The 56,526-nt window shown below is 69.7% G+C and carries 56 protein-coding genes and 4 pseudogenes (1 of these 60 only partly in view); 42 read left to right on the top strand and 18 right to left on the bottom strand.

Annotated features, from left to right (window positions below):
• From QFZ74_RS30305 to QFZ74_RS30250, 12 genes are all read left to right on the top strand, one after another.
• Positions 1-162: the 3' end of a hypothetical protein gene (locus QFZ74_RS30305; protein ID WP_307624393.1), read on the top strand. Its footprint begins 195 nt before the window's first position; the window shows 162 of its 357 coding nt (coding positions 196-357); its start codon lies off the left edge, out of view; its stop codon occupies positions 160-162.
• A gap of 116 nt (positions 163-278) precedes the next feature.
• Positions 279-968 carry a hypothetical protein gene (locus QFZ74_RS30300; RefSeq protein WP_307624392.1) on the top strand — a complete coding sequence of 230 codons (690 nt, stop codon included), beginning with the start codon at positions 279-281 and terminating at the stop codon, positions 966-968.
• Positions 969-1,077: 109 nt separating this feature from the next.
• Positions 1,078-1,467: a hypothetical protein gene (locus QFZ74_RS30295; RefSeq protein WP_307624391.1), complete on the top strand. Its 390-nt coding sequence runs from the start codon at positions 1,078-1,080 to the stop codon at positions 1,465-1,467.
• A 161-nt stretch (positions 1,468-1,628) separates the two neighbouring features.
• Positions 1,629-3,140, top strand: coding sequence for a ParB N-terminal domain-containing protein (locus tag QFZ74_RS30290; protein WP_307624390.1), 1,512 nt, complete (start codon positions 1,629-1,631; stop codon positions 3,138-3,140).
• 71 nt (positions 3,141-3,211) lie between these two features.
• On the top strand, positions 3,212-3,583 hold the full coding sequence (locus QFZ74_RS30285) for a hypothetical protein (RefSeq protein WP_307624389.1): 372 nt from the start codon (positions 3,212-3,214) through the stop codon (positions 3,581-3,583).
• A 142-nt stretch (positions 3,584-3,725) separates the two neighbouring features.
• Entirely contained in the window at positions 3,726-3,977 is a 252-nt protein-coding gene (locus tag QFZ74_RS30280; RefSeq protein ID WP_307624388.1) for a hypothetical protein, read from the top strand.
• 138 nt (positions 3,978-4,115) lie between these two features.
• Positions 4,116-4,547, top strand: a complete 432-nt coding sequence (locus QFZ74_RS30275; protein WP_307624387.1) for a hypothetical protein — start codon at positions 4,116-4,118, stop codon at positions 4,545-4,547.
• Positions 4,548-4,633: 86 nt separating this feature from the next.
• Entirely contained in the window at positions 4,634-5,242 is a 609-nt protein-coding gene (locus QFZ74_RS30270) for a cell envelope biogenesis protein OmpA (RefSeq protein ID WP_307624386.1), read from the top strand.
• A gap of 38 nt (positions 5,243-5,280) precedes the next feature.
• Positions 5,281-6,171 carry a hypothetical protein gene (locus QFZ74_RS30265; RefSeq protein WP_307624385.1) on the top strand — a complete coding sequence of 297 codons (891 nt, stop codon included), beginning with the start codon at positions 5,281-5,283 and terminating at the stop codon, positions 6,169-6,171.
• A complete protein-coding gene (locus QFZ74_RS30260) occupies positions 6,128-6,652 on the top strand; it encodes a single-stranded DNA-binding protein (RefSeq protein ID WP_307624384.1) in 525 nt (174 codons plus the stop codon). The genes QFZ74_RS30265 and QFZ74_RS30260 overlap by 44 nt, the downstream gene beginning before the upstream one ends.
• A gap of 72 nt (positions 6,653-6,724) precedes the next feature.
• Positions 6,725-7,576 (top strand): DNA-processing protein DprA, encoded by an 852-nt coding sequence (locus QFZ74_RS30255; RefSeq protein ID WP_307624383.1) that lies wholly within the window; start codon positions 6,725-6,727, stop codon positions 7,574-7,576.
• A gap of 163 nt (positions 7,577-7,739) precedes the next feature.
• Positions 7,740-8,960: a hypothetical protein gene (locus tag QFZ74_RS30250; protein WP_307624382.1), complete on the top strand. Its 1,221-nt coding sequence runs from the start codon at positions 7,740-7,742 to the stop codon at positions 8,958-8,960.
• A 337-nt stretch (positions 8,961-9,297) separates the two neighbouring features.
• On the opposite strand, the gene QFZ74_RS30245 is transcribed toward QFZ74_RS30250, so the two are convergent.
• Complete coding sequence (locus QFZ74_RS30245) at positions 9,298-9,492, bottom strand: hypothetical protein (RefSeq protein ID WP_307624381.1); 195 nt, start codon at positions 9,490-9,492, stop codon at positions 9,298-9,300.
• A gap of 163 nt (positions 9,493-9,655) precedes the next feature.
• On the opposite strand from QFZ74_RS30245, the pseudogene QFZ74_RS30530 reads away from it, so the two are divergent.
• Positions 9,656-10,039: pseudogene (locus QFZ74_RS30530) on the top strand (DUF6248 family natural product biosynthesis protein); the annotation flags it as partial.
• Positions 10,040-10,299: 260 nt separating this feature from the next.
• Here the strand turns inward: QFZ74_RS30530 and QFZ74_RS30240 are convergent.
• Positions 10,300-10,422 (bottom strand): hypothetical protein, encoded by a 123-nt coding sequence (locus QFZ74_RS30240; protein WP_307624380.1) that lies wholly within the window; start codon positions 10,420-10,422, stop codon positions 10,300-10,302.
• A 278-nt stretch (positions 10,423-10,700) separates the two neighbouring features.
• Here QFZ74_RS30240 and QFZ74_RS30235 point away from each other — a divergent pair, with 278 nt between their 5' ends.
• The 4 genes from QFZ74_RS30235 to QFZ74_RS30220 all read left to right on the top strand — a co-directional run bounded on the left by QFZ74_RS30235 (position 10,701) and on the right by QFZ74_RS30220 (position 13,256).
• Positions 10,701-11,009 (top strand): hypothetical protein, encoded by a 309-nt coding sequence (locus QFZ74_RS30235; protein WP_307624379.1) that lies wholly within the window; start codon positions 10,701-10,703, stop codon positions 11,007-11,009.
• 61 nt (positions 11,010-11,070) lie between these two features.
• On the top strand, positions 11,071-12,063 hold the full coding sequence (locus tag QFZ74_RS30230; RefSeq protein ID WP_307624378.1) for a phosphoadenosine phosphosulfate reductase: 993 nt from the start codon (positions 11,071-11,073) through the stop codon (positions 12,061-12,063).
• A gap of 40 nt (positions 12,064-12,103) precedes the next feature.
• Positions 12,104-12,448, top strand: a complete 345-nt coding sequence (locus QFZ74_RS30225; RefSeq protein ID WP_307624377.1) for a hypothetical protein — start codon at positions 12,104-12,106, stop codon at positions 12,446-12,448.
• A gap of 118 nt (positions 12,449-12,566) precedes the next feature.
• A complete protein-coding gene (locus tag QFZ74_RS30220) occupies positions 12,567-13,256 on the top strand; it encodes an AlpA family transcriptional regulator (protein WP_307624376.1) in 690 nt (229 codons plus the stop codon).
• Between the two features lie 277 nt (positions 13,257-13,533).
• Here the strand turns inward: QFZ74_RS30220 and QFZ74_RS30215 are convergent, their stop codons facing one another.
• The 4 genes and pseudogenes from QFZ74_RS30215 to QFZ74_RS30200 all read right to left on the bottom strand — a co-directional run bounded on the left by QFZ74_RS30215 (position 13,534) and on the right by QFZ74_RS30200 (position 16,593).
• Positions 13,534-13,878, bottom strand: coding sequence for a hypothetical protein (locus QFZ74_RS30215; protein ID WP_307624375.1), 345 nt, complete (start codon positions 13,876-13,878; stop codon positions 13,534-13,536).
• 506 nt (positions 13,879-14,384) lie between these two features.
• A pseudogene (locus QFZ74_RS30210) lies at positions 14,385-15,194 on the bottom strand (IS5 family transposase); the annotation flags it as partial.
• A gap of 74 nt (positions 15,195-15,268) precedes the next feature.
• Entirely contained in the window at positions 15,269-15,679 is a 411-nt protein-coding gene (locus tag QFZ74_RS30205) for a RacP protein (protein ID WP_307624374.1), read from the bottom strand.
• A gap of 2 nt (positions 15,680-15,681) precedes the next feature.
• Positions 15,682-16,593: a DUF6192 family protein gene (locus QFZ74_RS30200; RefSeq protein ID WP_307624373.1), complete on the bottom strand. Its 912-nt coding sequence runs from the start codon at positions 16,591-16,593 to the stop codon at positions 15,682-15,684.
• Between the two features lie 626 nt (positions 16,594-17,219).
• Here QFZ74_RS30200 and QFZ74_RS30195 point away from each other — a divergent pair.
• Entirely contained in the window at positions 17,220-17,804 is a 585-nt protein-coding gene (locus tag QFZ74_RS30195) for a GNAT family N-acetyltransferase (RefSeq protein ID WP_307624372.1), read from the top strand.
• A 94-nt stretch (positions 17,805-17,898) separates the two neighbouring features.
• Here QFZ74_RS30195 and QFZ74_RS30190 read toward each other — a convergent pair whose 3' ends face one another.
• The 4 genes from QFZ74_RS30190 to QFZ74_RS30175 all read right to left on the bottom strand — a co-directional run bounded on the left by QFZ74_RS30190 (position 17,899) and on the right by QFZ74_RS30175 (position 21,194).
• Positions 17,899-18,306, bottom strand: a complete 408-nt coding sequence (locus tag QFZ74_RS30190) for a hypothetical protein (protein WP_307624371.1) — start codon at positions 18,304-18,306, stop codon at positions 17,899-17,901.
• Between the two features lie 242 nt (positions 18,307-18,548).
• A complete protein-coding gene (locus QFZ74_RS30185; protein ID WP_307624370.1) occupies positions 18,549-18,740 on the bottom strand; it encodes a hypothetical protein in 192 nt (63 codons plus the stop codon).
• Positions 18,741-19,598: 858 nt separating this feature from the next.
• Positions 19,599-20,348: a transposase family protein gene (locus QFZ74_RS30180; protein ID WP_307624369.1), complete on the bottom strand. Its 750-nt coding sequence runs from the start codon at positions 20,346-20,348 to the stop codon at positions 19,599-19,601.
• Between the two features lie 390 nt (positions 20,349-20,738).
• Complete coding sequence (locus QFZ74_RS30175) at positions 20,739-21,194, bottom strand: hypothetical protein (RefSeq protein ID WP_307624368.1); 456 nt, start codon at positions 21,192-21,194, stop codon at positions 20,739-20,741.
• A gap of 238 nt (positions 21,195-21,432) precedes the next feature.
• On the opposite strand from QFZ74_RS30175, the gene QFZ74_RS30170 reads away from it, so the two are divergent.
• Positions 21,433-22,059 carry a hypothetical protein gene (locus QFZ74_RS30170; protein WP_307624367.1) on the top strand — a complete coding sequence of 209 codons (627 nt, stop codon included), beginning with the start codon at positions 21,433-21,435 and terminating at the stop codon, positions 22,057-22,059.
• Positions 22,056-22,340 carry a hypothetical protein gene (locus tag QFZ74_RS30165; protein WP_307624365.1) on the top strand — a complete coding sequence of 95 codons (285 nt, stop codon included), beginning with the start codon at positions 22,056-22,058 and terminating at the stop codon, positions 22,338-22,340. Before QFZ74_RS30170 ends, QFZ74_RS30165 begins: the two co-directional genes overlap by 4 nt.
• A gap of 74 nt (positions 22,341-22,414) precedes the next feature.
• Here the strand turns inward: QFZ74_RS30165 and QFZ74_RS30525 are convergent.
• A pseudogene (locus QFZ74_RS30525) lies at positions 22,415-22,784 on the bottom strand (DUF6233 domain-containing protein); the annotation flags it as partial.
• 498 nt (positions 22,785-23,282) lie between these two features.
• On the opposite strand from QFZ74_RS30525, the gene QFZ74_RS30155 reads away from it, so the two are divergent.
• The 3 genes from QFZ74_RS30155 to lexA all read left to right on the top strand — a co-directional run bounded on the left by QFZ74_RS30155 (position 23,283) and on the right by lexA (position 26,456).
• Positions 23,283-24,620, top strand: a complete 1,338-nt coding sequence (locus QFZ74_RS30155; RefSeq protein ID WP_307624362.1) for a WD40 repeat domain-containing protein — start codon at positions 23,283-23,285, stop codon at positions 24,618-24,620.
• Positions 24,621-24,825: 205 nt separating this feature from the next.
• A complete protein-coding gene (locus QFZ74_RS30150; protein WP_307624403.1) occupies positions 24,826-25,707 on the top strand; it encodes a PIN domain-containing protein in 882 nt (293 codons plus the stop codon).
• A 77-nt stretch (positions 25,708-25,784) separates the two neighbouring features.
• Positions 25,785-26,456, top strand: a complete 672-nt coding sequence (gene lexA, locus QFZ74_RS30145) for a transcriptional repressor LexA (protein WP_307624361.1) — start codon at positions 25,785-25,787, stop codon at positions 26,454-26,456.
• A 97-nt stretch (positions 26,457-26,553) separates the two neighbouring features.
• Here the strand turns inward: lexA and QFZ74_RS30140 are convergent, their stop codons facing one another.
• Positions 26,554-27,468 (bottom strand): DUF2690 domain-containing protein, encoded by a 915-nt coding sequence (locus tag QFZ74_RS30140; RefSeq protein ID WP_307624360.1) that lies wholly within the window; start codon positions 27,466-27,468, stop codon positions 26,554-26,556.
• Between the two features lie 196 nt (positions 27,469-27,664).
• Here QFZ74_RS30140 and QFZ74_RS30135 point away from each other — a divergent pair, with 196 nt between their 5' ends.
• A complete protein-coding gene (locus tag QFZ74_RS30135; RefSeq protein WP_307624359.1) occupies positions 27,665-29,371 on the top strand; it encodes a peptidoglycan-binding protein in 1,707 nt (568 codons plus the stop codon).
• 97 nt (positions 29,372-29,468) lie between these two features.
• A complete protein-coding gene (locus tag QFZ74_RS30130) occupies positions 29,469-30,269 on the top strand; it encodes a peptidoglycan-binding protein (RefSeq protein ID WP_307624358.1) in 801 nt (266 codons plus the stop codon).
• Positions 30,270-30,732: 463 nt separating this feature from the next.
• On the opposite strand, the gene QFZ74_RS30125 is transcribed toward QFZ74_RS30130, so the two are convergent.
• Positions 30,733-31,056, bottom strand: coding sequence for a hypothetical protein (locus QFZ74_RS30125; protein ID WP_307624357.1), 324 nt, complete (start codon positions 31,054-31,056; stop codon positions 30,733-30,735).
• Positions 31,057-31,502: 446 nt separating this feature from the next.
• Here QFZ74_RS30125 and QFZ74_RS30120 point away from each other — a divergent pair, with 446 nt between their 5' ends.
• Together QFZ74_RS30120 and QFZ74_RS30115 are read left to right on the top strand one after the other, a co-directional pair.
• Positions 31,503-32,243: a class I SAM-dependent methyltransferase gene (locus QFZ74_RS30120; RefSeq protein WP_307624356.1), complete on the top strand. Its 741-nt coding sequence runs from the start codon at positions 31,503-31,505 to the stop codon at positions 32,241-32,243.
• A gap of 54 nt (positions 32,244-32,297) precedes the next feature.
• Positions 32,298-33,200 carry an aminoglycoside phosphotransferase family protein gene (locus tag QFZ74_RS30115; protein ID WP_307624355.1) on the top strand — a complete coding sequence of 301 codons (903 nt, stop codon included), beginning with the start codon at positions 32,298-32,300 and terminating at the stop codon, positions 33,198-33,200.
• Positions 33,201-33,418: 218 nt separating this feature from the next.
• On the opposite strand, the gene QFZ74_RS30110 is transcribed toward QFZ74_RS30115, so the two are convergent.
• Positions 33,419-34,249, bottom strand: a complete 831-nt coding sequence (locus tag QFZ74_RS30110; protein WP_307624354.1) for a M55 family metallopeptidase — start codon at positions 34,247-34,249, stop codon at positions 33,419-33,421.
• Positions 34,250-34,596: 347 nt separating this feature from the next.
• Here QFZ74_RS30110 and QFZ74_RS30105 point away from each other — a divergent pair, with 347 nt between their 5' ends.
• Both QFZ74_RS30105 and QFZ74_RS30100 read left to right on the top strand, forming a co-directional pair.
• Positions 34,597-34,734 carry a hypothetical protein gene (locus tag QFZ74_RS30105; RefSeq protein ID WP_307624353.1) on the top strand — a complete coding sequence of 46 codons (138 nt, stop codon included), beginning with the start codon at positions 34,597-34,599 and terminating at the stop codon, positions 34,732-34,734.
• Between the two features lie 83 nt (positions 34,735-34,817).
• A complete protein-coding gene (locus QFZ74_RS30100; protein WP_307624352.1) occupies positions 34,818-35,723 on the top strand; it encodes a replication-relaxation family protein in 906 nt (301 codons plus the stop codon).
• 201 nt (positions 35,724-35,924) lie between these two features.
• Here the strand turns inward: QFZ74_RS30100 and QFZ74_RS30095 are convergent, their stop codons facing one another.
• Entirely contained in the window at positions 35,925-36,902 is a 978-nt protein-coding gene (locus QFZ74_RS30095; RefSeq protein ID WP_307624351.1) for a hypothetical protein, read from the bottom strand.
• Between the two features lie 213 nt (positions 36,903-37,115).
• Between QFZ74_RS30095 and QFZ74_RS30090 the strand changes: the two genes are divergently transcribed.
• The 3 genes from QFZ74_RS30090 (at position 37,116) to QFZ74_RS30080 (ending at position 39,231) form a co-directional block, all read left to right on the top strand.
• Positions 37,116-37,388, top strand: a complete 273-nt coding sequence (locus QFZ74_RS30090) for a hypothetical protein (RefSeq protein ID WP_307624350.1) — start codon at positions 37,116-37,118, stop codon at positions 37,386-37,388.
• 129 nt (positions 37,389-37,517) lie between these two features.
• The gene (locus QFZ74_RS30085) at positions 37,518-37,703 is read left to right on the top strand and encodes a hypothetical protein (RefSeq protein ID WP_307624349.1); all 186 of its coding nucleotides are present in this window, start codon (positions 37,518-37,520) and stop codon (positions 37,701-37,703) included.
• A 1,072-nt stretch (positions 37,704-38,775) separates the two neighbouring features.
• A complete protein-coding gene (locus QFZ74_RS30080) occupies positions 38,776-39,231 on the top strand; it encodes a bacteriocin immunity protein (RefSeq protein WP_307624348.1) in 456 nt (151 codons plus the stop codon).
• Positions 39,232-39,244: 13 nt separating this feature from the next.
• On the opposite strand, the gene istB is transcribed toward QFZ74_RS30080, so the two are convergent.
• From istB to QFZ74_RS30065, 3 genes and pseudogenes are all read right to left on the bottom strand, one after another.
• Positions 39,245-40,042, bottom strand: coding sequence for an IS21-like element helper ATPase IstB (gene istB / locus QFZ74_RS30075; protein WP_307624347.1), 798 nt, complete (start codon positions 40,040-40,042; stop codon positions 39,245-39,247).
• A gap of 12 nt (positions 40,043-40,054) precedes the next feature.
• Positions 40,055-41,701: pseudogene (istA, locus tag QFZ74_RS30070) on the bottom strand (IS21 family transposase).
• A gap of 361 nt (positions 41,702-42,062) precedes the next feature.
• A complete protein-coding gene (locus QFZ74_RS30065) occupies positions 42,063-43,490 on the bottom strand; it encodes a hypothetical protein (RefSeq protein ID WP_307624346.1) in 1,428 nt (475 codons plus the stop codon).
• Between the two features lie 695 nt (positions 43,491-44,185).
• Between QFZ74_RS30065 and QFZ74_RS30060 the strand changes: the two genes are divergently transcribed.
• The 10 genes from QFZ74_RS30060 to QFZ74_RS30015 all read left to right on the top strand — a co-directional run.
• Positions 44,186-45,118 (top strand): conjugal transfer protein, encoded by a 933-nt coding sequence (locus QFZ74_RS30060; protein ID WP_307624345.1) that lies wholly within the window; start codon positions 44,186-44,188, stop codon positions 45,116-45,118.
• The gene (locus QFZ74_RS30055) at positions 45,115-45,456 is read left to right on the top strand and encodes a hypothetical protein (protein WP_307624344.1); all 342 of its coding nucleotides are present in this window, start codon (positions 45,115-45,117) and stop codon (positions 45,454-45,456) included. The genes QFZ74_RS30060 and QFZ74_RS30055 overlap by 4 nt, the downstream gene beginning before the upstream one ends.
• Positions 45,453-46,028: a hypothetical protein gene (locus QFZ74_RS30050; protein WP_307624343.1), complete on the top strand. Its 576-nt coding sequence runs from the start codon at positions 45,453-45,455 to the stop codon at positions 46,026-46,028. The genes QFZ74_RS30055 and QFZ74_RS30050 overlap by 4 nt, the downstream gene beginning before the upstream one ends.
• Positions 46,025-48,715 carry an ATP-binding protein gene (locus tag QFZ74_RS30045; RefSeq protein WP_307624342.1) on the top strand — a complete coding sequence of 897 codons (2,691 nt, stop codon included), beginning with the start codon at positions 46,025-46,027 and terminating at the stop codon, positions 48,713-48,715. Before QFZ74_RS30050 ends, QFZ74_RS30045 begins: the two co-directional genes overlap by 4 nt.
• Positions 48,716-48,771: 56 nt before the next feature.
• On the top strand, positions 48,772-49,068 hold the full coding sequence (locus QFZ74_RS30040) for a hypothetical protein (protein WP_307624341.1): 297 nt from the start codon (positions 48,772-48,774) through the stop codon (positions 49,066-49,068).
• A 1-nt stretch (position 49,069) separates the two neighbouring features.
• Entirely contained in the window at positions 49,070-51,790 is a 2,721-nt protein-coding gene (locus tag QFZ74_RS30035) for a hypothetical protein (protein WP_307624340.1), read from the top strand.
• Positions 51,791-51,828: 38 nt separating this feature from the next.
• Complete coding sequence (locus QFZ74_RS30030; protein WP_307624339.1) at positions 51,829-52,938, top strand: C40 family peptidase; 1,110 nt, start codon at positions 51,829-51,831, stop codon at positions 52,936-52,938.
• The gene (locus tag QFZ74_RS30025) at positions 52,935-53,597 is read left to right on the top strand and encodes a hypothetical protein (protein ID WP_307624338.1); all 663 of its coding nucleotides are present in this window, start codon (positions 52,935-52,937) and stop codon (positions 53,595-53,597) included. Before QFZ74_RS30030 ends, QFZ74_RS30025 begins: the two co-directional genes overlap by 4 nt.
• Positions 53,573-56,194, top strand: a complete 2,622-nt coding sequence (locus QFZ74_RS30020; protein WP_307624337.1) for an ATP/GTP-binding protein — start codon at positions 53,573-53,575, stop codon at positions 56,192-56,194. The genes QFZ74_RS30025 and QFZ74_RS30020 overlap by 25 nt, the downstream gene beginning before the upstream one ends.
• Positions 56,191-56,526 (top strand): replication-relaxation family protein (locus QFZ74_RS30015; protein ID WP_307624336.1); only part of this gene is annotated, 336 nt, incomplete at its 3' end. The genes QFZ74_RS30020 and QFZ74_RS30015, both read left to right, overlap by 4 nt.

The raw sequence follows: 56,526 nt of genomic DNA, 5'->3' as shown, positions 1-56,526 counted from the left end.
GACATCGAGCACCTTCCGGCGGACATCGTCCGCAACTGGGGACCCGACCAGGTCCGGCTGGACACGATGCCGGGCGGCTACGTGAAGGTGTCCGACCGCCGCGACACCCAGGCATCCCTCACCGCCGCCCCCGCTCGCACCAGGCAGCTCACCCGCCCATGACCCCTGGCACGGCGCGGCGGCCTCCCCGCCGCGCCGACCTTGCCGTCCTGCCCGCGCCGGCCGACCGGCGCCGGGCGCGCTCTGCCACCCCATCCCAAGCCCTGTGGAGTTCCGTCATGCCCCGACGACGTCCCCAGCAGCAGCCGCCCGTCCGGTACGCCGCCACCGAGCACAACGGCGCGCACCAGGTGGTGGACCAGCTCCACGGGTACGCGCTCACCCGCCACGAGACCGGTGCGGAGGCGGAGTCCGCCGCACGCCAAATGGCCAGCGATCCTGGCGCTGCCGTCGCCGCCGTCCAGGCGCTCGACGCCGCCCAGACCGGCCCGGCGGCCGACGAGCGCCGGATGCTGCGCCGGTACGGATACGCCTGGAGCCTGCGCCAGGACGAAATGCTGTCTTTGCTGCCGGAGTTCAGCTTCCACCGTCTGGAATCCCTGATCGCGGACGGCCATCTGGCCATGGTGTGGAGCCCGGCCGGGATGCCGTTCTACTGCACCCCGGAGCGTTTCGAACAGCTGCCGCTCCGCGTGATTCGGGACGACAGCGGGGAGTTTGCGGCAGCCGACCTCCGGCTGCTGGAACGGCACCGGCCCGCCCTGGAGTTGGTGCCCCACCGGCAGCGATACCGGCCCTGCGAGTTCCATGGGGTCGCGTTCGTCCGGTGCATGCTCTGCGGCCCGCGTGAGCGCTTCGAGTGCCAGTGGGGCGGGTGCACCGCGAACGCCGTGACGGCCTACTGCGAGCGGTGCGTCCGCATGGACCCCCGACGCACCTTCCTGCTGCCGCCACCCCTCCGCAACTGACCGCGACAACTCGTCCAGAAGCCCGCTTTCCCACGCGGGGGCCCGCGCCCTCTCGCTCCAGCCCGCCGAAGGATGACCGGTGTTCAGATACAGCCCGACCCTCCTGCTCATGTCCTACGCCCGACAGCCCCTGGCCTGCCCGATCTGCGAGGCAGACCGCCTGACATCCATGGCAGACGCCCGTACGGCCGTAGCCCTCGCTGCCGGTGTGGCGGTCGAGGACATCGACCGCGCCAGCGGATACGACCACTCCCGTGCCGCCTACGACGGGGTCCGGTCCTCTTGGATCGACTTGATCCGCCAGCACGGCGCCAGCGAGTTCCACGACGTCCGGGACATCGAACGGGCCCGAGCCCTCTGGCTGCAGAAGCGTCCGCAGTTCGTGGAGGACGACTGGCTCACCGAGGCGCTCGCTGCGCACGAGGAGCACGTCTCCTCACCGGGCCGGCCCTGCCGCCGCTCGTCGTGCATCGTCCACTCCCCCGCGCCGACTCCGTGATCTGCTGACCCCACCCCAGAACCCTCCGTTTCTGCGCCCATTTCCGCAGCTCAGAGGGTATCTAGCCACCACGCAGGAACGTACTAGTATTTGTTGTGCGGCGAGGGGATGCAACCCCCCTCGCCGCCTCAGTCCGCCGATCCGGCACAAGGAGAGCCCTCATGGCCACTGCCGTCTCGACCCCGCCCGCCACGACGACCGACCGGCGCGCGGCGACCGCCCCGCAGCTCGTCCAGCTCGACCCCACGCTGCTGGTCCGCGACGAGTGCAACGCCCGCGAGCACGACACCGAGCCGGACGCCAAGCTCATCACCTCCGTGAAGGAACTCGGCGTCGAGGAGCCCATCAGCGTCCGCCCCCTGCCGGACGGCACCTACGGCGTGTTCAAGGGCTGGCGGCGCGCACAGGCCGCGCAGGCCGCCAACGCCAGCGCCGAACAGGACGGCCGCCCCGTGCGCACGGTGAACGCGTACGTGCGGGAGGACCTGGTCGGCAACGACGCCTGGACCCGGTTCCTGTCCCTGGTCGAGAACGACCACCGCGAGAACATGAGCGAGCGGGACACGCTGAAGGCCCAGGAACTGTCCCTGATCGGCATGGACGACCTCCAGCGGCGCACGGCCGCCAAGGCCCTCGGGGTCGGCCGCAACGCCGCACGGCACGCCAAGGCGGCGCAGAAGCTCAACGACGCCTCCCTGCGCCGCTCGGCCGCCGCTGGCATGGACCTGGAGCAGACCGCCCAGCTCGCCGAGGTCGCGGACGCGCCCAGGGCCGAAGCCCGGCTCATGGGCGCGCTCCAGCGGGACCAGGAGGAGGGCAAGGGCGGGCGCGGCCACTGGGACCAGGAACTGGCCCTGCTGCGCGCCGACCTGGCCGACGCCGAGGCCCGCGCGAAGGCCGTGGCCGATCTCAAGGAAGCGGGCGCCACGCTGCTGGGGCGGGTGTCCTCCTACGCCAAGGACCCCTCCAAGCCGCTGACGCAGCTCACCACCGCGCTGGGCAACCCGCTCACCGAGGACAACCACAAGAACTGCCCCGGACACAGCGCCCGGCTGGACGAGGAGCACCGGCCCGTCTGGCACTGCGCCGACCCGGCCGAGTACGGGCACAAAGTCCGGCCGCAGCCGAAGAAGCCGAAGACCGAGCAGGACGAGCGGAAGGTCGAGGAGCGCCGCCGGACCGTGGCGTGCAACCGAGCGTGGAAGGCAGCCGCCGGGCCGAGGCAGGAGTTCATCAAGCGGCTCGTGCGCGGAAAGACGCTGCCCGACGAGGCCCGCGTGTTCGCGCAGGAGATCCTGCTGGACCTGCCCGGCTTCTACAGCTCCTGGGTCAGCAAGGGGCGTACGGAGACGCTGGCGCTGCTGCTCGGTGCGAAGGAGCCCGAGAAGGACTCCCCGTCCCAGACCGCCGCCCACTTCCCCAAGGCCCGTCTGGCGAACCTGGTGTTCGCCCAGGTCGCCGCCGCGTTCGAGGACACCATGCGCGAGCCCAAGCAGTGGGACTCGGCGCGGATGAGGACGGTCTGCGTGTGGGAGGCCCCCGACCGGCGGCAGACCGCCTACCTGCTGCTCCTGGAAGCCCTGGGCAAGGCCGCCGACGGCAGCTACCAGCTGTCGGAAGTCGAGCAGCAGGCCGTGAGCGGCCGCCGCACCGGCACCGCCGCCGAGGCCTGAGCCTCCCCCAAGCCCCGGCCGGGCGCACCCGCGCCCGGCCGGTCCCTCACCGCCACGGAAGGGCACTGCACATGAGCACCACGATCGAGGACGTCCGCGCCTTCATCAGCCAGCTCCCCACCCCGGCGGACCTCGCGCAGGTCCAGGAGGCCGCCGCCCGGCGGCTCGGCGAGCTCGACAAGGCCGCCTACAACGACGTCGTCCCCGGCCGCCGCGCCCGGATCAACGACCGGCTGAACCCGGCCGTCCTGCGCCGCCTCACCGGCACCGTTCAGGAGCGCAACCGCACCGGCAGCCGCGCGGGCTTCGTCCTGGACGAGGACTCCACACGCCTGCTGCGCACCGACCCGCGCAACCGCTACCGCATCCCCGAGGACACCCGCCGCTTCCGCATCCCGGGCAACGGCATCCCGGTCGCCTGCCTGGACCTGATCGAGGACTGACCGCCCTTCACCACCGCATCGGCCGGGCGGCCCTCACCGCCCGGCCGACGCGTGAAAGGACCGTCATGGCCGACGCCCCGCAGACGACACCCGCCCACGACAGGACCGACGCCCCCTGACCCTCGCCGAGCTGCGCCACCTGGTGCGCCGTGACTGGGCAGGCCTCCCCGGCACCACGCTGGTCGTGCTGTCCAGCGACGTCGAGGGCAACTCCTTCTCCCCCTTCTCCACCTACAGCCGCTCCCAGTACGCGCCGCTCGGCGCCAACGACCTGGTGGGCGAGGCCTACCCGCTGCCCGAGGAACTGGAGCAGGACGCGGAGTTGCGCGAGCTGTACCCGGGCGGGGTCCCCGACACCGCCGTCCCGGCCCTGGTCCTCTACCCGCTCGGGTAGCCCGGCCGCGCGAAGCGGCCGGCCGGACCATCCCGACGGCCCGCGGCCCCACCGGCGCGGCGAGGCCCCCCTGGTGTCCTCGCCGCGCCCTCCCCTTCCCGGCTCAGCCGGCCTGCCGCACGAAAGGTGCCCCCTCCCATGTCCGACTCCGCGTCAGCCGCTGCCCGCGGCGAACCGAGACCCGTGCTCGCGATCAGCGACAGCCCTGACGACGACCCGCTCGGTCTGCTGCCCTGCCCAGTACCCGTGCTCTACCTGCCGTCCGCGCTGTTCAGCACCGCCGAATACCAGGGGGCCCCGCTGGTGCTCCTGGACGACCGCAGCTCCGCGAACTTCGCGCTGCGCCACATGCCCCACCGGCCCGGCCTGATCGTGATCACCGTCGACGCCGACGACCACACCGTCTACCAGCGGTCCGTCGCCCACGGCACCGAAGCGGTCCTCCTGGCCGGAGACGACCCGAGCTGGCTGCACATGCGCATGCACGAGGCGACCGGATGCCAGTACGCCCGCTGGGAGGACCTCCTGAGCGGCGGCCCGGCCGACCCGCCTCCGCCGACCGCCCGATGAACAGCGGCTCTCCAGCGCACACCGCCCCGATCCGAGCGCCGCATGACGGCGCCGCAGCCCCACCCCGTGAACCGGAGGGGACCCCCATGGCCCCGATCCCTCAGCGCTGCGCCGACCGGCCCCAGTCAGGCGGCCTGGTCGTGCCGTATGTGTCCGTGGTCCACAACGGCCACGCGGCCTTCGGCAGCCTTGATGCCGAACGCACGCTCGCCGCCCTGCTCCGCAGGCTGTGCCAGATCTGCGGCCAGTCCCTGAACGAGCGATGCTTCCTGATCGCCCGCCCGGCCGACGTCGCGCAGGGCTACACCGCCGAACCAGCGCTGCACCCGGAGTGCCTGCCCTACACCGCGATCCACTGCCCCATGCTCAACGGCACGGCCACGCACTACCGCCGGGCCCCCGTTCTGGACCGCCACCCCGCCGGACGGCCCTGCACCGACCCGTCCTGCCGCTGCCCCTCGCGCGCCCCCGACCAGGGATACACGGCACGTTCCGGCAGCCCGGCCGAACGGTACGAGGCATGGATGATCCGCGCACAGGACTACCGGCTCATCGCCCCGGCCGGCCGACCCGAGGCCGTTGCCGGTCTCAGCGTCGACGTGCCCGTCCTGCACCGCCGCGTCCTGCGCGCGGCCGTTCTCACCCCGGCCCAGCAGCGCCTGATGGACCTGTGGCGCGCCCTGGAGGAAGCGTGAACCGCCCTGTCCCACAGCTCGAACAGAAGGAGGACTCCGTGCTCGTCGCACCCGATCGCGCCACGGCCGAGGGCGAAGCAATCCGCCTGGCCCGGCAACTGGACGCTCTCCAGGAGGACACCGGCGAGTGGCCGGGGGCCAACACCGTCGACATCCTCGCCACCTGGCTGGGCCGCTTCTCCTTCGCCGACGCCCGCCCGCTCCCCACGCAAGCAGTCGGACGCACCTGGGTCCTTCGCCGGTGGGACCGACACACCGAGGAGGTGACCCACTGGTCGGACCAGGCGTCGGCACTCGCCAGGCTGGCGCAGCACGCGCGCAGTTCCTGGGACAACCTGGCGGGCGACGATGATGTCCCGCTCGTTCCTCCCGGTAACGACCAGGCGGTCGCCGACGTCTACTTCGGGCACCGCGACGACGAGGGCTACTCGCTGTACGCCGCCGAGATCTCCCGGGTCGTGCGCGCACAGCCTGAGCTGGGCCGTTGGGACGCCGACGCCTGCGCGAAGGCCAACAGCGCGGCGGTCTTCCACCCTCAGGAGCGGCCCGACGACGAGGGTCTGCCCTGTATCGAGGTAGCCGGGGTGCTCGTGTTCGCCTACCTCGACGCTGACAGCCGGACACTGCGGGTGTCGGTTCATCTCGACAGTACGGACAAGGAGTTGCTCCGTCCCGACGGAAGCGTTCCGCTGCGGGTGGAGGTCGAGGACGACACGGTGTTCCCGCCACCCCAGGCGGGGCAAGGCGCACCCGCCCCGCGCACCAGAGGCAGGACGTTGCTCGGGTGGCTCGCCGGCCGCGCTGGCAGGCGGGGCGGCACGAGCCGTTCCAAGGGGGTTGACCCTCCCAATAACGTACTAGTATTTGCTTTCAGGAGGTGTTCGCATGGCCCCGTCCGTCACGCAAGTGTCCGGCACCGTCACCGGTGACGTGGAAGTCCGCTTCACCGAATCCGGCCTCACCGTCGCCCGGTTCCGCCTCACCGAGACCCCCACCCGGTGGGACGCCGCCACGCGGCAGTGGTGCGACGGGACCCCGATCCGCTACGTCTGCACCATCTGGCGCGACCTGGCCCGCACCGCCTCCGAGTCCCTCGCCGACGGCACCGCCGTGCTGGTGAAAGGCCGCATCACCGAAGTCAAGGACGGCTGCATCTACCTGAGCGTCGACGACATCGGCATCAGCCTGCGCCAGCGCATCGTCTACACCGAGGCCAGCCTGCCCAGCCCGATCGCCGCCGCGCCCGTCACACCGCCCCCGGCCCCACCGGCAACTGCACCCAGCGCGTCCCAGCCCCGGCGGCCGGGCAGCCCGCCCCGCTGGTGGGAACAGAGCCGGTCGGGCGGATGGAACCGCACCGACACACCGTCCACGGCAGACAACGGCGCTCCCCTTCGCGCCGTTCGCTGACCCCTCCCCCCGCTTTCCCTTCGCCCGCCCCTGGCGCGGCACCGGTTCGCCTGCCGGTGCCGCGCCCTGCCCTTGAAAGGTCGTCATGTTCGAGCGACCCCTGTCCGATCGCGACGCTCGCGCCGCGCTCGCCGCAAGCTTCACCCCCGAGCAGGTCGCCGCCGACCTCACCGACCACTCCCCGGCCGAGGTCTGGCAGCGCCGCGCTCGCGCCGACGCCAGCGGCCGCCTGACCCGGCAGTCCCCAAGGGACGAGCTCTTCCGAGCGCAGCTCACTGCCGGTTCGTCATCCCCTCCGCCCCGGAGTGGCCCACCGCCCTGTCCGACCTCGGCCCGTACTGCCCGCTCGGGCTGTGGGCTCGGGGAGCCGAACATCTGCCGCGGCTCACCGCCAGCGCCGTGGCCGTCACCGGTAGCCGGGCGGCGAGCCAACAGGCCGTCGCCCGGGCGCATGCCTTCGCCACCGCCATGGCCCGGGCCGGACACACCGTCACCGCACCCCTCGCCTACGGCGTCGACGCCGCCGCGCACCGGGCCGCCGCAGAATCCGGCCGAGCCACGCTGGCCGTCCTGCCGCGCGGCCTGGACCGCGCCCACCCGCGCCCCCACGCCCAGTTGCTCGCATCCATCCCGGCCAACGGGGGTGCCGTGGTCAGCCTGTACCGGCCCGGCACCGACGTCAGTGGCGCCACACTCAAGGCCAGTGCCCGCCTGGTGGCTGCGCTCGCCCGCGCGGTCATCCTCGTCGAGGCCCTCGACCACGCCGAGGCGACCCGCGTCGCCGAGGCCGCCCTCGACTTGGACCGGCCCGTCCTCGCCGCGCCCATCAGCGCCGGCGTCCGCTCCAGTGGCAGCGCGCGCCTGCTCGCCGCACGGCGCGCCGTTTTGTGCCCGACCCCCGCGCGAGCGCTGGACCTGCTCTGACAGCCCGAAGACCAAGCGGTGCCGAGGCCGTTCCCGCAAGGCCCCGGCACCGCCGTCCCGGCGGCTCCCGTCCGGAGCCGGCGCCCGCTCCGTCCGCATGTCCGGCTCAGCCCGCCGCCCTGCTCGCCGCAGGCCCGGGCACTCGATGACAAGGAACGACGCCATGACCACCACCTACGCGGCGCCACTGCCCGAACTAGCCGCCGATGACCGCTTGGACACCGTCATCAACTGGGGGCTCGGCGCCGACTCGACCGCCTACCTCGCCCGAATGCTCACCGCCCCCGCCGCGCACGGCATCGACCTGGACCGCACCGCCGTGCTCTACATGGCGACCGGCAGCGAGTGGCCCGAAACCCGGCTCCTGGTCGAGGAGTTCATGCTCCCGCTGCTGCGCGAGCACGGTGTGCGCTTCGTCCAGATCGCGCGCAACGGCCACTTGAAGGCCGAGGGCATCACCGTCCTGGACGACTCCCGCCGCCCCGAGCGGCTCTTCGCCCGGGGACCGTGGACGCTGTGGGACGAGCTGGAGTCCGTCGGCGCCGTTCCCCAGCAGGCCGGAACCCGCAAGTGCAGCCTGCGCGCGAAGGGCGAGGTCGGTGACCGCTGGATCCCCTCCGTCATCGACGGACGGCCGTTCCGGCAGGTCATGGGCTTCAACGCCGACGAACCCGGACGCTGCTTCGGCGACACGACCGCGTCGAAGATCCCCGGAAGGACCGGGATGTACCCGCTCATGGACTGGGGCTGGGGCAGGCAGCGGTGCGAGGACTACCTGCGGTCCCGGTTCGGCGTGCACTGGCCCAGGTCCTACTGCACGTTCTGCTGCTTCCCCGCGTCCATGGGGGCGCTGCCCGCCCACCTGGAGCGGATGCGGAGCCACCCGGACATCGCCGGTGAAGTGCTGCGCCTGGAGTACACGGCGATGAGCCTCAACCCCAACGCGAAGCTGTACGGCAAGCGCAGTCTGCTGGAGCTGTTCGACCCCGCGCGGCCGCGAGACCGGGCGTGCCTGGACGCCTTCCAGCGCGAGCTCGACATGCCGTGGGCGCTGTACCGCGTCCGTCGTCTGTTCCTGCTGTCCGACGACGGGCGGCGGCGGCCGGTCATGCGCTCCACCGAACGCGTCGACCTCGGCCGGCCGCAGCAACTGGCGCGACGGCTCATCTCCGTGTCCGAACGCCGCGGCGTCGACGTCGAACACGACCCCGTGTACGGGCGCGCCCGGGCCTGGGTCCGCCCCCGCGGCACTGACCTGCCCATGGCGGAGGAGCTGTTCGCCACCGCCCCGGCCCGAGTGATCGACAAGGCGGACCGGAACTTCGAAGGCCAGTGGCGCGCCCTGCTCCGCGGGCGCCGCGCGGACCAACTCGCGCTCGGCTGAGCTGCCCGCTCGCCCCGGCTCCCTGGAGGACCTGACATGCCCGCTCCCTCACCTCCCGCCCCACGTCGTGCTGTACCTCGCGACGCCGTCGGGCGCTGACGTACGGGTCGTCATGCAGGCCGGTCTGCTGGCCTGCATGACGACCCCGGCCCAGGGCAACGTCATCCCGGCCGGCGCCCTCTACGCCTGCGACAACGGCAAGTTCGGCAAGGGCTGGCCCGGGGCCGAGGCCTGGATGACGTGGCTGAACGACACGGTCAACCGCTACGGGCCGAGCCGGTGCCTGTGGGCCCTCGCCCCCGACGTCCCGCTGGACGCCGAGGCCACCCTCCGCGAGTCACTGCCGTGGCTGGAGCGGATCCGTGCCCGGGGCGTCCCGGCCGCGTACGCCGCGCAGGACGGCAGCGAACACGGACTGATCCCGTGGGGCGACTTCGACGTGCTGTTCCTCGCCGGATCCACCGAATGGAAGACCGGCCCGGCCGCCCACCGCCTCGCCGCCCAGGCCCGCGAGCGCGGGCTGTCCGTCCACATGGGACGCGTCAACTCGCGCCGCCGCCTGCACCTCGCGCAGGCCATGGGCTGCGCCAGCTGCGACGGCACCTACCTCGCCTACGGGCCCCACACCAACCTCCCGCGCCTCCTGGCGTGCTCGACGAACTCCCCACCGCCCCCACCTCGATCGGAGATGAAAGATGACGACCTGGCTGCGCTACATCGGCGCCTCGATCATGGGAATCCTCGACCCCGTCCCCTCCGCCGTGCCGTCCCCGATGCCCGAGGAAGAGGGAGCCTGGGTCCGCGCCCATGCCTGGACCAAGGGCCTGCAGCGCATCGAGAACGCCTACCCGCACGGCTTCCACCGCCTGTGTTTCTGCGAGCACGGCACCTGCCATCCCTGCGCCACCGGGCATCACGACAGGTGCATCAGCCGCGACGGAGCTCGCGTCGACACTCACGTCGGAACGGTCACCGACCGCGGCGGCTTCGTGGTCGCTGTGATCCACTACGCCGACAGGCAGCGGCCCTGCCGATGGGTCTGCCCCTGCACCCACCCAGCTGCCCCTGCCGGAGCCCTCGCCCGGGGACCAGCTCAGCCTGTTCGGCGCCGCGGGCCGGATGCGAGCCGACGGGAACCCGGCATGAAGGCCGCCGGTCAGGACGTCCTGCCGTTCGGCGAGCTGCTTCCCGAGATGCCGGTCACGTCGCCCTGGTGCCAGCGTTGGCGCGGCCGCCGGCACTCCTGGCGTCATGTTCGGGACGGCGGGTTCGACGCGCGCCGGTACACCGTGGAACCGCTCGGTGAGGAGACGGCCAAGGCGTTCGTGATCAGGCATCACTACTCCGGGTCGTATCCCTCCGCCACGATGCGGTTCGGGTTGTACGAGAAGGCCGCCCACGGCAGGCCGCGGCTGTGCGGTGCCGCCGTGTTCGGGGTGCCGGTCAACGTCGCGGTGCTCACGAAACCCCTGCCGGACCTTCGCCCCTACACCGAGTCGTTGGAGTGCTCTCGGTTCGTCCTTCTGGACGATCTGCCCGGAAATTCCGAGAGTTGGTGCCTCGCACGCTGCTTCGATCTCCTGCTCTCCGCAGGGGTGCGGGGCCTTGTCTCCTTCGCCGACGGTGTCCCGCGCCGGAATGCCGCCGGTGCTCTGGTCATGCCCGGTCACGTCGGGACGATCTACGCGGCCAGCAACGCGGTGTACGCCGGCCGGGCAACGGCCCCGGACGGTGAAGGTCTTGCCGGACGGCTCCGTTTTCCACGACCGCACGGCCCAGAAGATCCGGCGCCAGGAGCAGGGCAACGAGTACGCCACGGCTCAGCTTGTCGCGCTCGGAGCGCCACGGCCGCGGCCGGGTGACGACCCGGCCAGCTGGCTGCGCGACGCCCTGGGCGTGGTCGGCGTCCGCAGGCTCCGGCATCCCGGAGTGCACCGGTTCGTCTTCCGGCTCGGCCGGTCCCGCCGCGAGCGCGAGGAGATCAGGCTCGGCCTGCCCGAGCTCCGGCCCTACCCCAAGCACCCCGACCCCGACCCGGTTCCCGTCTGAGGCTGCCGGCCATCGAACGCCGCGCCCCCGTGGCCGGCCCGTCCCACCGATCGGAGAAGTGATGTCCGTCCGTCCCACCGTCTGTCCCTCCCCGGCTCCCGACCTGGCTGCCTACGACCTCCTCGCTCCGCAGCTGTCGGGCGGCAAGGACAGCAGCGTGATGCTGTGGTCCTTCATGCGGACCGCGTCCGCGGCCGGCGTCATGGACCGGGTGACGACCTACCACGCCTCGCTCGGCACTCTCGAGTGGCCTGCGGTCACGTGCGAAGGGACGACCTACCCGTCCGTGTCGCAGCTCGCTGCCGCCCAGAGCGCGGCGCAGGGCATTCCCGCTCACCGGCACGTCGAGGTCGCCCGGCCGTTCTCGCTGCTCGCCGAGATCGCCTCGTACGGCCGGTTCCCTCGTCTGGGCAGTCCGTACTGCCGCAAGTACGCCAAGGAGTCCATCATCTCCAGCGCGTGGACCCCGATGGTGAGGGAGCTACGCAGGCAGCTGGGGCGGCCCGTGCGCATCCTGAAGGTGATGGGCCTGCGCGCCGACGAAAGCAGGGATCGCGCCGACCGCCCCGCCTACCGGAACGTCCTCACCAACGGCGCCCGGATCGTCGACGAGTGGATGCCGGTGCAGGACTGGCCCACCGCCGCGGTGCTGGAGTGGCACCAGGACGCGCCGGTCCCCCACCACTGGACCTACGACTCCCACCCCGGGGCCGGCGATTGGAAGGGCACCAGCCGGTGCTCGTGCTCGCTGTGCGTCTTCGCCTCCAAAAGGGACCTGGTGCTCGCCGTCGCGCGCCGGCCGCGGCTGGCCGACCTCTACGCTGAGGTGGAGGCGGTGCGCGGCGACACGTTCCGGCCCGACTGGCGCATCGCCGAGCTGATCGAGGCCAGCCGGCGGCCCAGTGCCCCGGATCCTGGGATCATCTGTGCCGATGACGGAACCGATATGGACGTCCTGGAGCAGCAGGTCCGTCGCGCCCTGCAGCAGAGGCCCCGCAAGTCGGTGCACCTGGCGGCCGCGCAGCGGCGTTCTGCCTGCGACGGCTGCACCTGACCCACAACCTTTTCAGCACTTCCGGGGAGGGACACCGACCATGACGATGATGCCGACCGAGCGCATCCTCGACCTCGCCGCGGCCGCGGCGACCGCTTCCGATGAGGACTTGGTGCCGCTCCTGCGGGAGGCAAACGAGGTCTACCAGCAGGGCTTTGAGGAGATGCGTCCGGGTGTCGAGGCCCGCTTCGCCGCCTCCTCGGATGCGGAGCTCACGGCGGCGGCGCGCGCGGCCGGCGTGTTCTGCGACACCAATCTGGAGCGCGGCGAGCTGCTCCTGATGCTGGCGCTGTCCGAGTGGGAGATGACCCCGGCGGCCATCGCCTACGCGGAGATGGCCGGGGACGCCGCCCGCCGCGGAGTGTGTCTGCTCCCCCAGGAGTAGCCCGTCGGTCGGGACACCCTCCCGGCCGCTAGCTAGACCCCCTCACCAAACTCGTGCCATTATTTGGGTTGTGGGCCGGAGTGGCCGGCTCACAACCCGACGGACGGATACGTCTGCCATGACCTCGCACGGTGAGCCTCGCCTGGCCGACAGTGCCGAGATCGCGGCCGAGCAGGGGCTCACCCCCGCTCGTATCAACACGCTCTACAAGGAGCGCGCGGAGAACGGTTTCCCTGAAGCCGTCAGCCGCCGCGGTCGTGCCCGGCTCTGGGACCACGCCGAGGTCAGCAAGTGGTTCGCCGACCGCACATCCGCGATTCGGGAATACACACCGCCGACCCTCGATCCGGAAGAACTGCTGAACGCGGCGGAGGCCTCGAGGTTTCTGGGCTACAAGAATCCTGGCCAGGTCAAGAGCTACGTTCGCGACCACCCTGGCTACTTTCCAGAACCCGATGAGGTCGAAGAGCTGGGGACCCCCGAAAGCCCCTACCGTCGGCAGAAATGGCGCGTGCAGACCCTGCTGAACTGGCAGGCGAATCGTCCGGGCCCGGGCAGGCGCTCCGTCGAGCGGCCGACTCCTCCGCTCCCCGACGTCCCCGTCGACGGTGACCTCGACGAGCTCCTCGGCGCCACTCAGGCCGCGGCTCTGCTCGGGTTCAAGAGCGTCAACTCGTTCTCCAGCAGCTTGGGCCAGGGCAACCTTCCTCTGCTGAAGACCACGGACGGAGTGAACGAGCGCGGCCATCGGCGCTGGACGCGCCGCCGGGTACTCGAGCAGGCAGCAGCGCGTCGTTCCAGAACCTAATGGACCGGTGGCGAGCACTCATTGCTCGCCGCCCCTTGAACGCGGCGCCCCGGTTACGGGGTCGTTGGTCCCTTGCGGGCCGGAGCGCCGCACGATGGCCGGCATGGCGTGGCTCGCCACCACGCCCCGCAGCAGCACCACAGCTGCTGCGGACCGGCCATCGCCGGACACCTCACCAGGCAACCCTCCGCGCAGCACGGGAAGAACCCGTCTTTGAAACTCAAGTCAATGACAGCCGCTGTGAGCTGTCCCCCACCTGGGCCAATGTCCAATCTTGCTACGGCTGATCGACCGTTATGGGCAAGGTTGAAGGATCCAGATCCCGGCGCATACTGGCGCGCATGGCATCAAAGGCGTCGAACCACGGCCGACCATCACTCTGGAGCTCCGCCCAGGTGCCGAATCTCCGGCCAGCGATGAGTTGTCGAACGAGGTCGCGCATGCCCTTCATGGTCTGGTCGGAGAGAACAACGATCGCAGGTGGCGCCGTGATCGCCATCTGGTAGCGCAGCTCGTACACCCCACCGTTGCGGTAAGCGAGTTCCGCCTGACGTGCCCGTTCCGGCCAGGGCTCCGTGCTGTCGATAACGGCGGCGCGGATGTCGCTCCAGGTCTTGGCCACGGCTGCGAGGTAAGCGGCATACAGTTCGCGTTTGATCTCAGTACGACGCTCATTCTGCTCTCGACGCCACTTGGCTCGGTCGGCTATCGATGTGGCGCCCACTCCAATGACCGCGCCCGTAACTGTGCCTAGAAGAGTCCCCCAATCCATCCCCTCAAGGTAACCCCTCCTCCGCGTGAGCAGTCGCGCAGTCCTTTGAACCTGCCAGAGTGATGGGAGGTGCTCAGATCTTTCTTATGCTCGGCCGTCATCATCTGCGGCAGCGGATCACCACACTCCCGGCAGTACCGCCGAGCGTCGCGCCACGCCCCACACGCTAGATCATCCAGGCCTACTAAGAAGCTGTGTCACATCCTCTTTCCGCAGGTCATAGGACATAGGGGTGAAGGGTGATCGTTCTTGCCGTTCGGTTCGGTGTCCATCCGACGTCGAACCGAACGGCAAATGAGAGATCGTCAGGCGGCTGCCGTGAGAGAGGCCGGGACGATCTTGTTTCGACGGTTCCGGCGGGTGAGTCGGCGGGTCATGAGGGTGATGAACGCCCACTGGATGTGGGCTTCGGCGTGGGACATGAGGCGTTCGTAGTCCCGCGAGTTGCGGCGGGCCCGCATCGTCCACGAATTCGACCGTTCAACCACCCAGCGCTTGGGTAGCAAGACGAAGCCCTTGGCGTCCTTGGGCCGGGGGACGACCTTGATGGTGATGCCGAGGGTGTCCTGTGCCCAGGTGGCGAACTCCTCGCCGCCGTAACCGTTGTCGGCCCAGACCAGGACGATTTCGGGGTGCTCGGCATGAAGGCGGGTCAGCAGAACGCGGGCCGCGTCGCGGTCCTGGACGTCGGCGGGCGTGACGAGGAGGTCGACGAGAAGGCCGTCCTGGTCGACCAGAAGATGCCGCTTCCTCCCGTTGATGTGCTTATTGGCGTCGTAGCCGCGCGTCGCTTTCGATACGGTCTCCGCGCCCTTGACGGATTGCGAGTCCACGATCACCCGGACCGGCCAGGGACACCGCCCTCGCCGCAGCCGCAACCGCCGGCGGAGCTGGTCGAGGATGCGCCTCAGGACGCCGCCCTTCGCCCAGCGGGCGAAATACCCGAACACCGTGCGCCACGGAATGCCGAAGTCAGCGGGCAGCGCCCGCCACTTCGCCCCGTTGTCGGTGATGTAGCGGATTGCGTCGACCACGCGGCGGCGGGGCCACTTCTCAGGAGCCCCACCCTTGGGGGTCTGGCAGGCGGGGGTGGGCAGGAGCCGTTCCAGCAGGGCCCATTCGAGGTCGCTGGTATCGGAGGGGTAGCGGTAGCGGGGCAGCGGCATGACGGGGCGCCGGGCCGCGACCTGAGGAAGAAGCCAACTGCCGGGCGGTCGCGGCCCGCTGCCTTTCCGGGGGTTCACTCCAGGTTGGCGAGGAGGTGCAGGGTGGACTCGATCGCGCCCATCTGCGCCATGACCGTGCGGATGTACGGGTCGTCGGGCTTCTTCTTCTGGTGCGGCAGGAGGATCCCAGCGATGAAGTTCTCCACCCGGTGATGGACGGACTCGAAGAACGCCCGCTCGTAGCCGATCCAGACCTCTGGCGCGTCGTCCAGCATCCGGTAGCCCCATGTCTTGTCCCAGGTCACCGGCGGGAGCCCCTTCGCTGCGGCGACCTGGCGCAGGTGCGCGAGCCCGGTGTGGACCTGGGCGCGGGTGCGCTCGGTGGCCGCCATCAGCTGGCCGATCGTCAGGCCGGCGGGACGGGCCTCCAGCAGGGCGGACAGAACGGCTTCGGCGTGGACGTGAGCGGGAACGCCCCGCCCCATCGCTACTCGCCCGAGCCCTTCAGCAGCTTCTGAAGCTGCTCGTCCAGGTCGACCTCGCCGCGGGTGACCGCGTTCTCGATCCAGTCCGCCGATGCCCGCACCCGTGCAAGGCCCCGCAGGATCGTCTCGCGTTCGGCGTCGTCGTAGGGCTCGCCGCGCAGGTTCGGCACGATCCTTCCGGCGGTGACGGTGAACTGCGTGCAGACCGCGACCAGGTCCATGAACTGGGTGTTGTGCTCCATGCGCCGCAGCTGGTCCAGCTGCGGGGCGGCTTCCTCCTGCCCGTACTGGACTTGCTGGCGGAACTGGTCGAACTGCGCCTCGTTCACGGCGTGCCTGGCCGTGTCGTCGGCCATGGCCTTCGAGGCGACCGCCGGGCGGCGCAGGAAGTCGGTGGCCACCCGCGCGGCCACCTGGTCGTCGGCGGCCAAGTCGTGGATCGCGTCCACCTTCTCCTGGACACTCTCGGGGGTGTCCACCTTCCAGCCGACGATCCGTTTCGCGCTGTCGTGCGTCCAGCGCGCGGGCCCGCCACGCGGATGGGGCGGAGGGTTGTCCACCGCCTCGAACCGCTCCTGTTCATCCGCGATGGAGGCGAGGATCTTGTGGATGGTGTGGGAGACATCCGCCCGCCGGTGTTCCTTCGGCCAGCGCGAGGCCACCCACCGATAGTCCCGGATCGTCGTGTAGGCGAGGCCGACGTCCTCGGCGAACAGGCGCAGCGCCTCGCTGACCGTGAACAGTTCATCGTTGCCCGACGGGTTGGAGCCGCCGTAGGAACGCATCGGCTCGATCTCCGTGGCCGCGTCCCCGAGCTGCCACTGGACGCTGCTCATCGTGGCGACCCAGTCCCGCCCCAGCTTGACCAGCTCGTCGTAGCGCTGCCGGATCACACTGCCGACCATCCCGGTCATCCGGACACCACCCTCACGAGCCCCGGGGACAACACCCTCGCGTGCCGTCAACTTGCCCTGGAAACCCGTCGCTTCGCACAATCCGACCGCCTCGCCCCGGGGGCAAGGGCGTACCGGCCCGGCGCTCGAAGCGGCCCCACCATCACCGAACGCGCAGGCTCACGCCCCGCTCTGCCGCGCGCGCCGCGCGTGCCAGGCCCGTTTGCGGCAGGCGGGAGAGCAGTAGACGGCCGAGGCGGGACGGTCGACTCCCACCGTCCACGACACCCCGCACTCCGGGCAGACAGCCTTCACACCGGCCTTCACCGCCTCGGTCCTCGACCGGGCCCGACGCATCCGCCGCCAGTGCCTCGAACGGCAAGCCGCCTCACAAAACACCGCCGTCGACTTGGCCTTCGGCATCAACGGCTCTCCGCATCCACGGCACAGCCGCGGCCCAGCGTCGTTTGCCGCAGTGATGGCCAGCCGCAGCCGGACACCCCGTTCTTTGCCCATATGGGCACCGTACGATGGCTGACCGCTCCCGCCCAGACGCGTCGTTTGCCGTTGATCGACGACAAACAGCAAGTCTCGGACGTGCGCCGAACGCCTCCTCGAATGGAGCGGGGCGCCACTAAAGTGCTGCGATGAACAATCAGTCTCTTGAGGGAACTGTTGCCCGCCTCGTCCCGTTATCCGTCGACCACGCCGAAGCTCTCTTTCCGTCGGCATCCGACCCTGAGGTATGGCGGTGGATGCCCCGGCCGCGGCCCACGTCGGTAGCCGAACTGCGCGAGATGCTCGGCAAAATGATCGCCGACCCCGCAAGGCGCTGCTTCGCAGTGCGACGCCGCGACGATGGCGCCGTGGTCGGGTCAACCAGCATCTACGAGCTCGACCTGGCCGAGAGACGCGCGGAGATCGGCGCGACCTGGTTCGACCGTTCCTGCTGGGGCGGCCCCTACAACGCCGAATCCAAACTGCTCCTGTTCGGCTACGCCTTCGACGATCTACAACTCGCTCGGTTGGCGCTTCGCACCGACAACCTCAACGTACGGTCCCAGCAAGCCCTCGCCCGCCTCGGCCTCGCGTACGAGGGAACTCTGCGAAGCCACATGCGACGCCAGGACGGCACCCGCCGCGACTCGATGTACTACAGCTTGCTCGCAGACGAATGGCCCACTGTCCGCGATGCACTACTGGCTCGAGTCGCCTCCAAGGCCACTGCCTGAACACACCTCTCCCGGCGCCTGCAGGCCAGGGGCTTGCCCCTGGCCTGCATCGAAAGCCCACTCCGCTTGTCATGCCAGGACCAGACACAGCTTCTCAGGACGCGGTGATGTAGGTGCGGCTGGCGGCCGCTTCCCCGCGGTAGCGGGCCACTCGGTCCCACGCCTTCATCCACTCCCGTACGTCTGCCGTACGCGTCACTCCGCAGGCGTGGATGAAGTGACCGAGGAGGTCCTTGGTGCAGTGCCGCGTCCCGTTGAGCACGGCGCCCAGGGTGCTGTGGGGCAGGAAGCTGCCTCCCCCTCCAGGGACGGCCGCCCTCTCCTCCAGGACGCGGAGCGAGGGCTGGCCTGCGGACAGACGCAGCTCCCGCATCGCCTGGAGAAGTTCACCGGGTTCGTTGATGTAGGGGACGGCGGGTGCCGTCCGGGGAAGCGCCGGGACCGTGATGCTGTGAACCTGCATCTTGGCCCGCGCCGCCTTGTCCCACAGCTTCCTCGCCATGGGGACAGAGCCCTGACAGGACTCCACGTAGGCCCGGACGGTCGCCCACGCGGGAAGGGAACAGCCCTTGTCCGCGCGGAACAACGTGCACTGGGAAACGGGAAGCCCCATCTTTACGGATGCATGCGCCATGCGGCTGTAGCTGAGGCCAGAGAGCTGGCGGAGGTCGGTAAGCCACTCCGCCAGCTCTCGCACGGCCTGATCAGCCGGGGCGCTTTTCGTGCGCCCCATCGCCGGACTCCTTACAGAGAACGACGATGGGGGAGCGACTGGATGAGCCGACGGACCAGCTCGATACCGAGCATGCCGCCGGCGCCCAGGGTGAGCGCCGCGGTCTCCACCGGCATCCCGAAGATGATGAGGCCGGTGAAAAGCACCAGCACGATCACCACGAGGATCGTGGGAATAGCGGGCAGGGGATAGCTGGGGCTCATCGGCCCCTCAACGCAGGCAGACGCCTGAGACGACTTCTTCACGGATGTCCTTCCGACTCGTTGCCACTCGACTGGCGTCGAAGCGATCCCCCGGCTTTGCCGAGCCAGGAAATCCGACACCTTCGGCCGATCCTTCCGCGATCGCAATGGAGCAGTCCAGACGCCTCGAGGCAGCCATTTCACTTCGTCCCAGGGCAAGTTGAAACGGTGAGCGCGATGTCCTTGCAGCTCACGGCGGTCGGACACCGGCGAAGCGGGCCTCCAGCCCTCCCAGTGGCAGGCGCTGTCCCGGATCCGCCGCGAGATCACCGTTGAATCGGGCCGCCCTCAGGTCCACACTCGGCTGCACGCACCACGGTCTGGCCTCACGTCGGTCCGTGCCGCAGATAAAGGAGATGTCGATGTAGGACGATGAGGGACCACGCCGCCCGCTGAGAGCATGGCCCAAGCCTGCCATTTTGCTTTCAGAAACGGCCGAGAGGTCTGTCTTTTTACTCTCGGTATCGCGCGCGGACGCATGCCCGTTTCCGGGTCAACGTTGTGGTCTCACCATGGCCTACTGCAGATATCTCCACCACGGTCGCCCTGGCCGTTGCCACTCGACACAACAGGGATGGTCGGCCTGTTGCCGCAGGACCGGCCGAGCAAGGGGGCAGAGGCCCTGCGCTCGTCACAGTCACAGAGGCGTCCTCGGCGGCATGCTGAGGACGCCTCAGTGCGTCCAGAGCGCTTCGGCCGTTCCTCCGCCCCCGGACAGCCGCCTCCCTCGGTGATGCCGCGCCCACTCAGCACCCACCAACCACCCCTTCCCGCCCCAGTTACCCCTGTTAGAACTAACGGGCCTTACATGGAGCTTCTTCAGCGTTGCCGCTCCAGCGTGAGGATGGCCTTGGCGATTGACGTCATGCGGTTGGGGCTGCACCGGGACCTGCGGAAGATCCGCCAGGACTTCAGCCTCGCGACGCCGCGTTCGACGGACGCTCGCGCTGCGGCCAGTGCCTGGTTGCGGGACTTTTCGGTGGGGGTGAGTTCCTGCAGGGGCCTGCGTTTGATGCCGGTGGTCAGCCATGGGCCGGCGCCCTGGTAGGCGAGATCGGCCAGGATGGGAACGCCTTGGCGTTCGCAGATCCGGATGATCCGGTGGGTGCGGGCGGCAGTCAGGTCATGGGTGCGGCCCGGCAGGGCGGGCGAGAGCCACAGCAACTGGCCGCCGGGGTCGGTGACGACCTGCACGTTCACGCCGTGGCGCCGGTGTTTGTGGGAGTAGTCGGCCCGGCCGTCGCCGACCCGGTCGCACTCGGCGAGGGTGCCGTCAAGCAGGACGAACTCGGGTTCGTGCTCGCGCAGCGTCTTCAGGAGGCCTGGTGCACGTTCGGCGAGCAGGTCGATGACCGCGCTGGTGTAGGCGTGGGCGGTGGACTCGCTGATCCCGAACCCGGCGGCGATCTTCGCAAGAGTGGTGTGCTCGCGCAGGTACACCAGTGCCACCATCGCGCGCTGGGACGGACGAAGCTTGCAGCGCCGGTCGCCCTCACGGGTGATGATCAGCATGGTGACCCACTCCACGAGTACATGCGGCAGGTCGAGTGCGGCAGCATGGATGACCAACGAGGCCCCCGAGCAACGTGATTGAGACGTCAGACATCTCGATCAACAGCCCGGGGGCCTCGCTCGTTGCGCTACACGGCCCATCACCCGATCGGTGGCCAACTCGAAGAGGCTCATGGCATGACGTGCGCCAGGCGCTCACCCCGTAACCCCAGCGGAGTGAGCGCCGCGCACGTTCGGGTGTCCTGCTGACGGCTTCCGCTACACCCTGGACGACCGGACGCCGGCGTGCGTGCACCCGCACAAGGTGGGGCTGGAGCCGGACCGGATCGCCCCGCCGCTCAGGACGGAGCCGAACGCTACGTCGCGGCGTAGTCGGTGGCGCTGGCCATTCCGCGGCCGGTAAGCCGATGGAGGCGCGCGAGCTGCGCGTCACCCCGTATTCACCAGTCAGCTCCGCCGGGGCTGCGGACCTTCCCCGAGTTCCTTGCGCAGCGGCGCAAGGTACCGGGTGCGCACGGTGTCCCACTTGCGACCCGTCAGGGACTCCAACTCCGGCTGGTAGCTCGGATCCTCAACGATCTGGCGGTCCGACCAGGAGGTGCGTACCTCCTGGGGCAGCGCGAGGTACCAAGCGCGTACCTGGCCCTTGACGACCTCGGTCTCCGGCCGTTCGTCCGCCTCGGGTTCGATGGGCGGCAAGTCTTCAGCAGCGCCTGCCGCCGTGGGCGGCGGGAGCAGCAGCCGCACCTCCTGCAGGACCTGGTCGACGTCGCCGCCCTCGCGCACGGTCCTGGCAGCCTGCTCCAGCGCGGCGGCCACCGAGTCGCGGTACTCGGCGTTCAAGCGCTCGGCTCGAGCACGGGCGGCCTGGAGTTTGGATATGGGGTCTTCAGAAGATCGCACGGGTTCAGGCTTTCATGCCCATGCCGCACGAGCGCCAGGCTCCCGGTCACGCACCGGCCCACCTGGCCCCACTTCCGGCGCCCCATGTCCGCGATTCGCGGACGCTGTTGAGGCGGACGCTCCCGTGGCGTGGCGCGCGGAAGGCGGGAAAAGTCGCACCGGACCCCCGGCGGTCCGGCTCGTTGACCAGTGCAGACGCGGCCACCTGCGGCTGCCGCGATGGGACGAGGTGAAGAGCATGCCCGAGGCGGTCACGCCGGAGGTAAGGGCCGCGCAGCGACGCGTCATCAGCACGGTACGGGTCTCCGGGGTGTTCAACAGCGACGGGCTCGCGCTGTGGCGGGAGACCGGATGTGGCGAGTGGAAGGCCACCGCCGCCGACCTCGGCCGAGACCTGGACCTGCTGGAGGTGCCGCACACGATCGTCACGGCCTTCCGCTTCCCGCTCGCCAACTCCCGCAGCAAGGCGATGCGGCGCGGGGAGGAGATCCGCATCGTGCGCAACGACCTGACGCACCTGACCCGGTGGATGCCCTCGCTGAAGGAAACGATCGGCGACATTCCCGAGGACTGCCCGGGCTGGCCCTTCCCCCTCTTCCGGCCCCGAGCGGACAGCATGGCCATCGTTGGCCTGGCGCTGTCGGCGGACTGGCCGCTCTGGTCGAAGAAGCAGGCCCGCGCCGCCCGGCTAGTCTGCGCGGAGTGCGACTGCGACCTGCGGGACCGCAAGGACAAGGACCGGCTGCCCTACGACATCCGGCTTCCGGAACAACTCAACCGGCGGCGGCTGGTGTGCGGGCGGTGCTGTGAGCACGGCGTCGATGAGATGGAGCGCCTGGCCCAGTTGGACGGAGACCCCTCGTGACCGGCCGCCAGGCCCTGCCTCCAGGCACGGACACCATGCTGATCGCCGAAGTAGTCGGTCTACTCAACTCCGCCGAACACTACCTGACGGCTGGCGCCGACGCCCGCCTGCACTACCTGGACAAGCGGGCCGCGCTGCACCGGCTCGTCGACGCCACCGGCTACGAGTCCTCCCGCTACCTCGCGCAGGACGCCGAGGACCGGGCCGCCGATGCTCGCGCGGCGGATGAGGCCATGGCCCGCGAGTGCAGCGCCCCGCCGCCCAAGCCCGGCCGGGTCTGAGCGGCACCGAGACATCGAGTTGCCCCCGTTCCGGGCGTGCCCGCGGTCCCTGCCCATGCCGTCTGACGTGCGGGTTACCGCTCGCCGAAGGTGCGGTCGAAGCCCTGGAGCATCGGGTCGAGTTCGGCTACGGCGCCGCACAGGGAGCACAGGCGGGTGCTCGGATGCTGGGCGGCGTCCAGGGCGTGCTCCAGATCCAGCACCGGCGCTCCGGCGGGTGCTTCCTCGCAGTCGACGGCGTGGACGACTCTCTGCCCGGGCCCGCGTCGGCCGCCCTGCTTCTGCAAGGACCCAGCCGGACGGCCGGCGGGGCCCGAGGATGCGTTCCTCCGGCGCCGGTGGCGGCAGCCGCGTGGTGGGGACGTCGTCGTACGAGACGCCGTCGATCGCCCGCACGTGGTCGGGGGCCTGTACCCACACGACGTACCAGGCCGGCTCCACACTGCCCTGGAACTGGTGGAGAGACAGTATTCCGAGGGTGTGCAATTCGGTCGTCAACTGCGAAGCGCCCTCCTGTGGCAGCAGGGCGCTTCGCAAGATAGAAGCCATTATCGACCGATAAGGGAGCGTAGGACCGGCACGCTGGCGCCCGCCCCCGTGAGGCCGGCTAGTACAGATGCTGCTACAGAGGCGCCGCTGAGCACAGTCAGTGCACCCACAGCGATGCCAATGATCGCCGCCGCCAGCAGTACGACACTGGTGTGCAGGGTCAAGAACGGCGGTTCCGAGCCGGGACCGCCTGCAGTGGGAGGGTTCGTGTTCATGTCTTCACCGTCACTGCATCGACGCTTCTGACCTGCATGAATGGAACAACACCGTCAAAGTCCGAACACGTCCGTACACGCCGATCACTGTTCAGTGTTGTTCGGCCGGATTCGGCTGCGCTTCGCGATAGTGCCTCTAACCTGCTGGTCACCGAACAGCTGAGACGGGGATGACAGCATGGCAGAACATCGCGATGCGAACCGCGATGACAACACCTATGAGGCGGCGCTTCAAGGGTTGGGAGAGGCACTCACCAACCTGAAGCGGCAACGGGGCGCGCCATCCTACGACCGGATCCGGGCCCGCGGATCGAAGCTACTGGGGGAGGGAAGCGCCAGTTCAAAAGCCAGTATGAGTGGTGTGTTCGCCGGGCGGCAGTTTCCAACCATGGATCGGCTTCTCTGGCTGGTTCGAACGGTGTTGTCCTATCAAGATGGTGAGGAAGGACGCCCGCCCCAACGCGACAACCCGATACTGGAGCCGTGGCGTGAACGCTGGCGCCAGATCGACGCTCTTCGGAAGGCGGCCCGGAGGCGATCCAGCACACCAGAGAGCGCGTCCGACCCTCTTAGCACTCAGCCACACTCCCGGTCGGAGAAGCAGTACTACCCGCTGCACCGTCCTCTCTTCAGCGGTCACCCCGTCCGCCACTTGGCGTTCTCGCCGCCAGAGGGACGCTGGCTCGCAACCAGCAGCGCGGACGGACGTGTGCGGCTGTGGGACACCGAGGTGCTCGCTGAGACGCGAGACCCGCGAACCGTGACCACCGGGCCTGTCACGGCGCTGGCGTTCTCGCCGCCTGATGGGCGGCTGCTCGCCGTTAGCAGCACTGGCCAGGTACATCTACATGAGGCAGAGACCGGGAAGCTGCAAATTGCCTTGCCTGGTCAGCGTCAGGTCACCGCCCTGGCGTTCTCGCCAGACGCACGACGTCTTGCTACCGGCGGCGAAGGAGGTGTTCGGCTCTGGGATGTAAACGACGGCGTCGTCGTGAGGACCTGTCAGGTTGACGATTCTGTGTCCGCTCTGGCGTATACGCCAGACCAGCGCCTGTTCATCACGACTGACGGAGGCGATTGCTACTTGTGGGATCCAGAGACTGACGCCAAGATCGCTGCCTCGTACAGCGAGGGGCCCGTTACGGCTATGGCGCTTTCGCCCGATGGGCATGTGCTCGCAACCGGCGACGGCGGAGCGACCTGGTTGTGGCTTGTAGCGGATGTAAGAACGCCCAACGACGGCGGCATGATTCTGAACCTGTACCTGGGCGGCGACCGCGAGCAGATCAGAGCGTTGGCCTTCTCTCCCGATGGCTGGCTCGCGATTGGATCAAATAGGGGAGTGCGACTCTGTGACACGACAATCGGGCGTGTAGACGCGTTCGGCGAGCATGAGGTGTACACAGGTGATCTCCTTGTTGATGACGACGTCACAGGTCTCGCTCTCTCGCCGAACGGACGGTTGCTCGCCGTCACAGTCGCGCACAGCAACAGCGTACGGCTGTGGAAGTCTTAACGCGGGCGTCCTGGGCCGTATAACCAGCGCGAACCGATCATGCGTTCAAACCGGTGGTGAGGCGGCCGACGCCACGCACGCGGCCGCCCGACACCGAGCCCGGAAGGACCGTGCCGAACGGTCGCCGGCTGCGGGGCGCCGGTGACCGACCGGCACCCGCACTGGCCGGGGGTTCTGGTCCCCGGCGAACGGTGCGAACAGCCCCATCGCCTTCTCCGTCACCCCGTACGTCGCCGCACACGTGCCCGGTGAGGTCGACAAGCACCTCGCCAAAGTGGCCGATCACCATGGGGTGACGGAACGTCAGGCGCGCCGCGTGCTCGACCAGCAGGTCCTGCCCGACCTTCGGGTAGTCGACCTGGAGATCCGCGACCACCTCTCCCCGGAGACCCGGCACCTCCTGCGGGTCGACCGGGACGTCCCACGGAAATACCGCGGCGACCCCGACGACGCGCCCACGATGGCGCTCGCGCAGTTCCTCGGGCCGTGCGTCATCGTCACCAACGACAGCGTCTTCTCCCGTTTCGGATTCGCCGTCATTGAGTGGATCCCCATCGCCCAGCGCGTGCTGCGCGTGGCCGGGCTCGAAGCCACCGCCGCGAACGCGCTGGTCCTCATCGAGCTCGCCCTGCGCCTGTTCGGTGCGGGCGCGCACCGCGTGGTGGCCCTGGCCGCACGCAACCCGCTGCCCGCGGCGCTCGCCGGCGGCGGCCTGCTGTGGTGGTGCTACCGCCGCGGCTACCTGGCCCGCGGCGACTGGCGGCGGCGTCTTGCCCGAGCGGGGGAGGCGGCAACGCCGCTGATGGAACTGGTCAGTGCCGGGAGGACCGAGCGCCAGCTGCTCCGCGACTCGCTCCTGGTGGTGGATCCGCCTGCCTATCCCACCACCGAGCAGCTGGCCGCGCGGTACCTCGCGCGTTGCGGCCGGCCCCTGACGCCCGGGAACCTGCGTGACGCGCTCGACCGGCGCGGCCACACGGTCTCCGCCGCGCAGCTGAAGCGGGACATGAGCGCCCACCGCGCTTTCGTCCGCGCGCCCGGCGACCTGTGGACCATCGGCCGCCCTGCACGGGAATGCCCGAGCTAGCCGAAACGGTGTTCCATAGCAGGAGATGGCGGGTTAAGGTCGCGACCTGGGAGAGATCTTGCACGGAAGGGCCCGGGGTGGAGAACAGCGCCACAGCGCGGCGGGGACGTCCCCCGGGCCGCCGGACCGTTGAAGGGGAGCTGACGATCCGCCAGGCTGCCATCGTCCGCTACATCACGCAGGCCGTCGACCGGCAGGGCTACCCGCCGACCATGCGGGAGATCGGCCAGGCCGTGAAGCTGTCCAGCACGTCCTCCGTGGCCCATCAACTGACGGCCCTCGAACGCAAGGGTGTCCTGTACCGCGACCCGCACCGGCCCCGTGCCTATCGAGTGCGGCCCTCCTGGGCGCCCGACCTGGGCAGCGCGGGCGAGCCACCGGCTGAGGTACCGCTCGTCGGGCGGATCGCGGCGGGCGCACCCCTGCTCGCCCACGAGGTGGTCGAGGACGTCTACTCGCTGCCCCGCCAAGTCGTCGGCGAGGGCGACCTGTTCGCCCTGACGGTCTCCGGTGACTCCATGATCGACGCGGCGATCTGCGACGGCGACATCGTGACGGTACGACGGCAGGACAGTGCGGACCACGGCGACATCGTCGCCGCGCTCCTGGAGGACGAGGCCACCGTCAAGGTGCTCCGCCGACAGGACGGGCAGGTATGGCTCGCCCCGCGCAATCCCGCCTACCAGCCGATCCCCGGCGACCAGGCGCAGATCCTCGGAAAGGTCGTCGGCGTCCTACGCCTGCTCTGAACAGGACCCAAGCCCTCCAGCGCGCCCGGCCGTTGGACTGCTGAACCGCACCATGCCCGGCCAGACCATCTGCAGTGGCTCGACGACCGCGGTGTCCTTAGCTCGGCGTGGCGGTGTGCGGTGTGGCCGGTTTGGTGGCGCAGATGGTGCCGCGGTCCTGGATGATCGCGCAGGCGCGGGCGTCCCCGGGGGTGCCGGCCGCCACCATGCTGGTGTGCGCGTCGTGTCCGTACTGCTGGCGGTATTCCTCGGCGTCGCCATGGCGGGGGGTGATGGTCACGCGGTCTCCGGCCGAGGTGTGGCTCATCTTGGCCCAGGCGGCGGCGCACCGGCTGCTGTAGCGGAGCTCGATGACCGCGCCGTACTTCTTGCCGATGTACGCGGTCACGGCGTCCTTGGCGCAGATCGAGTGGGCCGGATCCAGGGTGGCGCAGGCGGTGCCGTGGCAGCTGACCGTGGGGGTGGGCTCTACGGCGGGCGAGGCGGAAGCGGCGGGCGGCGCGGCCTGTGCGCCGGAGGGGTCGTTGGCGTTGGCGTTGATGGCCCAGAAGAGGAAGACGCCGCCGGCGACGGCGGCGCCGACGAGCCCTGAGACGAGCGGGACGGTTTTCCGGGCCGTGCTGCGACGGCTGCCCTGCGCGGGCGCGCCCTGTGCGCCGGCGGGCGTCGGGTGCGGCTGTTCCTCGGCGAGCTCGGGGACCTGCTGTTGGGCTGCCCATGCGGCGTCCCACAGGCTCAGGAGTTCCGCGCGGTCAACCGTACGGGGTGCCGCGTCGGCGAAGCTGGTGAGCGCGTCCCGGCGGGGCAGTCTGCCTTGAGTGGCCCAGCGGTTCCAGGTGCTGGCCGAGGCGGTGGTCCTGCGGCCCATCACGTTATAGGACCAGCCGAGCTCCGCCATGTAGCGGCGGATCAGGCTCAGCAGGTCCACGAGCTCCGGTGCAGGCTCGGCCGGCTCCACCGAGCCGTCCCGTGCCGTCTCATCGCGTTCTCCGCCCGTCCCGAACTGTCCCACAACGCCCCCGGTGGCATTGAAACGTGCTGGTCAGCGACCAGTACGTCCTGATCTGACCCAGTGTCACCCAGACTCTAGCGCTGGTACGGCGGGACGGTCATCTTCTCCTCTCGAGCGACGAGCTCATCCACAAGTCCGCCGCCTCGCCTCGGCTTTTACGGGCCGGGGCGCGGACGTGATCGAGAGGAACCGAACGGTGAAGAAGACCACCAAGAAGTCCGTGGGCTGGGCCGGCGCGGTATTGGCGAGCGGGGGGATGCTGTTCGCGGGCATGACCGTCCTGCCAGCCGACGCGGCCACCCCCGCGAGTTACAGCGTCAAGGGCGTGGACACCAGCCATCACAACCACAGCGGGGGTCGGGCGATCGACTGGAACAAGGTCCGCTCCACAGGGCAGGCGTTCATGTACGCCAAGGCGACCGAGGGCGCGGACTGGCCCGACCCCTGGTTCGGCCACGACCTCCAGGGCGCCCGGCAGGTCGGCATGCCGCACGGGGCCTACCACTTCTACGGCCGCACCCCGGGAGCCGACCAGGCCCGAAACTTCGTCCGCACGGTGAAGGCCGCCGGCTACACGGGCAAGCGCGCCGGTGAACTGCCGCCCGCGCTCGACCTGGAGCTGACGGCGAGCGCGAACTGCCCGGCCAACTTCAGCGCCGCCGGCGTCAGGGCGTTCCTGGACGTGATCAACACGCAGATGGGCGTCAAGCCGCTCATCTACACCAACAAGCCGTTCGTCGACCGCTGCATGCACGGCGACGGGTCGCTGTTCGCCGGGCACGTCCTGTGGCAGCCGCGCTACGAGAGCGGCTCGACGGAGCCAGCCGCCGTGCCGCGTGCCGGGCAGAGCTGGAAGATCTGGCAGTACACCGAGCACGGCACCGTGCCCGGCATCCCTTCGACGAAGGGGGTGGACCTGAACGTCTTCAGGGGCTCGCTCGCCGAGCTGCGCCAACTCGCGCACCTGGGCAGCGGTGGCGGGAGCACCACGCCTCCGCCCCAGCAGCCCGGCACGCCGGCGGTCACCGGGGCGCCGCTGCTCAAGACGCAGAGCCGCGGCACCGACGTCGTCACCGCCCAGGAGCTCCTGAAGGCCTCCGGCGCGCGGATCGACGCGGACGGGATGTTCGGCCCGGCCACCACGGCCGCCGTCCGGACCTTCCAGAGCAGCAAGGGCCTCAAGGCCGACGGCGTCATCGGCCCGCACACCTGGGGCGCCCTGCTGGTCACGGTCAAGGAGGGCAGCCGCGGCCCGGCGGTCAAGGCCCTGCAGCACCAACTGAAGGCCTCCGGCGCGCGGATCGACGCCGACGGCGTGTTCGGGCCGGCCACCACGGCCGCCGTCCGCGCCTTCCAGAGCAGCAAGCGTCTCCAGCCCGACGGCGTCGCCGGCCCGCGCACCTGGAGTGCGCTGCTCGCCGACCAGGGAGGCAACGGAACGACCGTCCCGGCGGGTAACGCCGTCGAGTTGGCGAAGCAGGTCCTCAAGACCCCCGGACTCACCTTCGCCCGCGCGCACTCGGAGACCCGGCACAGCGGTTCCACCGCGTACGCCAACATCGTGGACATGGCCGCCGGCCGCGGCGCGCTCACCAGCCCGCAGAGCCACGTCGGAGCCAAGCGCGTCCAGCTGGACGCCCGGATGCTCCGAGCGCTGCTCACCCTGCACGACAAGTACGGCTACCGGCTGAACATCTCCGAGTTCGTCGGCGGCGTGCACAGCAAGAACTCCCGGCACTACCGCGGCCTCACCTTCGACGCGAACGAGATCAACGGCAAGCACGTCGGCAGCGGCGCCCCGCACCGGGCACTGATGAAGGCCTGCTCCCAGCTCGGCGCCACCGAGGTCATCGGCCCGCCGTCCCCCGGCCACAAGACGCACGTCCACTGCGCCTGGAAGTAACCCCCTACCGCTGAGCTGGGGCGGACCCCATTGGTCCGCCCCAGCTCAGCAACACCCAACCCCTCGCCTCACCCCCACCCTCTTCTCCGGAGAAGCCATGGACCCCACACGGAACCCCCACCGCGCCGCGCCGCGGCGCCGACCTGCCGGAGCCGTCCGGCACCTGCTCGGCTGGCTCCGCCGCCGTCCCCTGCTCCTCGGCGTCAGTGCGGTCGCCGCGATCACCCTGACCGCCTCCGCCTACCAGAACGCCGAAGGACGAGCGGACACCGCACCGCCGGCGGCCGCCGCGCCCACCGCCGACGACTGCGCGCCGACCGAGTGCCTCCCGCCCACATACGACGACACCAGCACCGGCAGCACAGCCGAGACCACGCAGGACGACACGGGCACCGACCGAGCCGAAGCAGCGCCACCACCGACCGAACCTCCCGCCCCGTCCCGGCCTGAGAGGCATCAGCCCGGAACCGGGCCCCGAACGTGGCCCCTGGTCCGGTCCGGCACCGAAGGCGAGACCGTCGCCGCGATCCAGCTCCTGCTCACCGCCCACGGGTACCGCACCGACGCCGACGGCGCCTTCGGCCCGGCGACGACCGCCACCGTGACCTCCTATCAGCGCGATCGGTCCCTCACCGACGACGACATCGTCGGCCCGGACACGTGGCACGCTCTCATCATCAACATCCGTGCCGGTGACCGCGCTCCTGCCGTCCTGGCTGCCCAGCGCCTGCTGAACGCCCGCGGCTACCGCCTGGACGTCGACGGAGTCTTCGGCCACAAGACCACCCAGGCCGTGAGGACCTTCCAGGCTGACCGCCACCTCATTACCGATGGCGTCGTGGGCCCGGAAACCTGGTCGGCCCTCGTCAATGGTGCCCCGCACAAAACGAGCCGGTGAGGGTCGGCAGCCACAGGATCTCGTCGTACCCGGGCGCTAAGCCGCTGCACGGGCCCGCCCTGCTGCTCTGCGGGGCGGTCATACATGGCCGATCACCGCCTCACGCTGAGCGGCCGCGAGCGGTCACAGTGAACGGATGACCGATCCATCCGCTGCTCACAGCACATGGGTGCCGCACCGACGGTGGAACCAATGAGGGCTTGGCTCGCGTTTTCAGTGACGCGGGGCACAACGGAGAGGAGCCGAGTTGGATGGGAAATTTGAGCTGTTATGGCGTAGCGCCGCGGTAGCTTCGTGCTTTATCGCCGCCGCCGCGTATCGACTTTCTAGGCGAGCGAACCGCAAGCAGCATCAGATCACCCGTTTCGCCGTTGTTCGCGACTTGCACGCGGTCCTGATTAGTGAATCCGCCAGAGAAGCGCGGAGTCAGCTTAGGTCTCTCCACTGGCAGAACAGGGGCATCTCAAATGAAGGGGTAGAGCGGAGCGAGGTGATGTCGGCCTACCTCTCCATGCTCTGGGCTTTCGAGCATGTGGAAATCGGCCGCGAACTCCTGTTGAAGGATAGTGACAACAAGCCAGACGACGCGGTAAAGCACCTGGATCGAATGATCACTGGCCACGTCTGTGAGTACATCTGCACATTCCATGCAATCAGGGGGAAGCTGAGGGAATCGAAACCGGATGCCCCTGTCTTCGACGGCGCATACACCAAGGCGTTCGAAAATCTGCGTCACGCCCTCTATGAAACAGCCGATGAAGCCACGAGGGTGAAGCTGGAAAGTCACGCAAATGACTCTAGCTGCCGGTGTGTGTGCCACAACGTGCCTGCCGCCCCTCCGGATCCTCCACTTTTTGGCACGGCTACGTGAGTCGAGATAACTGAGTCGGTGGGAGCGTGACTTGAGCGCTCGATCCGGCAAGCTGCGGGTTACCGCTCGCCGAAGCTGCTGTCGAAGCCCTGAAGCATCGGGTCGAGTTCGGCCGTTATCTCGCTTCCTTTGCCTGTTATTGACCCATCTGACGAAGGCATCGTCCTCGCAGGCCAGGTCCGCAGCCGAGGAGTCCCAGAAAGCAACAGGGGCGTGGGCAGCGATGGGCGGTGACCGGCAACGACTGCGAGCGTGAGTAGCTGGGGTGCAGGAAATCGCAGTGAGTTGGATGGAGGGCGGTCAGACGGCGGACGGTGTGTGGGGACCTGTCCGGCGGATCATGTGACTACTAGGCTGCGACGATGCAGTCCGCGGATCGGAACCCAGCGAACGACTACGACAGCTTCGCCGAGATGTTCTCCGCGGAGAACGAGAACAGCCTCGTGAACGCGTACTACGAGCGGCCGGCGATGCTGGCCCTCGCCGGGGACGTTACCGGCCGTCGGATCCTTGACGCCGGCTGCGGCTCGGGCCCGCTGGCCGCCGTGCTGCGCGACCGCGGCGCCGCCGTCACCGGCATCGACGCCAGCGCCGGGATGCTGGCACTGGCGAGGCGGCGGCTCGGCGACGACGTGGCCCTGCACGTGGTCGACCTATGCGATCCTCTGCCGTTCGATGACGGTGTGTTCGACGACGTGGTCGCGTCACTGGTCCTGCACTACCTGGAGGACTGGGGGCCGACGCTGGCCGAGTTCCGGCGGGTACTCCGGCCCGGCGGCCGCCTGATCGCGTCGGTGAGCCATCCCTTCGCGGCCTACGCGCACCGGGATCCCCGGCCCGACTACCACGCGACCACCAGCTACACCTTTGACTGGACACTCAACGGACAGTCCGTCCCGATGGAGTTCTGGCGCAGGCCATTGCACGCGATGACCGACGCCTTCACCACCGCTGGCTTCCGACTTTCCGTCATCAGCGAGCCGCAACCCGACCCGGGCGCCCGTGAGCTGTTCCCGGACAGCTTCCAGGGCCTCTCGACCCGTCCCAACTTCCTGTTCTTCGTCGTCGAGGTACCGCTGTCGGCCACCGGCTCAGGCAGCTAGCCAGTCGCGGATCACGAGTGAAGCCAGCATCCTGCCCCAGTAGTGTGGCTTCGCATGACCGACTCCGAGATCCAGATCACCGCAGACCTGGTCCGCGACCTGCTGCAGGAGCAACATCCAGACCTTGCAGGGCTGGCCATCCGCGAGGTGGCGGGCGGCTGGGGCAACCAAATGTGGCGCCTCGGGGACGAGTTGGCCGTGCGCATGCAGCGCATGGACCCCACCCCGGAGCGCCAGCTCAAGGAGCGGCGGTGGCTACCCGTGCTAGCCCCGCGCCTGCCGCTCCCGGTGCCGACCCCGGTGCGGTTCGGCGAACCGTCCGAGCGCTTCCCCAAGCACTGGACCATCATGACGTGGGTTCCCGGCGAGCCGCTGGACCACGGCTCGATCAGCCGCGGCGCCCACGCGGCCGACACACTGGCGGGCTTCCTCAGGGCGCTCCACGTGGAGGCGCCCGCCGAGGCGCCGATCAGCTCGGACTTCGGCGCTCACCCCAAGAAGTGCACGGACGGCTTCGACCACTTCTTCCACGCTGTCGTCCCCGACGACCTCGCCGACGATGTCCGGGCCGTCTGGGACGACGCCGTCGCGGCGCCCGAGTGGGAGGGCCCGCCGCTGTGGGTGCACGGCGATCTTCATCCCGCGAACGTCGTCGTCTCGGACGGGACGCTCTCGGGCATCGTCGACTTCGGTGCCATGTTCGCCGGCGATCCAGCGTGGGACCTCGCCGCCGCATGGGTACTCCTTCCCGCAGGCTGCGCCTCGCGGTTCTTCAACGTGTACGCGCAGGCGGACGAGGGGACGATCCGGCGCGCCCGCGGGCTGGCCGCTCTGAAGAGCTTGTTCCTCATGCTGATGGGCCAGAACGGAGACCGGGGCCTTCCTGGCGGCAAGCCGACATGGGGACCCGCAGGCAGGGCAGCGCTCGATCGTGTTCTGAGAGACGGTTTGATGTAGCGGCCAGCGCGAGGACACCCACCGGTAACTGCGGACCGTCGTATAGGCCAGTCCCACATCTTCGGCGAACATCCGGAGGGCCTCGCTGACCGTGAACAGGTCATCTTTCCCGGACGGATTCGCGCCCCTGTACGAGCGCATCGGCTCGATCTCCACGGCCGCGTCCCCAAGCCGCCACTGGACGCTGCTCATGCGCTCAGCTGTCGTTTTGAGGCGGCTCAGCAGTACGGTGGCTGATTGGTCAGGGAAGCCGCTACTCGCATCCACACCCCGAACAACCGATAGAGGCTAGGCAGATGTCCCTGCGCCTTGACGGTCCGCGTGTCCTCTGAAGTGACCCCGGGAATTCCCAGGAGGGTTGAGGCGACTGACGCCGACTGCCAGCGGACCGTGAGGGTGGACGGATCGGAAGGTACCGCTGAAGTCGTCCTCTGCGTGGAAAGGCTGGTGGCGACCGCCTCCTCAATGGCCGCGTGTGCCTCCTCAGCTGGGCGCAGATCTGCCGCGAATCGATCCCGCGCACGCTTCACGGCCACGGTAGTAACAGAGGCATCCCATTCCGTCATCTCCCCGCAGGCACAATCGTCACCGGTAAGGACCGCTACTGGAACACCGATGGCCGCCGCGGTGGCGTGGGCCAAGCCGATCTCGCCCACCGGCCGGTCGTCCAGCCACATGTCTTCGATCTCGTGACCCATAAAGCTATGGCTCAGCACTCCGAGCGCGCCGGCCCGGGAGTGATACCCGACGCAGACCATGGCCTCATGCTCGGGCAAGAGGCCTTCGAGCATGCCCATGTGCTTGGGCTTGCCGCGGATGAGGCGGGCTGCCGGGTGCAGGGCCTCCGGAAGGATGTTGCGCATCGGACCATGAGCGTCGTTGACGGTGATGTCAGTGGCGCCGGCAGCGACGGCGCCCCGGACGGCTGCGTTAACGTCCTCCGCCATCATCGACCGTCCACGCTCGTAGTCCCGGCCGCCGGGCTGGACATCGTCGGCGTCGACGAGCCCAGTGACGCCTTCCATGTCCACGCTGATGTAGATCCGCATTGTGCAGACTCCTTAATCTTGATCACTTAGGGGACGTCTGCCACTCCTCCTGAGGTTCCTTCACCAGCCCGTCATCATCTGATTTCCGCCTGGACCGACTCGGCGGGTTCAAGACCGCAACCTGGACGGAAGCGCCAGTCACCTTGTCATGCAAGGTTCAGGCACAGGCACTAAGGCGCAGCGCAGGCACTGTGGTCGAGGCGATGGACGCCGACCACGGGTCAGACGACGAGGCTGTTTCACATTCGTGACCTTGGTCGAGACCTCGTGGTCGGTGGTCTGGTCGGGGCTCCCGGGTTTCCTCAGCAGCAACCGAAGGTTCTGACAGAGACCGCGGAAGGACCCCCATGAGCAGCACCTGGACGTGCGGCGCTTGCAGCGTCCCCAACGTCGACCGTGCGTCGTGCGAGGCGGGCGGCACGAGCAGCCCGATCGATGCCCACCTAGGCAACGCCCTCGGACTGCCGCGCCTGGGCATCGCGTGAACGGCGCGTCGACAGCCCAGTGTTCTCGTACGCAGAAGGTTCTCAGCATCCAGGCCGCAGGCCTGCGTCCGTATGGAATTCGCATGACCATCCCCGCTGCGGCCGCTGATCTGGCCCCCAGCCCGGCCGAACCCCTGCGCCACCAAGTGCTTGCCGCACTCGCCCAGCACCGCATCGCCACCACCAGCCAGCTGCGCCAGATGCTGCGCCCGGAGGGGACACGGCAACTGCTGTCCCGCTTGCTGAACAAGCTGCGTGCCGACGGCTTCGCCGACTTCGCCGTGCTGCCCGATGCACGCCGGTCACGGACGAACGTCTGGTACCTCACGAAGGAGGGAGCGCGCCTGACACGGGACCTTCCGGTCCTACGGGGTCGGCCGCCCTACCCCATCACCTCGACGACGGCGGCCTCGATGAAGACGCCACACACGCTCACCGCCGTACGTACCCATCTGGCCTTCGCCGCGGACGCCCGTCGCCTCGGTCACGAGCACGGCCCGTGGGACTGGACTCCGGAGGTGTCCCACTTCATCGGCGACGGCGAGCGCCTGGTGGCCGACGCCGTCATGCACTACACGGTCGTGGAGGGTGCAACCCGCCGCAAGCTGCGTGCGTTCGTCGAAGTCGATCGCAGCACCATGAGCAGCGAACGCCTGGCCGTGAAGCTGATCGAATACGCCCGCTTCTTCCAGCACGAGGCGCAGCCTGTAGGCCGGCGAAGGCAAGCCGTCGCCGGGCCTACGTGGCTGCGCTGGTATCCGATCTTTCCCCGCGTGCTCTTCGTTCTCACCGGTGCCACCCGCGCCAGGCTGGAACATCGGATCAGCGATCTGCAGGCGATGGTCGCTCAACACCACCTCGTTACGGCCTTCGCCAACGAAGTCCCCCTCGGAGCTGCAGTACTGGAGGACATCGAACATGACGGCCCGGCACAGGCCGTGTGGGCGCCTTTGACCGGCGGCAAGCCTCGCCCCTGGACCGCGCTTTGATGCATGCCGAAGGCGACTCTGGTCATCCCTCGCTTCTGGTGTCGCCGGATTGGGAAGAGCACAGGACACGTCGGCGGAACGGTCACTGTGACTGACCGTTCCCCGGGCGAGTGGGGCACCTGAGCAAGCGGTGCAGCCTATCGCCCACCTGCTACCAGGCCACCGAGCTCGCCCGTCCAAAGGTCCAGAACCAGGCACTCGTCATGCCTCGTCTGCCCAGATGGCCTTCACGCCATCCGGTTGGATGTGCACGGTCTGGGACATCTCGCGATATCCCCAGGAGCGGTCGGTGGGGGTGATCACCCAGGCTTTGGCCTGGAAGGCCGTGGCCGGCAGCTTGGTCACGGTGCATGCCGCAAGGGGACTGATCACCGTCTCGCCAGGCGGGACCTTAATGTCCACTCCGGCTCCCCAGGAGCCCGGGCAGCCGTACGCCACACCGGCCCGGACATAGGAGAGCTTGGCCTTGACGGCCACTGGCGTCTTCCCGCGGTTGGAGATCTGCACGGCGAAGACGAGCTTGGTGCCCTCGACGCGCGTACACGGACTCCACGTCAGCCCGTTGACGTACCGAAGACGACCACACCGACTGTTCCCGCCTAGGCCGGCGGCAGAGAGCGACGCGCCAGGGGGCGCAGCGACTGGGGGTACCGAGTCGGCCGCAGCCGATCCGGGCGGAGCGATATAGCGCGCGCCGAGCCCGAGTCCTGCCATGGCCGCTATCCCGGCGAGGAACATCAGCACCGGTTTGCGGCGATCAGCGAACCAGCGGGCTGTGACCACTACCGGACGCTCGGTTTGCTCGTCCGTCTGCTCGGACTCGGAGCCTTCGCTGGTCGAAGGGGAGGGGCGGTCCGGCTCGGGTGCCGCGGCGCTGTCCGCAGCCGGCTGCGAGGGCCGCGCGGGGGCGAGCTCGACCTCCAGGGGTTTCCAGCGCGTGTCCCATTCATCGACTGCGCTGGCGATCTTCTCCTCATCTGCCTTCGTGTAAGCCAGGCAGGCCCGTACGTAGGCCATGACCACAGCGCGAGAAGGGGCAGTGTGTCCTCTCGCCGCAGTCGAAAAGGTGGTGTCCGAGTAAGGGCTGCCGACCTTCGCCGACAGGGTTGCCAACTGACGGTAGGTCGGGCGCCCGCACTCCTCGCGCAGCCTCCGCAGTTCGATGGCGAACGCCGCCAAGGGGCCGTCCGCGGGGTTGATCTTCCCCTCCTGTCGGCCCTGATCTGACCAATCAATCCCTCCTGGCTCTGGCTCTTGATGACCGGTCAATGACCGGACGTCAGAAGTGTGGCGGGTCATCAAGCGTGGGCAAAAGTGCGGTCACCGAGCCGCTCGGCCGCCTGACTGGGCGTCACGGGGACAAGCTCAGTTCACGACGAAAGGGACACCATCGTGAAGAAGTACGGACAGCGGATGGCCCGGGTGACCGCCCCGGTGATCGGCGCACTCGCTCTTCTCGCCACCGGCGCAGTTACCGCCCCGCTGGAGGCACAGGCCGCTCCTCTGGGACGGGTATGCATGTTCGAGGCGCCCGGCGGAGCCTACGGACTGGGGCATGCCGCCTTCGCCATCAAGGTCCGCGGGGAGGCCAACCACTGGATCTACGGCTCCTTCGGCAGCACCAACGACGCGCCGAAGGCCGGCTGGATCAAGGGCGGCACGTGAGAGAAGGCCCGCAGCCACTTCATCTCGGTACGCGACAAGGACCACTACAACGCGCGCTACTACACCCGCTACCGGTGTGTTTACACCCGGGACGGCGACGTCAAGCGAGCCCAATCCTGGTACACCACGGTGAAGAACAGGGGCTACAGCGCCAGCACCAACAACTGCCTCCACATGTCCATGGCCGTCTTCAAGGGCTACAGCGAGATCCTCCGCAAAGACACCCGCCTGAAGAGCGCCACACGCTGGACCCCGAACGACTACTACAAGGAGGTCCTTCCGGCTGCTCACTGGGAGGTGTCCCACTCGATGTAATCACCGCCCCGGTCACGCTGGGCTCGGTGGTGGCCACCACCGAGCCCAGCGCGCGTCCCCAGTTCTGTCCCTGACAGGCGCACTCCTAGCCCGGCCCGGCGCGAGCACCGGCCGCTCCTCTGCCCTCGAGGATGCCTTCGCAGCCGAGTTGAGCGCCCGCGCCGAGACAGAAGTTGTGCCAGAACCCAACCTCGTGGACAGAGCCAGGCTGCCGACCAGCGCGCGGACATCGTCCTGGCCTCCTTGCGCGAGCGGGGCGATGTCCGCGGGCTCGCCGCTTCCCTCGCCCACGAGCACGGCGGCAGTTCCGACGTATGGTCCCGGGCGGTGAAAGCGGCACGGCCCCGGCTCACCGAAGCCACCTCCTGAGCACGCCGCCATCCGAGGGGCGCCCCGCGCCCCCGGCGGCGGTGCACTCGATGATCCGTGCGACCTGGTCGGCGAGTTGGAGCATCAGCCGTTCACGGGCGATGAGACCGGCGGAGACCGAGCGGGTGTCTTGGGTCTGGAGCAGGTCCGACGCGTCCCACAGCAGCGTGTGGCCGACCTCGGCCGAACGGCGCAGTTCGTAGCGGTCGCTGCCGGCGGCGGCCCGGACGAGCGAGGTGTGCAGGGCGGCGAGGCGTTGCAGGTAGCGGCAGGAAGCATCAACTTCGACGCTGCGGACGGCTCGCGAGCCCGGGCGTCCAGCCGGTCGGGCAGGTGCTCAGCGAGTAGAGGGGGAAGCAGCATCGCCGGCAACGCGACGCCGACGGCGACACCGCGGCCCATAGCGAACAGTCCGGCGACCAGGCTGACGAGCGCGACGGCAGCAGTGGCGCATCGCAGGGATCCGAGGAAGGTGTCCAGAGCGATGCGCTGGGCAGGTCGCCGGGTCAGCCAGCGCAGCGCCAAGCGCTGTATGCGGGTCGCGGCCGGGGTGAGTATGGCTTCGTAGGTGAGAACGGAGAGCGAATGTTGATGGGGCCTGGCATCGCTTCTTGATCGAGATGTCCAGAAATGTTGATGAGAAGTGGCAGCACCGCAGAGGGCTCGGCTCTGGCGTGTCGGCACCGATGGCCATAATTCGGCTGTGAACCTGAGACCGGAGTTGACGCCCCCGCCTGTGAGTCGGCAGCGGCTGGATGAGTTGTGCGCCGAGGTGGAGCGGATCGCTGACCTGCTGGATGCCCGCCCGGAGGCGGCGGGCGAGGCGATCACGGCCTTCAACGCGACGACCGGTCACGACTACGACGCTCTCGCCTTCGCGGAGTACGACGGCGGCAGGAGTCTGGAGGAGTTCGCGAGGGAGGCGGCCCGGCCGGCTCGCCCCGTGGTCGCGGACATCACCCGGGACGAGCTCGTCGAGATCGTTCGCAGGCTCCTGATGGCCGACCCGGAGAGCGACTACTATCTGCGGCTCCTGGAGGCGAACGTGTCGCATCCCCGGGTGAGCGACCTGGTCTTCCACCCTTCGGACGACCTCAAGGATGCGTCTGCGGAGCAGATCGTCGACGAGGCTCTGAAGTACCGGCCGATCGCGCTGTGAGCTGTGTGGGAGGTCAGCCAGCCGCGGCCTGCTGTTCGGCGCGGGCACGGGTGGTGGCGAGGCGGTAGGAGTCGGTTCCGGTCTCGATGATGTTGCCGCCGAAGGTGAGTCGGTCGACGATGGCAGCACAGAGACGCGGGTCGGTGAAGGTCTTCGTCCAGCCGGAGAACGACTCGTTTGAGGCGATGGCCACGCTGTTCTTTTCCTCCCGCTCGGTCAGAACCTGGAAGAGGAGTTCGGCGCCTCGGCGGTCGAGTTCCATGTAGCCAAGCTCATCAATGCAGAGCAGGTCAACGCGGCCGTAGCGGGCGATGGTCTTGGTCAGCTGCTTCTCGTCGGCGGCCTCGACGAGCTCGTTGACCAGCTTGGTCGCGAGAACGTACTTGACTCGGTAGCCAGCCATTGCGGCCTCGGTGCCGAGGGCGATCAGAAGGTGGGACTTGCCGGTGCCGGAGTCGCCGATGAGGCAGAGCGGCAGGCTCTTCTTGATCCATTCGCACTTGGCGAGGGTATGGATCATGGCCGCGTCGATGTTCGAGTTGGCGTCGAAGTCGAACTTGCGGAGGGACTTGTCGAGGGGGAAACCGGCGGCCTTGATGCGGCGTTCGGAGCGGCGGCGGCCCCGGTCGTCGCACTCGGCGAGGAGGAGTTCGGAGAGGAAGCCGAGGTAGGACATCTGTTCGCGTTCGGCAGTCGCGGCGAGTTCAGGAAACTGGGACCGGATGGTGGGCAGTCGCAGCATCCTGCATGCCTGGTCGACCGCCGCGGTGGCGGCTTGCTCGGTCAGTCCTCGCTGGCGGGGGAAGGTCACAGTTGTTCTCCTTCAGAGGGTGGGGCGGTCCGGCCGGCTCAGTCGCAGCAGTTGGTCGTAGTGGGCGACCGAGGGAAGCGGCCGCTTGTCGGGTGGCAGGTGAGCCAGGCGGCGTGAGGCCAGGGACGTGACATTCGAGGGGCCAGCCGAGGGCCGCGCGGATTCCTCTTGGGTCTGGCTGTCCTCCTCCGCGGCCTTGCGGGCTTCAAGCGCGACGGCGTCCGCTGTCAGCGCGCCCGTCTTCAGGGCCGCTGCGAGGCCGGTGACCAGGTGTTCGTGGGGCAGGTGACGGCCGAGAAGAAGGACCTCGATCAGCGCGCGGGTGCCGTCGCGTTCGCCGTGGGCCTTGACGGCCGCCGCCCACCAGGCGTCATGGACCGGGGTGAACCTGCCCGCGAGCCTGATCGAGTGCGGTCGCTCCCGGCAGGGCGCCGGGCTTGCGCACGAGTGCCTCCAGGTAGTGGTCCAGGTTGAGGCGGCAGCCACCTTTGGCGATCAGACGTTCATGCCGTGCGACTTCCTCGCGGCCGTCATGGACAACCAGCTCGGAGGCGTGCAGCATCGCGCGTTCCGGCCGATCAGCCTGACCGGCACCGAGTAGCGGTTGGTGCGGACGCTGATCTGGCTGTAGCGGTCGACCCGCAGCGTGAAGAGCCGGCCTGTCTCGAACGGCTCGTCCGGCAGCGGTGCCAGCAGCGGCCGCTCGGCTGCGAAGTACTCGCCGACCGTGCGGGGCCGGGACCGGATCCGCCGGGCATCATCCGCTTCGTCCCACCGCTCGATCATCGCGTTGAGCTCGGCGAGGGTGTCGACTTCGGGGACGGGGACGAGGTGGTTTCGGCGGAACCAGCCGATCTGCCCCTCGACCCCGCCCTTCTCGTGGGCGCCGCGGATTCCTGGCTGGCAATACAGAGCTTGCAGGCCGTAGTGCGAGCGGAACGCGGTCCACCGCTCGGCCTCCACCCGCTGCCGGGAGAAGCCCAGCACCTGAGCGACGGCGGCCCTAAGGTTGTCGTAGCGGACCTTCGAGGTCGGCACTCCGCCCAGCACATTGAGAGCGTGGACGTGGCCCTCGAAGAACGCTTCCTGCCCGGCCGACGCGAAGATCCGGTGCACTGCCTTGCCCGAGCAGGACAGGCGGAACGCGAACAGGTAGCAGGTCACCAGCTCGCCGGCCAACCGCACCGTCACATCCCCGAAGTCGACCTCCGCCTCGGCACCGGGCCTGTGGGTCTGCGGGACGAACGCCTCCACCACCCCTCGCCCGGCCTCGATCCGGACCTCTTCACGGCGCGTAGCCACATAGCCGCGGACCATCTGGTACGAGATTTCGTCCGCGTCGTGCTCGTCCAGCAGCCGCTCGAAGATCCGCTTCACCGTGTGCCGCTGCTTGCGCGGCGCATCCAGGTCCGCCCTCAGCATCTCGTCGATCAACGGCTTGAATGGATCCAGTCGCGTCGCCCTCGGCGGCAGCGGCTTCCGCGGTTCCGGCCACGCCGACGACAAAGCCTTCTGCACCGTCAGGAACCCGACGCCGTACTTCCGCTGGAGAGCACGGTTCGAGAGACCCTGACGAGAGTCACGGCGGATCGCCGCGTACAGATCGACCTTGGACTTCGGCAGCACCCCGGGCCCCCTCGTCGTGCAAAGCACAACCATGGTCCCGAAGCAAGCATCCAGGTGCTCTCAAAACTCGGCGACATCACTCTCACGGGGAAACGGGTGCTCTCGCCCCCGACCAACAGGCGCTCTCGCTACTGACGTACAAAGCCAGTGAGTACCCCGATCTGATGAGGAACCTGGGGCAGCGTGCCGACACCGGGCACTGTCCAGGGCGAGCCAGCCCCACGGGGTGCGTTCGTGCACGAGCACGGGCTCGCACGCGGCGGAGCAGGTGTCGTCGCGGACGTGGCCGGTCCGCAGGGCGCGGGAGCGTTCCGCCTCCCATCGCCCGGGTCATGGGTGAAGGGGCGCCGGGGGTACGCGGCCGCGGTCGGCTGTGGTGTGTGGGCTGTGTCCGTCATGGGCTTCCTTCGAGTTGGTAGGTGAAGGCGGAGATGCAGGTTGCGCAGCGGCCGTCGCCGTCGGGGTGGGCGCGGCGGGGAGTCGGGCCCGAGCAGGTGCGGCACGGTGGCCATCCCAGGCAGGTCGGGCAGAGGTCTTCGCCGGGCGCGGTTCCGGGTCGGCCGCAGCCGGCGCATTCGACGAGGGCCCGGTAGGTCAGGGCCTCGCTCACCGTGCGGGCGGCGGCGTACGGGCTGGAGGACGGTTCGGTCGTCGACGTTGCGAAGGGTTCGTCCGGTGCGGGCGCGTGGTGGTCTGCCACGGTGGCGGGCGGCGGGTAGACTTGGGCGGCTCGGAGGCGGGCGGCGATGATCGCGCCGACGGTGGTGCGTACCGGGTTGGGCAGGGGCCGGTCGGTGATGACGTGGCGCAGTTGTTCGGGGCTCCAGCCGGCGTCCATCATCACGGTCGCGACGCGGCCTTGATCGGTCAGCGCCGGTCCGGTCAGCAGAAGTTCGGGACGGGTTGCGCCGATGTCGAGGAGCAGCCGGATGCCGGGATGCATCTCACCCGCTGAGGGTGCGGCTGGTGGGGCCGTCCGTCGGTGCGTCCGCGCGGCCGTGCGGCGGTCGCACGGAGGGAGGGGTCTGGTGTTCTGCTTGTTGGTCTTCTTTCTGTTGGTGTTCTTAGTGGCGGGGTCAGCCAACGTTGGGTCAGCCAATCCTGGAAAACCCGACTTTGGTTGTGACCTGGGGCTTTGCAGCGCGGGGAGGTCGGTGATGACGTACAGGGCCTGGCCGAGGGTGCCGTCGGGGTTGCGGTCGCGGTCGCGGTGCAGGAATCCGTGGTTGTCCAGCTCCTCCAGCCCGGTGGTCACCGCGTCGGCGTTCTCGCGGCCGTGGCGGGCCAAGCTGGCGACGGTGACCTTCCAGCCGTCGCGGTGGGTGCTGATGTAGCCGAAGATCCCCTTGGCCTTGAAAGAGATCCGGCCGTCGCGGAAGAGTCCGTTGGCGATCTGCGTGAACTGGTCTCCCGCCATCACCCCTCGGCGGATCCCGCTTCCGTAGGCGGCCTCGCCGCGGGGCTGTGAGACGGCTGCCGGTGCCGCGGCGTTGGGCACGACATCCGTGGCGGCAGGGTGGTCGGTGATGGAGTAGACGACCTCGCCGAGGGTGCCGTTCGGGCGGCGCAGGCGGTCGCGGACCAGATAGCCGTACTTCTCCAGTTCCTTCAGTCCAGCACGCACGGCATCGCGTCCGTCGGGCCCGAGGGCGACCAGGGCGGCGATGGTTACCCGCCAGCCGTCGCGGTGGGTGCTGATGTAGCCGAAGATCCCCTTGGCCTTGAAAGAGATCCGGCGGTCGCGGAAGAATCCATTGACGATCTGTATGAACTGATCTCCCACCATCGCCCCTCGGCGGATCCCGCTCCCGTAGCCGCTCATCGCGTCCGGTCCATGGAAGACGGCGCGTGACAGCTGTGGAGGCTCACCGGCCACTCCGAGGTGGAGTGGGCGGGTGACCCGGCTGCGGGAGCGTGCGTGTGGTTCATGCCGTCGGCTCACCCGCCGGCCCCGACCAGGCTGACGGCCACCGGCCCCGACCAACGATCACGATCCGGCAACGTGCCCGTCTAGCTGCCGTGGTCGGGGGCCGACCACGGGTGCGCATCGGCCCCTGCTCGGGCTGTGCAGCCGGTTGCGCAGCTGTCCCAGCCCTGGAGTGTGCACGGTCTGCGCGACGGGGGTGAGGGGCGTGCGTAGTCGGCTCGGGGTCGGCGTGTGCGCAACCGGTGGTGCGGCGTGGCCGTGTCCGGTTGCGCAGTGCGGGTGCCGTGTTGCGACGCCGTCTGGCTCCGGCAGCCGGTGCCGCTGACTGCGTAACGGTTCCTGGAGCACGTCGGCTGTGATCCGTTGCCCCCCCTTCCTTCGGCGCCGCTCATCGCCCTGGGGCCGGTCGGGAGGAGCCGTGGTCGGGCCTGCCGGTCCGTGGTCGGGCCTGTGGTCGGGCCGACCATGACCCCGACCACGCTCTTGTGTCCCCATCGTGACCGTGGTCGGGGTCTCGTGGTCGGTGGTCGGGTCGGGGCCGGGGGGTTTTCTCAGGGTCTCAACAGCCGTTATGACCTGGGAGTTTGAACATGCCTCCTGGCAAGCAGTCCTCGCAGAGCGAGGCCTCCGCTCCGATGGCGGCGGGCGTCGCGCTGGAAGCGATGCGACGCCGCGTACGCGTTTCGCAGCTGGCGGTCCTGACCGCTATCGCGGCCGGCCCAATCGCCCTGGGCATCGCCATCACATCCACCCCCGCGGCCGTCGAGGCGGCCACCCCGGCGAAGCCCGCCGCCGTGCGCACCGTGGCGTCGGTCGCCGACCCGTCCGGCTATGCGCAGCTGTTCGTCAGCGCGTGGCTGCGCAGCAGTGCCGACGACGCCACGAGTGCGCAGTCCCGTCTTGCGCAGTCGATGGCGCCGGACGTCGAACTGCCTGACCCGGTCTCTGATGCGCAGTCGAGGCCGGAGTCGGTGGCGGCGGTGCGCCGTGCGCAGCGCGGCGAGGGGGCGTGGTCGGTGACGGTGGCTGCGCAGTACGCCGACGGCCGGGTGCGGTACTTCGCCGTGCCGGTGGCCTCCGACCGCGAGGGCGCCTCGTTCGCGGTGACGGGTGCGCCCGGCGTGGTGGCCGGCCCGGCACGGGCCGAGGTGCCGGCGTCGTCGTACGGGGTGACGGTCCCGGACGGTGACCTGTCGTCCGCCGTCGGGGAGTTCCTCGGCGCGTACTTGACCGGTGCCGGGGAGGTGGACCGCTACCTCGCGCCCGGCGTGAGACTGGCGGCTGTCTCGCCCGCCCCGTACGCGACGGTCACGGTGCGGCAGGTCTCCGCCGTCGAAGAGGCGGCGGCTGCCGGGCACGTGCCGGCCGACGGTACCGAGGTGCATCTCCTCGCTCAGGTGGAAGCGCAGAACTCGAGCGGGCGGTGGCCGCTGGCGTACGAACTCGTCTTCAAGGCCCGCTCGGGCCGGTGGGAAGTCGCCGCGCTGGAGTCCGGCACTGCCCAGGTCGGGGGTGACCGGTGAATACGGTGCACAGCCTGATGCTCGCCGGGCAGCTGAACGACCTTGGCAACGCGTGGATCGACATGTTCAAGGAGTGGGCGACCAAGGGCCTGCAGGCCGGTCTGGTCGTGCTCGTGGTCGTCATCATGATCCAGAAGTTCAGCCTCAAGGCCGGGATCGGCGCGCTGCTCTTGATGGTGATCGCGTTGGGCCTGTACAACTCGCGGAACGACCTGGCGAGCATGTTCGAGGACGAGGTGAAGCACCCGTCCAAGGGTGCGCCCGCCGTCCCCGGCATCGTGGACAGCTCCGATCCTCGCGTGCGTGAGAACTCCGCCAGCGTCGGGGGCTGGTTGTGAGCGCGGCCGGCGCAGTGCGGGTGGGGCGCTTCTACACCTCCGCCCGCCGCCATCCGTGGGTGCTGGGCAAGGTCGCGGACTGGAAGATCCCTCTCGGGCCGTACACGCCGGCGCAGATCGCGGTCGCCGTCGGCGGCGGCTTCCTTCTGGTCAAGACGATCCCGTGGTGGTCGTGGATGGGCCCGGTCCCGATCGCATCCTGGCTCTTGGCGATCTGGGCAGTGCGCCGGCCGAAGATCCGGGGGCGTGCCCCGATGCAGGCGGCTCTGGGCTGGCTGCTGCTCGGCTGGCAGCCGCGCGGGGGGCGGATCGGTGGCCGCGCCGCCCGGGACTGCGCTTCCCGACCGCTGCTCGGCGGCTTCACTGTCGAGGACGCGTTCGCCGCCGCTCACGTGGCTCCGCCACGGGGTGCGCCGCGCCGGCCGACCGACCGGACACCCCGTCGGATCCCGCGCCGCCTACGGTCGTCCGCGCGCCGTCGCACGGCGCCGGCGGGTCCCGCGGTGCCGGTGCGACCGGTGTCGGGTGTGCAGCAGCTGCTCGCGCTCGCCGAGCAGGGGGGTGCGCGGTGAGGGTTCCGATCCGTCACATCGCCGGGAACCTGGTCTGGTCGACGCACGGAAGCGTGTGGGGCGTCTACCGACTGCACCCGGGCCCGGACGCGCAGGGGCGTGCTGAGGAGACTGTCCAGGGCACGTACGTGCCGGCGGCGGTCCGTGACGAGCAGCTCGCCAAGATCACTCACCTGATCCGTTCCCTGTCGGGGGCACCGCGCCTGTTCGGGCTGTGTGCCCAGGTCGATCCGGGCGAGATCGCCCTGCGCATGATCGAGGGCATCGAGCCGACCGAGACGGGCCCGGGCGGGGGCCCGCATCCGTGGGTGGAGAACGTCGAAGCCACCCTGGATCTGCTGGACGGCCAGGAGATGCACCGGCGCACCCTGTGGCTGGCCGTGCCGCTGCAGACCGAGACCGCCGGCCTGAAGGTGTCGGCATCGCTGGGCGCAGCGTGGGCGGAGCTGTCGCCGATGCTGGGCATGCGGCCGACCCCCGTGGCGCGGCGCAAGGTGACGGCCTACCGCGAGCAGGCCTCCCGGGTGGAGGCCGCGCTCGCCGGCGGCCTCGCCTTCCGGCCGGCCCGTCCGGCGGAGATCGTGTGGATGATCCAGCACGCCCTGCACCGTGGGCTGCCGGAGCCGCTGCTGGCGGAAGCCGAGGCCAGTGACCTGTTCGGCGGGCAGATCCGTGAGGGCGTGCTGCGCTCCCCCAGCTACGCCGATCTGGGGCAAGTGCGCCTCCAGGAGGGCGGCATCGACCCCGAGCTCGACGACGTCGACGAGCTCAAGGGCGCCGGGCAGATCACGCGTTCGGGACGCAGGACCTGGTGGAGGTTGAACACCGCCTCCCCCTTGCGGCGTCGCTGGCTGCAGGTCGAGTCCGACACCGGCGTGGGCTACCAGGCGCAGCTGGCGCTGGCCGAGTGTCCGCCTGCGGTCAGCCAGGACGCTGCCGACCTGTTCGCCCAGCTGGAGACGCTCGACTTCCCCGTCGACTACACCGTCGACCTCACGCTGGTGCCGGCGGAGAAGGCGCGGGACCAGGTGCGGCGCAAGAAGAACGAGCTGATCGACCAGGCCGACCAGTACGACGCACGGCCCACCGGCATGCCGGCCTCGCTGACCGACGCCGCCCGCGATCTGGGCGAACTGGATGCCCGGCTGTCCCGCACCAGCGTGGAAGTCGAGGTGCAGTCCGTCACCGTGCTGACCGTGTGGGGGCCGACCGCCGCCGTCTGCGACGCGCGGGCTCGCGCCCTGGCCGCGCTGCTCGGCGGCGCCGACTACCGGGCCGTGCGCCCGGCCGGCCTGCAGGAAGCCCTGTTCTCCCTCGGGCTGCCGGGCACGGTGCGGCCCGGAGTGGTGCGGGAGTTCACCCAGCATCAGATCTCCGAGGACTGGGCCCTGTCCGGCGCCTTCACCGTGGGTGAGGTCGGCGACCCGAACGGGATGTTCCTCGGCATCGACCTGGACTGCGGCACCAGCCGCCCCGTGATGATCAACGTGGCGGATGCGCCCAAGGTCGACGCTTCCGCGTCCATGGGCATCGTCGGGGATCTGGGCGCGGGCAAGAGCGTCCTGCAGAAGCTGATCGCCGAGGCGGTGTGGGCGCGCGGCGGCTGCGCGATCTGTATCGACCGCACCCCCGTGCGCGAGTGGGCCACCTTCGCCCGCGCGGCGGCGAAGGGCCGCGTCCAGATCATCGATGCCGCCCGGGCCGAGGTGTCCATCGACCCGCTCCGGATGTTCGACGGCCCCGAGGGCCGCCACTACGCCCTGTCCTACCTCACTCTGCAGCTCGGCATCGGCCCGATGAGCACCAGCGGCGAGGTCCTGCATCACGCCGTCGAGCGGGCCGCCGCCAGCCAGACGCCGTCGATGCACCGGGTGCTGGAGGTCCTCGAGGAGATGGCGACGAGGGAGGTGGGCAAGCGGCAGGACGCGGCCGCCACCCTCGCCGGCCTCGTCCGCGTCGTCGCCACCAACTCCCTGGCCCGGATGGTTTTCGACCCCACGCTGCCGCCGGTGCAGCTGGATGCCTCCAGCGCCTCCGACATGATCGTGATCACGACAGCCGGTCTGAAGCTGCCGCCGAAGGCCGCGTTCGACAAGCCCGAGGTCCTGCACCAGCAGCCGCTGGAGGCGCTGATCGGGCGCGCCGTGCTCTACCTGATCGCCGCGATCGCCCGGCAGACCGCGTTCGAGGATCCCGAGCGGTTCACCGCCGTCGTCGCGGACGAGCTGTACTGGCTCACCTCGTCCGCCGAGGGCACCGCGCTGATCCACGAGATCCTTCACGACGGCCGCAAGCACGGCGCCGGTCTGCTCGCCGCCTCCCACGACGCCGAGGAGCTCGGACCTGACCGGGGCCTGATGGCCTACCGCGCGCTCGCCCGTACCGCCGATCGTGAACGCGCCCGCCGCGGTCTGGAGTTCGTCGGTCTCGACGCGAACGACCCGGAGCTCCTGCGGCTGGTGACCACCGGTCTGTCCCCGGTGGGGCAGCGCGGCCGCGAGGGCGAGTTCCTGCTGACCTGCCCGCGGCAGAACACCGGCCGCGTCAAGGCCGTCATCCCCCGCATCGAACGCATCGCCACGTCCATCACTACGACTCCAGGACGCCGGCTGGGCAGCGTCTCGCCTTCAGCTGAGGCGCTCGCCCCCGCGGCCGTGGGTGTCCGATCGAAAGAAGGCCTCCGGTGACCTCTGATTCCTGGGGCCGATCCCGGCGCTGGGGCGCGGCAGCAACTCTCCTGCCCGTGCTCGCTGTCGCGGCCGGCGTGCTCGTCTTGGCGATGGGGGCGGGCGTGCCTCAGACGTGGTGGCCGGGCACGGGGCAGGCCTTCGCCGCCGACGGCCGCGGCGCGCACCAGGAGCGGTGTGCCCGGATCGTGGGTCCGGCCAAGGAGTACTGCAAGCGCGGTGAAACGGCCTTCGCCTCCGCCGAGCATCACAGTTCCGCGGGCTCGGCCTGGAGGTTGGTGCCGGCCGGGGTCGGTCTGTCGGCTCTCGTGGTGTGGCGGCGCCGGAGCACTGCTGGGCGGAGGCGGCGCTGACGTGTTCCGTCCCGATCGTGGCACCGTGCGCTCGGCGGGCTTCGCCGCGCTGTTGGCAGGAGTGTTCGTCGTGGTGAACAGCCAGGTGGTGTACGCGGCGAGCAGCAGCGGCGAGACCGGTGATCTGCTCTCTCCGCTGAACATCACCTCCTCCGAGGGGGTGCCGATCGACGGCTACGAGCTGAGCTCTTCGGGTGGCTCGATCGTCGCCTTCAAGACGCAGGCCCTGTCCTTTGCTTTGTCTGGTCTGTTCACGTTCATCAGGCTGTTGGTCGGTCTGGCGGGCTGGGCCATCGAGCTGGCGTTCAGGTTTCCGCTGCTGAAGATCCTCATCCGTCCGGCGCAGAAGGTCGCCGACACCTACACCAGCGTGGTCGTCGACACGCTCGGGCTGAAGGGGCTGCTGCTGGCCTGGGCGTTCGTGTTCGCCGGTTTCATGATCGTGCGTGGTCGGGTCGGCCGCGGCCTGGGCGAAATCTTCCTGACCCTGCTGATCGGGGCGTTCGCCGCCTCCGCGTTCGTCCGACCCGACTACCTGCTCGCCCAGGACGGGCCCCTGGGCCAGGGGCAGCAGGTGGCCGCCGAGGTCGCTCAGCAGAGCGTCAACTCCTACGACTGGGGCGGCAAGATCGCCAGCAAGGGGCCGTGCGACGGCATGGCGGGCAACGCCGAACTCAAGTGCCTGGAACGGGAAGGTGAGGGACCCGTCTCTGCTGCCGAAGTGGCCCGCCCGATCCAGGACTCCCTCACCAACGCCCTGATCGTCAAGCCCTTCATGCTCCTGCAGTACGGCCGCATCCTCGACCCCGCCAAGCCTGCCGACCGCAAGGCCTACGCCGTCCACCTGAAATGGATCACCGGCGGCTACATGCCGACCTCGGCCTCGGCTCCCTCGGAGAAGGCGAAGGACACCTGCAGCAAGATCTACGGACCGGCCAAGCAGTACTGCCAGCGCGGCGTCGACGGGGACGCGCCGCCCACGCCGCCCAGCGCGGAAGGCCTTCCGTCGCTCGCCCCCGGGGGTGAGCTCCTCGACACGTCCAACGCGGTCGTCACCGACGAAGACCGCGCGTTCGAAGCGTTCCTCGACGACCTGAAGAAGGCCGGCCCGGTCGGCAAATCGTGCGCCGCCTACGCGGACAAGCCCACCTGGTGGCGGGTCGGCGGCGCCGGCCTGCTGCTCGTTGCCGCGCTGTTCATCTGCGGAATGCTCCTGTCCAGCGCCATCGTGCTGCTGGGCACCCAGGGCGTCTGCACAGGGGCCGCGGCCGCGGGCGGCGTCACCTTCGTCGCCGGCATGCTGCCCGGGCCCGCCCGCCAGTCGGTGTGGAAGTGGCTGTCGCTGTGGGGCATCGCCGTCCTTGCCATGGTCGGGGTCTGCGCATTCGTGCCGTTCTTCGGCATCGCTATCGACGCCACCATCACCAACGGGCCCGACCTGATGGTCGAGCGGATCCTGCTGATCGACGTGCTGGCCATCGCCGGAGCGGCCGGACACCGCAGGCTGCTGACCGGCATCACCTCCTTCGGCCACCGCATGGCCATGCGGATGCGCTACGCGAAGGTCGGCGGCACCCACATGCCGGGCGACACCTCCGAGCTCGGTGCCGCGCTCGCCATGAACTCCCCCGCAGCCATGGGCGGTTACAGCAGCGGGCTTCGCGCCTTCGGCGGCGGGGGCGGCCGGTTCGGGATGCTCGGCACCCGGCAGCGGCTGATGGGTGCGCTCTCCTCTCTCCTCGACGGCGCGGGCATGCCGGTGGACACGGGCGCGGTCTTCGCTGATGCCACGGCCGAGGCCGGGCGTGGCCTGGCCCCGCTCACCGCGGCCGCGGCCGTGGGCGGGCTGGGAGCACGGCTCGGCGCCAAGGGGGCGCACTGGCTGCTGATCGGCCGCCGTCCGGACAAGGAGCAGTTGGAGAAGTGGCGCAAGCCCACTGCCGACGGGGATCCGGGAACGGGCGGCCCGTGGGATGACGGAGACGGCGATCCCGCCGGCACCGGGCCTCGTCGCCCTGGCGGGCCGCCCGACCGGTACCGCAACGAGCAAGGGCAGATCGTCGACCGGGACTCCGGCCGGGTGCTGCATGACCAGAGCAGCGATCGGACGCTGTTGTCGACGCGCGCCCACAACCGGCTGGTCCGCTTCCGCGGATACCGCATCCTCCACCGGGGCGGCCGCACCGCGTACGGAGCGACGGCCGGCTTGCCGGCCAACGTCCGGCGTGCCCGGGCGGGAGGATCCCGCTACTCCCACGATGCCCGCCAGCAGGTACGGGTGTGGGGCAACACCATCCGCGAGGACGGCCGGGCCTGGACGGAGGCTGGACGTCATGCGTCCCGCGTCCTGCGGGAGGACACGGACGACAGCGGCGGGCCCGGCCCGTTCGCAGGCCGTCGCCTGCCGACCACGGCGGCCTCGGGCCCGCGTCCTACCAGCTCCTCCAGCTCGACGGGTGGGTCGAGCCGCTCCACCGGCGGTACGAGACCGGCTTCAGCACGGCCCGCCACCGCGCCGTCACCATCCCGAGCGCGGATCGAAGACGGTACGCCCCCCAGCCCGGCAAGTCCGGGGCCGCTTCTTCCCGGAGGCGGGCGCGCGAGCAGCCGTGACCAGGCGCGGGCCCGGTTCCAGGAGCTGATGCGCAGGACCGCCCGCGACGCGGAACGGCTGCACCGTGAGCGGGGACGTGAGCGTGGCGAGAGCGGTGAGGGTGAGTGAGGCCGGCCCGGCGCCGTAGGGCGCGGTGGGGGTGTGTGGTGCTGCTGCTGTTATTCGCCGCGGTGTGCTGTGCTGCCCCGGTAGGGAATGCGATCAGCGCGTACGTCGTGCTGAAGAGCGGTGCGCAGGGCGACGGTGGGATCGCCGAAGGCGGCACGGCTGCGGATATCCCGCCGCGCATGCTGAGCGCGTACCAGAAGGGCGTGCAGCAGGTCGGCCGGTACGCCCCCCGGTGCCGGGGCATGCGCTGGCCGATCCTCGCCGGGATCGCCAAGGTCGAGTCCAACCACGTCATCGGACGCAACATCGCCGACAACGGAGACATCCGCCCCAAGATCTACGGCGTCCTTCTCAACGGCTCCGGCCAGGGTGGCAACACCACCGCGCTCCCGGACAGCGACAACGGCCGCTGGGACGGCACCGCGAACGGTGAACGCGCGGTGGGCCCCTTCCAGTTCCTGCCCTCTACCTGGGAGCGCACTGGCAGGGACGCCAGTGGGGACAAGACGGCTGATCCGCACAACGCAGACGACGCCGCCCTCGGCGCCGCGATCTACCTGTGCGGCAACGGGCGTGACCTGGCGAAGCGTTCCCAGCTCACGGCCGCGATCCTGCAGTACAACCACTCCAGCGAGTACGTCTCCAACGTGCTCGGCTGGATCGACCAGTACACGGCGGCCTCCAAGGACCCGGACCTGAAGAACGTGTCCGGGAAGGCCCGCGGTGTGATCGAGGCGGCGCTCTCCCAACGCGGGGTGCCCTACTCCTGGGGCGGCGGCACTGCGAGCGGCAAGTCGTACGGGTCCTGCTGCTCCCCCAGCGGCAAGAGCGGTACGAGCATCAAGGGCTTCGACTGCTCCGGGCTGACCACATACGCCTTCGCCAAGGCCGGTGTCACGCTGCCGCGCACCGCGGCCGCGCAGGCCGGGGTGGGGCAGCGGATCCCCGCCAGCCTCGGAACGAGCGCCCTCAAAGCGGGTGACCTCGTCTTCTACGCCTACGCCCCTGGACGGGACGCGACGATCTACCACGTCGGGATCTACGTCGGCGGCGGCCAGATGATCAACGCTGCCCGGCCCGGCACGGTCGTACGCCTGGACGCGGTGGCTGCAATGTCCGGTTTCGCGGGAGGAGCCCGCCTGCTATGACCACATCCGTACCGCGCTCGCCGCGCCTGCTGTTTGTCACCGCCGTCGTCCTGGCCGTGACGGGGCTGTTCTTCCTGTGCGTGGCCCCCGGCGCAACGAGTCGTCCCTCCTCTCCGGCGTCCCCGACCGCCACTGCCCCGGCCCCAGCCACCGCCTCAGCACCTGCGGTTCGCTCGGGCCCGGCGGAGACCGGCACGCCCGCGCCTCTCTCCGCCGCCTCCTCCTCGCCGTCGGATCTGGCCGGCGCGTCGGCACTGCCGCCGCATGGGGAGGGCGTTGCCGGTGACCGGGAGATTCAGAGGACGCTCGAGGCGGCCTGGCCCTCAGACCTTCCCGCTGGCGACGAGCAGGAGTTGCTCGCCGCGGGCCGCGAGCTGCTGGCAGCGGATGCCACCGGGGTCGGCCGTGCGAGGTGGCCGGAGTTCTTCGGCGGCACCGATCAGACGGTGGCCCCGGCGTTCGCCTCTGCCCGGTTCCGCGTGCAGGCCGCCGTTGCCCGCCGGGACAGCGCTCCTGGCCGGGCGGTCGTGCACCTGGTGTGGGCGGGCACCGACCGAGGCGGCACCTACACCGACGGCCGCATCACCGACCTCTACTTCACCCACACGATCTCGGAAAAGGGAGGAGCTTCCACGTGGACGCCGCAGCCTCGTCCCTGACCAGCCGGGCCGATGAGCCGGCCTCCGCACAGGTACTCGACCTGCTCAAAGGTGTGTCCAGCACGGTCGACTGGCTCTACGGCCACTGGTATCTTCTCGCCCTGGTCATCGCCGTCTTCTGGGGCGCGAGCGAAGCCGTCGTACGGCATCTCGCGGCGCGCGCCTCGGCCGAACGCATGGCCCTCGAACTCGTTCCCAATCGGCACTTCGCCCCCGGACTGGAGGAAATCTTCCGCCGTGGCGTGCAGCTCGCCCGCGCCTCCACGGCGATGCCCTGGTGGGCGCCGCGGAGGGCGAAGAGCGTGCAGATCCGGTTGCGCGCGGACGGCTCCAGCCCCCTGCGCTACCGCATCGAAGGACCAGTCGGCGGGGAACGGCTCCTGACCATGACGCCGTTCGGGCCGAACGTCACCGTCAGCCAGGCACGGCCGATCGTCGACAAGCCGCGCGAACACACCGTCAGAGCCGAGTTCATTCTGCGCGGCAAACTCATCTCCCCGCTGCGGGAGGTCCCCCTCAATCCCGACCCGCTCCAGCCGCTCGTCGACGCCGTGTCCGACCTGCGCGCTGAACTCGGCGATCTCGCCGAGATCCGGCTCGACATCCAGCGCGCCCCCAAGTGGGAGTTGCGGGCACGCCGCCAGCAGCTGATGAGCACCGCACGCCGCAAAGAGCGGCGGGAAGCGCAGCGCTCCGCCCGCTGGCTGCGGCAGGACGCCAGCGGCATCGAGGACTCCCTGGGATGGCAGTTGCAGCAGCTGCTCAGTAACCAGCCCGGCCCGGCGGCCGGGAGGCGGCTGGTCATGCCGCCCGTGCCGCGCCGGGTGGATCCGGCGGAGGCCCTGGGCAAGCTCGCCGAGGACGACCACCTCGTGCGGGTGCAGCTCCTCGTGATGTGCGCATCGAACACCGAAGGCCGCGCCCAGGCCCGGCTCGCTCAGCTCCAGGCCGCGTTCGATGTATTCGGCGGCCGCTCCCGGTGGGCCATAAGAGGCTGGCGCCTGGGGCCGTGGCGGCTCGGCGCAGACCACTGGCCCTCGCGTAGTGGTTTCGAACGGCGCTGGACGCTGGGGCACTGTCAGCCTCCCCGTGCGAACTGGGTGCGGTTGGAGGAGCTGACCGGCCTGCTCAAGCCGCCCACCGTGTACTGCCGGCTACCGCTGCTTGCCGGTGACCTGCCGACGTTCGCCTTCGGCGACCCGGCGTTGCTGCTGCAGGGCATCTACCGCGGCCCGGACGGTCGGGAGCGCCTGGTCGCCACCCATTCCGAGGAGACGCTCTTCGAGGTCGGGGTGGGCAAGGCCGGCGGCGGCAAGACGGAGCGCGCCTTGGCGCAGGCGATCGGCTGGGCTCATGCCGGGGGCGGGCTGATGTTCGTCGACCCTCACCGCGACTCCTGGCCGCGGGCCACGACGTTCCTGGCGCACGAGACGCTCATGGAGCGGATCGCGCTGATCGACCTGAACGGTCTGGGTCCGTCGCCGCGGGTGAGTTCGTGGAATCCGATCGGCATGCACCAGGGCCAGCCCGCCCACGAGGTCGTCGAGGCGATCGCCGACGCCTACGCTTCGGCGCTCGGCTGGGACGACGCCACCGCACCGCGGGCGATCACCATCCTGACGGCCGCTTTGACGGTCCTGGTGGCGGTCAACGAGGCGGCCTGCCGGGCAGGCCGTCCCGAGGACCAGGCCACGATCTTCCATGTGCGGGCGCTCCTCACCGATGCCGCGTTCCGCAAGACAGCCCTCGCGGCAGTAGCGGAGCGGCTCGACGAGGAAACCCGGTCCTGGTGGCAGGTGGTGTTCCCCACCCTGCCGCCGGACGCGTTCGCCGTGGTGCTCAACCCGATCGCACGGCTGGCCGCCAACCCAGTGACTCGCGCGTTCCTCGGTCAGCCGATCGGGGTCTACAACATTCGCGCGGCGATGGACTCCCGGATGATCGTGTGGGTGTGCCCGGGCGGGAACGGCCCCACCGACCGGCTGCTGACCGCCCTGCTGGCCCGGGACCTGCTCCGAGCGGTGCGTTCCCGGCGCGACACCCCCGAGGACCAGCGTGTGCCGTTCCGGGCGTACTTCGACGAGCTGATCACGCTGACCGGCGCGGCCCCCGAGACCATCGCGAGCATGTTCGAGGACTTCCGCAAGTACCAGTGCCAGGTCCACGGGATGACGCAGTTGCTGGCGCGTCTGCCAGGCCCGGTGCGGCTGTCGCTGGTGCAGAACGCGTCCACGCTGGCCACCACCGCCGGGTCGCGGTCGGCGATCGCCCCGATCACCGCGGAGTGGGGTGAGGAACCCAGCCCTGACCAGGTGGCCACGATGGAGCGATTCGAGCACTACGTCTCCATGAACGTACGCGGGCGCCGCATCGGCCCGGTGCAGCTGCGCGGACCGTATCTCGACGCCGTCTTCTCCGGCCTGGCCCGCCCCAAGAAGGTCCCCGCGCTGGAACAGGCCGCCCACGCGAACGCCTGCGCACTCCCCCTCAGCCAACTCACCCAGCGTGCTGCCGAACAACTCGGCCGCGCCACCGCCTTCCTCGCCGAGCACAGCTCCACCGGTGCTGGCCCTGCCCTGTCGAAGGAGTACGAATGACCACCACCCGTTCCAAAGCCGGTGCGGCCGCGGGCTTCACGCCCAGCCCCACCGAGCCTCTCGCACATCAACTCCTGGCCACACTCGCGCAGCACCGCATGGCCTCCACCCATCAACTGCATGTCCTGCTCCGCCCCGACCGCTCCCGCCAGTCGGTCTCGGAACAGCTGAACAATCTGCTCGCCGAACGCCTGATCGCCTTCGTCGTGCTGCCTCAGTCGCATCGCAGCCGAGTCTGGTATCTCACCCCGAAGGGCGCCCGCCTGACCCGGGACTGGCCCACGCTGCGGGGCCGCCCGCCGTATCCGATCACCACGGCGACCGCCGCGTCA

The organism is Streptomyces sp. V3I7 (assembly GCF_030817495.1).
Taxonomy (GTDB): domain Bacteria; phylum Actinomycetota; class Actinomycetes; order Streptomycetales; family Streptomycetaceae; genus Streptomyces.
Note: the sequence above shows the minus strand (reverse complement) of the source record. Positions and strands in the feature narration are given on the sequence as shown.

What these genes read in the sequence shown, in the direction of transcription:
- QFZ74_RS30300 (WP_307624392.1), top strand. Translation starts at nt 279, where the DNA reads ATGCCCCGACGACGTCCCCAGCAGCAGCCGCCCGTCCGGTACGCCGCC.
- QFZ74_RS30295 (WP_307624391.1), top strand. Translation starts at nt 1,078, where the DNA reads ATGTCCTACGCCCGACAGCCCCTGGCCTGCCCGATCTGCGAGGCAGAC.
- QFZ74_RS30290 (WP_307624390.1), top strand. Translation starts at nt 1,629, where the DNA reads ATGGCCACTGCCGTCTCGACCCCGCCCGCCACGACGACCGACCGGCGC.
- QFZ74_RS30285 (WP_307624389.1), top strand. Translation starts at nt 3,212, where the DNA reads ATGAGCACCACGATCGAGGACGTCCGCGCCTTCATCAGCCAGCTCCCC.
- QFZ74_RS30275 (WP_307624387.1), top strand. Translation starts at nt 4,116, where the DNA reads ATGTCCGACTCCGCGTCAGCCGCTGCCCGCGGCGAACCGAGACCCGTG.
- QFZ74_RS30270 (WP_307624386.1), top strand. Translation starts at nt 4,634, where the DNA reads ATGGCCCCGATCCCTCAGCGCTGCGCCGACCGGCCCCAGTCAGGCGGC.
- QFZ74_RS30260 (WP_307624384.1), top strand. Translation starts at nt 6,128, where the DNA reads ATGGCCCCGTCCGTCACGCAAGTGTCCGGCACCGTCACCGGTGACGTG.
- QFZ74_RS30250 (WP_307624382.1), top strand. Translation starts at nt 7,740, where the DNA reads ATGACCACCACCTACGCGGCGCCACTGCCCGAACTAGCCGCCGATGAC.
- QFZ74_RS30230 (WP_307624378.1), top strand. Translation starts at nt 11,071, where the DNA reads ATGTCCGTCCGTCCCACCGTCTGTCCCTCCCCGGCTCCCGACCTGGCT.
- QFZ74_RS30225 (WP_307624377.1), top strand. Translation starts at nt 12,104, where the DNA reads ATGACGATGATGCCGACCGAGCGCATCCTCGACCTCGCCGCGGCCGCG.
- QFZ74_RS30220 (WP_307624376.1), top strand. Translation starts at nt 12,567, where the DNA reads ATGACCTCGCACGGTGAGCCTCGCCTGGCCGACAGTGCCGAGATCGCG.
- QFZ74_RS30205 (WP_307624374.1), bottom strand. Translation starts at nt 15,679, where the DNA reads ATGGGGCGGGGCGTTCCCGCTCACGTCCACGCCGAAGCCGTTCTGTCC.
- QFZ74_RS30200 (WP_307624373.1), bottom strand. Translation starts at nt 16,593, where the DNA reads ATGACCGGGATGGTCGGCAGTGTGATCCGGCAGCGCTACGACGAGCTG.
- QFZ74_RS30195 (WP_307624372.1), top strand. Translation starts at nt 17,220, where the DNA reads ATGAACAATCAGTCTCTTGAGGGAACTGTTGCCCGCCTCGTCCCGTTA.
- QFZ74_RS30190 (WP_307624371.1), bottom strand. Translation starts at nt 18,306, where the DNA reads ATGGCGAGGAAGCTGTGGGACAAGGCGGCGCGGGCCAAGATGCAGGTT.
- QFZ74_RS30185 (WP_307624370.1), bottom strand. Translation starts at nt 18,740, where the DNA reads ATGAGCCCCAGCTATCCCCTGCCCGCTATTCCCACGATCCTCGTGGTG.
- QFZ74_RS30170 (WP_307624367.1), top strand. Translation starts at nt 21,433, where the DNA reads ATGCCCGAGGCGGTCACGCCGGAGGTAAGGGCCGCGCAGCGACGCGTC.
- QFZ74_RS30155 (WP_307624362.1), top strand. Translation starts at nt 23,283, where the DNA reads ATGGCAGAACATCGCGATGCGAACCGCGATGACAACACCTATGAGGCG.
- QFZ74_RS30130 (WP_307624358.1), top strand. Translation starts at nt 29,469, where the DNA reads ATGGACCCCACACGGAACCCCCACCGCGCCGCGCCGCGGCGCCGACCT.
- QFZ74_RS30120 (WP_307624356.1), top strand. Translation starts at nt 31,503, where the DNA reads ATGCAGTCCGCGGATCGGAACCCAGCGAACGACTACGACAGCTTCGCC.
- QFZ74_RS30115 (WP_307624355.1), top strand. Translation starts at nt 32,298, where the DNA reads ATGACCGACTCCGAGATCCAGATCACCGCAGACCTGGTCCGCGACCTG.
- QFZ74_RS30110 (WP_307624354.1), bottom strand. Translation starts at nt 34,249, where the DNA reads ATGCGGATCTACATCAGCGTGGACATGGAAGGCGTCACTGGGCTCGTC.
- QFZ74_RS30105 (WP_307624353.1), top strand. Translation starts at nt 34,597, where the DNA reads ATGAGCAGCACCTGGACGTGCGGCGCTTGCAGCGTCCCCAACGTCGAC.
- QFZ74_RS30100 (WP_307624352.1), top strand. Translation starts at nt 34,818, where the DNA reads ATGACCATCCCCGCTGCGGCCGCTGATCTGGCCCCCAGCCCGGCCGAA.
- QFZ74_RS30065 (WP_307624346.1), bottom strand. Translation starts at nt 43,490, where the DNA reads ATGAGCGGCTACGGGAGCGGGATCCGCCGAGGGGCGATGGTGGGAGAT.
- QFZ74_RS30060 (WP_307624345.1), top strand. Translation starts at nt 44,186, where the DNA reads ATGCCTCCTGGCAAGCAGTCCTCGCAGAGCGAGGCCTCCGCTCCGATG.
- QFZ74_RS30025 (WP_307624338.1), top strand. Translation starts at nt 52,935, where the DNA reads ATGACCACATCCGTACCGCGCTCGCCGCGCCTGCTGTTTGTCACCGCC.